This window comes from Asticcacaulis sp. (genome assembly GCF_051956075.1).
GTDB lineage: Bacteria > Pseudomonadota > Alphaproteobacteria > Caulobacterales > Caulobacteraceae > Asticcacaulis.
Map to the genome: position 1 here is coordinate 57,672 of NZ_JBQCGA010000036.1, position 57,219 is coordinate 114,890.

50 protein-coding genes (2 of these 50 running past the window's edge) are annotated in these 57,219 nt (G+C 62.7%); 29 read left to right on the top strand and 21 right to left on the bottom strand.

From position 1 onward, the window contains the following. Positions 1-119 carry the 3' portion of an ABC transporter ATP-binding protein gene (locus ACTHLA_RS09665; protein ID WP_440188008.1) on the top strand. 562 nt of this gene lie to the left of the window's left edge, so 119 of the gene's 681 nt are visible here — the last part of the coding sequence; its start codon lies off the left edge, out of view; the stop codon is at positions 117-119. A gap of 12 nt (positions 120-131) precedes the next feature. Further along, entirely contained in the window at positions 132-2,576 is a 2,445-nt protein-coding gene (locus ACTHLA_RS09670) for an ABC transporter permease (protein ID WP_440188011.1), read from the top strand. Between the two features lie 3 nt (positions 2,577-2,579). Here ACTHLA_RS09670 and ACTHLA_RS09675 read toward each other — a convergent pair whose 3' ends face one another. The 3 genes from ACTHLA_RS09675 to ACTHLA_RS09685 all read right to left on the bottom strand — a co-directional run bounded on the left by ACTHLA_RS09675 (position 2,580) and on the right by ACTHLA_RS09685 (position 5,936). Next, entirely contained in the window at positions 2,580-3,962 is a 1,383-nt protein-coding gene (locus tag ACTHLA_RS09675; RefSeq protein WP_440188014.1) for a GGDEF domain-containing protein, read from the bottom strand. A gap of 91 nt (positions 3,963-4,053) precedes the next feature. Beyond that, positions 4,054-4,704 (bottom strand): response regulator, encoded by a 651-nt coding sequence (locus ACTHLA_RS09680; RefSeq protein WP_440188017.1) that lies wholly within the window; start codon positions 4,702-4,704, stop codon positions 4,054-4,056. Continuing rightward, positions 4,701-5,936 (bottom strand): TadE/TadG family type IV pilus assembly protein, encoded by a 1,236-nt coding sequence (locus tag ACTHLA_RS09685; protein WP_440188020.1) that lies wholly within the window; start codon positions 5,934-5,936, stop codon positions 4,701-4,703. Before ACTHLA_RS09685 ends, ACTHLA_RS09680 begins: the two co-directional genes overlap by 4 nt. A 124-nt stretch (positions 5,937-6,060) precedes the next feature. Between ACTHLA_RS09685 and ACTHLA_RS09690 the strand changes: the two genes are divergently transcribed. The 8 genes from ACTHLA_RS09690 (at position 6,061) to ACTHLA_RS09725 (ending at position 19,105) form a co-directional block, all read left to right on the top strand. Beyond that, positions 6,061-9,477 carry an EAL domain-containing protein gene (locus ACTHLA_RS09690; RefSeq protein WP_440188023.1) on the top strand — a complete coding sequence of 1,139 codons (3,417 nt, stop codon included), beginning with the start codon at positions 6,061-6,063 and terminating at the stop codon, positions 9,475-9,477. A gap of 76 nt (positions 9,478-9,553) precedes the next feature. After that, the gene (locus tag ACTHLA_RS09695; RefSeq protein WP_440188026.1) at positions 9,554-11,434 is read left to right on the top strand and encodes a glycoside hydrolase family 15 protein; all 1,881 of its coding nucleotides are present in this window, start codon (positions 9,554-9,556) and stop codon (positions 11,432-11,434) included. Further along, positions 11,431-11,922 carry a hypothetical protein gene (locus ACTHLA_RS09700; RefSeq protein ID WP_440188029.1) on the top strand — a complete coding sequence of 164 codons (492 nt, stop codon included), beginning with the start codon at positions 11,431-11,433 and terminating at the stop codon, positions 11,920-11,922. Before ACTHLA_RS09695 ends, ACTHLA_RS09700 begins: the two co-directional genes overlap by 4 nt. A gap of 11 nt (positions 11,923-11,933) precedes the next feature. Beyond that, on the top strand, positions 11,934-12,896 hold the full coding sequence (locus ACTHLA_RS09705) for an SDR family oxidoreductase (protein ID WP_440188032.1): 963 nt from the start codon (positions 11,934-11,936) through the stop codon (positions 12,894-12,896). A gap of 101 nt (positions 12,897-12,997) precedes the next feature. After that, positions 12,998-14,752, top strand: a complete 1,755-nt coding sequence (locus tag ACTHLA_RS09710; RefSeq protein ID WP_440188035.1) for a thiamine pyrophosphate-dependent enzyme — start codon at positions 12,998-13,000, stop codon at positions 14,750-14,752. Continuing rightward, positions 14,752-15,858, top strand: coding sequence for an enolase C-terminal domain-like protein (locus ACTHLA_RS09715; RefSeq protein ID WP_440188038.1), 1,107 nt, complete (start codon positions 14,752-14,754; stop codon positions 15,856-15,858). Before ACTHLA_RS09710 ends, ACTHLA_RS09715 begins: the two co-directional genes overlap by 1 nt. Beyond that, positions 15,855-18,743 (top strand): FAD-binding and (Fe-S)-binding domain-containing protein, encoded by a 2,889-nt coding sequence (locus tag ACTHLA_RS09720; protein WP_440188041.1) that lies wholly within the window; start codon positions 15,855-15,857, stop codon positions 18,741-18,743. The genes ACTHLA_RS09715 and ACTHLA_RS09720 overlap by 4 nt, the downstream gene beginning before the upstream one ends. Next, the gene (locus ACTHLA_RS09725) at positions 18,740-19,105 is read left to right on the top strand and encodes a sensory rhodopsin transducer (RefSeq protein WP_440188044.1); all 366 of its coding nucleotides are present in this window, start codon (positions 18,740-18,742) and stop codon (positions 19,103-19,105) included. Before ACTHLA_RS09720 ends, ACTHLA_RS09725 begins: the two co-directional genes overlap by 4 nt. Here the strand turns inward: ACTHLA_RS09725 and ACTHLA_RS09730 are convergent. Then, positions 19,102-19,302: a hypothetical protein gene (locus ACTHLA_RS09730; protein WP_440188047.1), complete on the bottom strand. Its 201-nt coding sequence runs from the start codon at positions 19,300-19,302 to the stop codon at positions 19,102-19,104. The genes ACTHLA_RS09725 and ACTHLA_RS09730 overlap by 4 nt on opposite strands. After that, positions 19,286-19,444 (bottom strand): hypothetical protein, encoded by a 159-nt coding sequence (locus ACTHLA_RS09735; RefSeq protein ID WP_440188050.1) that lies wholly within the window; start codon positions 19,442-19,444, stop codon positions 19,286-19,288. Before ACTHLA_RS09735 ends, ACTHLA_RS09730 begins: the two co-directional genes overlap by 17 nt. A 249-nt stretch (positions 19,445-19,693) precedes the next feature. Here ACTHLA_RS09735 and ACTHLA_RS09740 point away from each other — a divergent pair, with 249 nt between their 5' ends. From ACTHLA_RS09740 to ACTHLA_RS09760, 5 genes are all read left to right on the top strand, one after another. Then, positions 19,694-19,981, top strand: coding sequence for a hypothetical protein (locus ACTHLA_RS09740; protein WP_440188053.1), 288 nt, complete (start codon positions 19,694-19,696; stop codon positions 19,979-19,981). A gap of 106 nt (positions 19,982-20,087) precedes the next feature. Next, positions 20,088-20,408, top strand: coding sequence for a hypothetical protein (locus tag ACTHLA_RS09745; protein ID WP_440188056.1), 321 nt, complete (start codon positions 20,088-20,090; stop codon positions 20,406-20,408). A 47-nt stretch (positions 20,409-20,455) separates the two neighbouring features. Then, positions 20,456-21,439 (top strand): SDR family oxidoreductase, encoded by a 984-nt coding sequence (locus ACTHLA_RS09750; RefSeq protein WP_440188059.1) that lies wholly within the window; start codon positions 20,456-20,458, stop codon positions 21,437-21,439. Positions 21,440-21,474: 35 nt separating this feature from the next. Next, positions 21,475-21,993 carry an SCO family protein gene (locus ACTHLA_RS09755; RefSeq protein WP_440188062.1) on the top strand — a complete coding sequence of 173 codons (519 nt, stop codon included), beginning with the start codon at positions 21,475-21,477 and terminating at the stop codon, positions 21,991-21,993. Continuing rightward, the gene (locus ACTHLA_RS09760) at positions 21,990-22,775 is read left to right on the top strand and encodes a cytochrome c oxidase assembly protein (protein ID WP_440188064.1); all 786 of its coding nucleotides are present in this window, start codon (positions 21,990-21,992) and stop codon (positions 22,773-22,775) included. The genes ACTHLA_RS09755 and ACTHLA_RS09760 overlap by 4 nt, the downstream gene beginning before the upstream one ends. Here ACTHLA_RS09760 and ACTHLA_RS09765 read toward each other — a convergent pair. From ACTHLA_RS09765 to ACTHLA_RS09790, 6 genes are all read right to left on the bottom strand, one after another. After that, a complete protein-coding gene (locus ACTHLA_RS09765) occupies positions 22,681-23,955 on the bottom strand; it encodes a c-type cytochrome (protein ID WP_440188067.1) in 1,275 nt (424 codons plus the stop codon). The two genes, ACTHLA_RS09760 and ACTHLA_RS09765, sit on opposite strands and share 95 nt — an antisense overlap. Further along, the gene (locus ACTHLA_RS09770; protein ID WP_440188070.1) at positions 23,949-24,362 is read right to left on the bottom strand and encodes a hypothetical protein; all 414 of its coding nucleotides are present in this window, start codon (positions 24,360-24,362) and stop codon (positions 23,949-23,951) included. Before ACTHLA_RS09770 ends, ACTHLA_RS09765 begins: the two co-directional genes overlap by 7 nt. Next, on the bottom strand, positions 24,355-24,957 hold the full coding sequence (locus ACTHLA_RS09775) for a cytochrome c oxidase subunit 3 (protein WP_440188073.1): 603 nt from the start codon (positions 24,955-24,957) through the stop codon (positions 24,355-24,357). The genes ACTHLA_RS09770 and ACTHLA_RS09775 overlap by 8 nt, the downstream gene beginning before the upstream one ends. Beyond that, on the bottom strand, positions 24,950-26,896 hold the full coding sequence (ctaD, locus tag ACTHLA_RS09780) for a cytochrome c oxidase subunit I (RefSeq protein ID WP_440188076.1): 1,947 nt from the start codon (positions 26,894-26,896) through the stop codon (positions 24,950-24,952). Before ctaD ends, ACTHLA_RS09775 begins: the two co-directional genes overlap by 8 nt. Next, the gene (gene coxB, locus ACTHLA_RS09785) at positions 26,893-27,822 is read right to left on the bottom strand and encodes a cytochrome c oxidase subunit II (RefSeq protein ID WP_440188079.1); all 930 of its coding nucleotides are present in this window, start codon (positions 27,820-27,822) and stop codon (positions 26,893-26,895) included. The genes ctaD and coxB overlap by 4 nt, the downstream gene beginning before the upstream one ends. A 507-nt stretch (positions 27,823-28,329) precedes the next feature. Further along, complete coding sequence (locus tag ACTHLA_RS09790) at positions 28,330-28,512, bottom strand: hypothetical protein (RefSeq protein WP_440188081.1); 183 nt, start codon at positions 28,510-28,512, stop codon at positions 28,330-28,332. Between the two features lie 24 nt (positions 28,513-28,536). Here ACTHLA_RS09790 and ACTHLA_RS09795 point away from each other — a divergent pair, with 24 nt between their 5' ends. Continuing rightward, positions 28,537-29,001 (top strand): PPC domain-containing DNA-binding protein, encoded by a 465-nt coding sequence (locus ACTHLA_RS09795; RefSeq protein WP_440188084.1) that lies wholly within the window; start codon positions 28,537-28,539, stop codon positions 28,999-29,001. Here ACTHLA_RS09795 and ACTHLA_RS09800 read toward each other — a convergent pair. Together ACTHLA_RS09800 and ACTHLA_RS09805 are read right to left on the bottom strand one after the other, a co-directional pair. Further along, positions 28,970-30,244 (bottom strand): glycoside hydrolase family 130 protein, encoded by a 1,275-nt coding sequence (locus ACTHLA_RS09800; RefSeq protein ID WP_440188087.1) that lies wholly within the window; start codon positions 30,242-30,244, stop codon positions 28,970-28,972. The two genes, ACTHLA_RS09795 and ACTHLA_RS09800, sit on opposite strands and share 32 nt — an antisense overlap. 28 nt (positions 30,245-30,272) lie before the next feature. Next, the gene (locus ACTHLA_RS09805) at positions 30,273-32,606 is read right to left on the bottom strand and encodes a glycosyltransferase family 4 protein (protein ID WP_440188090.1); all 2,334 of its coding nucleotides are present in this window, start codon (positions 32,604-32,606) and stop codon (positions 30,273-30,275) included. 341 nt (positions 32,607-32,947) lie between these two features. On the opposite strand from ACTHLA_RS09805, the gene ACTHLA_RS09810 reads away from it, so the two are divergent. The 7 genes from ACTHLA_RS09810 (at position 32,948) to ACTHLA_RS09840 (ending at position 39,969) form a co-directional block, all read left to right on the top strand. Beyond that, positions 32,948-33,655 carry a hypothetical protein gene (locus ACTHLA_RS09810; RefSeq protein WP_440188093.1) on the top strand — a complete coding sequence of 236 codons (708 nt, stop codon included), beginning with the start codon at positions 32,948-32,950 and terminating at the stop codon, positions 33,653-33,655. Next, complete coding sequence (locus tag ACTHLA_RS09815; protein WP_440188096.1) at positions 33,656-35,323, top strand: hypothetical protein; 1,668 nt, start codon at positions 33,656-33,658, stop codon at positions 35,321-35,323. It abuts the gene before it with no gap. Next, complete coding sequence (locus ACTHLA_RS09820; protein WP_440188099.1) at positions 35,310-36,263, top strand: AAA family ATPase; 954 nt, start codon at positions 35,310-35,312, stop codon at positions 36,261-36,263. The genes ACTHLA_RS09815 and ACTHLA_RS09820 overlap by 14 nt, the downstream gene beginning before the upstream one ends. Positions 36,264-36,266: 3 nt before the next feature. Then, positions 36,267-37,583, top strand: coding sequence for a DUF58 domain-containing protein (locus ACTHLA_RS09825; RefSeq protein ID WP_440188102.1), 1,317 nt, complete (start codon positions 36,267-36,269; stop codon positions 37,581-37,583). Positions 37,584-37,591: 8 nt separating this feature from the next. Next, positions 37,592-38,632, top strand: a complete 1,041-nt coding sequence (locus ACTHLA_RS09830) for a stage II sporulation protein M (protein ID WP_440188105.1) — start codon at positions 37,592-37,594, stop codon at positions 38,630-38,632. Then, positions 38,616-39,575 (top strand): RDD family protein, encoded by a 960-nt coding sequence (locus ACTHLA_RS09835; protein ID WP_440188108.1) that lies wholly within the window; start codon positions 38,616-38,618, stop codon positions 39,573-39,575. The genes ACTHLA_RS09830 and ACTHLA_RS09835 overlap by 17 nt, the downstream gene beginning before the upstream one ends. Before the next feature lie 136 nt (positions 39,576-39,711). Next, complete coding sequence (locus tag ACTHLA_RS09840) at positions 39,712-39,969, top strand: helix-turn-helix domain-containing protein (RefSeq protein ID WP_440188111.1); 258 nt, start codon at positions 39,712-39,714, stop codon at positions 39,967-39,969. Here ACTHLA_RS09840 and ACTHLA_RS09845 read toward each other — a convergent pair. Next, positions 39,959-40,279: a hypothetical protein gene (locus tag ACTHLA_RS09845; RefSeq protein WP_440188114.1), complete on the bottom strand. Its 321-nt coding sequence runs from the start codon at positions 40,277-40,279 to the stop codon at positions 39,959-39,961. The genes ACTHLA_RS09840 and ACTHLA_RS09845 overlap by 11 nt on opposite strands. A 330-nt stretch (positions 40,280-40,609) precedes the next feature. On the opposite strand from ACTHLA_RS09845, the gene ACTHLA_RS09850 reads away from it, so the two are divergent. The 4 genes from ACTHLA_RS09850 (at position 40,610) to treF (ending at position 46,525) form a co-directional block, all read left to right on the top strand. Continuing rightward, on the top strand, positions 40,610-41,149 hold the full coding sequence (locus tag ACTHLA_RS09850) for an RNA polymerase sigma factor (RefSeq protein ID WP_440188117.1): 540 nt from the start codon (positions 40,610-40,612) through the stop codon (positions 41,147-41,149). Further along, positions 41,136-42,170: a FecR family protein gene (locus tag ACTHLA_RS09855; protein ID WP_440188120.1), complete on the top strand. Its 1,035-nt coding sequence runs from the start codon at positions 41,136-41,138 to the stop codon at positions 42,168-42,170. Before ACTHLA_RS09850 ends, ACTHLA_RS09855 begins: the two co-directional genes overlap by 14 nt. Before the next feature lie 90 nt (positions 42,171-42,260). Further along, a complete protein-coding gene (locus tag ACTHLA_RS09860; protein WP_440188123.1) occupies positions 42,261-44,798 on the top strand; it encodes a TonB-dependent receptor domain-containing protein in 2,538 nt (845 codons plus the stop codon). 149 nt (positions 44,799-44,947) lie between these two features. Further along, positions 44,948-46,525 carry an alpha,alpha-trehalase TreF gene (gene treF / locus ACTHLA_RS09865; protein ID WP_440188126.1) on the top strand — a complete coding sequence of 526 codons (1,578 nt, stop codon included), beginning with the start codon at positions 44,948-44,950 and terminating at the stop codon, positions 46,523-46,525. Between the two features lie 9 nt (positions 46,526-46,534). Here the strand turns inward: treF and ACTHLA_RS09870 are convergent, their stop codons facing one another. From ACTHLA_RS09870 to ACTHLA_RS09880, 3 genes are all read right to left on the bottom strand, one after another. Further along, positions 46,535-46,732, bottom strand: a complete 198-nt coding sequence (locus ACTHLA_RS09870; protein WP_440188129.1) for a hypothetical protein — start codon at positions 46,730-46,732, stop codon at positions 46,535-46,537. 1 nt (position 46,733) lies between these two features. Further along, on the bottom strand, positions 46,734-47,414 hold the full coding sequence (locus ACTHLA_RS09875) for an alternative oxidase (protein ID WP_440188313.1): 681 nt from the start codon (positions 47,412-47,414) through the stop codon (positions 46,734-46,736). 146 nt (positions 47,415-47,560) lie between these two features. Continuing rightward, complete coding sequence (locus ACTHLA_RS09880) at positions 47,561-48,340, bottom strand: cyclic nucleotide-binding domain-containing protein (RefSeq protein ID WP_440188132.1); 780 nt, start codon at positions 48,338-48,340, stop codon at positions 47,561-47,563. A 74-nt stretch (positions 48,341-48,414) separates the two neighbouring features. On the opposite strand from ACTHLA_RS09880, the gene ACTHLA_RS09885 reads away from it, so the two are divergent. Continuing rightward, a complete protein-coding gene (locus tag ACTHLA_RS09885; protein WP_440188135.1) occupies positions 48,415-50,817 on the top strand; it encodes a beta-galactosidase in 2,403 nt (800 codons plus the stop codon). 38 nt (positions 50,818-50,855) lie between these two features. Here the strand turns inward: ACTHLA_RS09885 and ACTHLA_RS09890 are convergent, their stop codons facing one another. From ACTHLA_RS09890 to ACTHLA_RS09905, 4 genes are all read right to left on the bottom strand, one after another. Further along, complete coding sequence (locus ACTHLA_RS09890; protein WP_440188138.1) at positions 50,856-51,641, bottom strand: hypothetical protein; 786 nt, start codon at positions 51,639-51,641, stop codon at positions 50,856-50,858. Between the two features lie 158 nt (positions 51,642-51,799). After that, complete coding sequence (locus ACTHLA_RS09895) at positions 51,800-53,356, bottom strand: tryptophan halogenase family protein (protein ID WP_440188141.1); 1,557 nt, start codon at positions 53,354-53,356, stop codon at positions 51,800-51,802. 174 nt (positions 53,357-53,530) lie between these two features. After that, complete coding sequence (locus ACTHLA_RS09900) at positions 53,531-53,929, bottom strand: death-on-curing protein (protein ID WP_440188144.1); 399 nt, start codon at positions 53,927-53,929, stop codon at positions 53,531-53,533. Positions 53,930-53,931: 2 nt separating this feature from the next. Next, positions 53,932-54,159, bottom strand: coding sequence for an AbrB/MazE/SpoVT family DNA-binding domain-containing protein (locus tag ACTHLA_RS09905; RefSeq protein WP_440188147.1), 228 nt, complete (start codon positions 54,157-54,159; stop codon positions 53,932-53,934). A gap of 609 nt (positions 54,160-54,768) precedes the next feature. Between ACTHLA_RS09905 and ACTHLA_RS09910 the strand changes: the two genes are divergently transcribed. Then, a protein-coding gene (locus tag ACTHLA_RS09910; protein ID WP_440188149.1) for a TonB-dependent receptor crosses the window boundary here: on the top strand, positions 54,769-57,219 show its 5' portion. The gene runs 570 nt beyond the window's last position; the window shows 2,451 of its 3,021 coding nt (coding positions 1-2,451); the start codon lies at positions 54,769-54,771; its stop codon lies beyond the right edge, outside the window.

The following is a 57,219-nucleotide window of genomic DNA, read 5'->3' on the forward strand; positions in this document are numbered from 1 at the left end:
ACAAGGCGGGCGCGACCATTATCATGGTCACCCATTCGCCGAGCCATGCCGATCAGGCCACGCGGCGCGTCGATATTCTCGACGGCCAGCTCGTCTCGTCCGTCGCGCAAGTCCTTTAAGGAGGCGATCTAATGTTCCGATCCGCCTTCACCGCCTTCTTCCGGTCGTTCACGCGCCATCCGCTGTATGGCCTTTTGAACCTGCTCGGCCTGTCCTTCGGCATCGCCGTCTTTATCACGCTCAGCCTGTTCTACCGCTTTGAGAACAGCTATGAGACCTGGTCGCCGGAGCGCGACAATGTCTATGTGATGGGCGTGCGCTATCACTTCCCCGGCTTTCCCGACAATGTGAACTTCGGTTCGATGGGCGGGCTGCTGGAAGAAATGAAGACTGCCTGGCCTCAGATCGACGGGACGCGCGACTGGCCCAACTCCGCCATTGTTCATCGCGGCGCCGAGGTCACGAGCGAAAGCCTTGAACTGGTCGATCCGAACTTCCTGACCTTTTTCAAGGTTCCGCTGCTGGCGGGCGATGCGGCGACGGCGCTCGCCGATCCGTCGCGCGTTGTCTTAAGCGAAAAAATCGCGCGCAAATATTTCGGCACGACCAATGTGGTCGGTCGGACAATCTCCCTGTCCGATGACGAAGGCTTGAAAAGCTATACGATCAGCGCCGTCATCAAGGATCTGCCCAAGAACAGCGACATGCAGTTCGACATGTTAAAGGCGATCACGCCGCAACGCGAGGCGATGAATCCCGACACCTGGCATCATTGGGGTTCGGCGCAGCTCAACACCTATCTGAAATTCAAAACGCCCGCAGAAGCCGACGCCTTCGCCGCGCAATTTCCCGCCTTCACCGACCGCCAGGTCGGCAAGACGTTCGGCGACGATGTGAAGCCGCACAACATCCTGGAATTGCGCCTGATCCCGCTCAAGGATGGCCACCTGTTCGAGCCGAAATACAAGGCGGCGGTCGTGTCACTGGGGCTGGTCGGCGTCGTGGCGCTGGTTCTGGCCCTGATCAACTATGTCAATCTGGCGACAGCGCGGGCGGGCCTCAGGGCGCGCGAGGTCGCCGTGCGCAAGACGCTGGGCGCGCCGCCGTCCAGCCTGCGCGCCCAGTTCCTGATCGAGGCCTTGCTGACCCTGCTGCTGGCCTTTCTGATCGCCCTTTCCGCAGTGGAGTTGAGCCTGCCGCTGATCAATGCGGCTGGCGGACTGTCGCTCATGCTCGATTACCGCGCTGACGCGGCGTGGCTGGGCGGCGTTCTGGCCTGCGTGTTGCTGGCGGGCCTTTTGGCGGCGCTGTACCCGTCCTTTGTGCTGGCGGGGTTCAAACCGGCGCAGGTGCTGGCCTCCAGCCGCACGCCGGGCGGCGGACGCATGGCGGGCGTCCTGCGCACAGGTCTGGCTATGATCCAGTTCACGGCGGTGGCGGTCGCCTTCATCCTGATGAGCGGTTTTGTGCTGCAAATCCATCATATCGAGACCGCCGATGTCGGGTTTCAGCGCAGCAATCTGATGATCGTCAATTCGATCCGCGACAATGCGGTCAGCCAGGCGCAGCGCGACGCCTTCGTCACCGCAGCCAAAGCGCTTCCGGGCGTCGCTTACGCCACTATCGCCAATGCGATTCCAGGCGATTCAGGCACGTCGAACAGCTCCAATATCGTCCGTCCCGGTCAGACCGAGAACATCAACCGGTCACCCACGGTCAACTGGTCAATTGTCGGTCCCGACTACTTCCAGCTTCTCGGCGCAAAACTGCTGGCGGGGCGCTGGTTCGACCCGTCGCGCGGCGAGGATCAGAAATGGAACGGCCCCGACGACGCCAAGGACCGCATGACCAGCATTATCCTCAGCCGCAGGGCGGTGCGCGACATGGGCTACGCTTCGCCGCAGGCCGCCGTCGGCCAAACGGCGCGCTTTAACGACCATCAGGTGCGCATTATCGGCGTGGTCGAGGATATGCGCTTTTACAGCCCCAATGACGCCATCCCGCCCAAGCTCTATCTGTTTGACGCCCACGCCTCCTATGCGGTCGTCGGCATGGTGCGTTATCAGGGTAAAACGGCGGCGCAGATGCGCGCAGCCTTGCGCAAGGTCTGGCGGCAGATCGCCCCGGACGTGCCGTTCGATGTGACCAGCGCGGCGGAGAATCTCGACAAATATTATAAGCCGGTGCGCGACCGCAGCCACCTGTTCAGCCTCGGCGCCGGGATCGCCGCTCTGATCGGCTGTATCGGCCTCTATGGCATGGCCGCGTTCAATACGGGACGGCGCGTGCGCGAGATCGGCGTGCGCAAGGTGCTGGGCGCCTCGCGCGGTCGGGTCGTCAAGCTGCTGCTGCGCCAGTTCCTGACGCCGGTGCTGATCGCCAGCCTGATCGCGTGGCCACTGGGCTGGCTGGCCCTGCAACGCTGGCTGTCGCAGTTCGACGACGCAATCGCCATGCCGTTATGGATCTTCCCGGCGGCGTCGGCGGCGGCGCTGATCATTGCTCTGGTCACTGTCGCCGGCGTCGCCTTCGCCGCCGCCAGCGTCGAGCCGGGCAAGGCGCTGCGTCATGAATAAAGATCAGCCGGACTGACGACGGCTTCGCGCCAGGGTTTCGGTCTTTGCATCGGCGGCTTCCAGCCGGTACATTCGACAGGCGTTGCGACCCTCGGCCTTGGCCGCATACAGCGCCTTATCCGCACAGGCCGTCATATGCGTCAGTTCGTGCGCAGCGCCCTGCGCCCAGTGGACGCCGAAACTGGCGGTCACGCGCCCGACCCCGCTGAAATCGTGGTCCTGCACGCACTGGCGCAGCTTTTCCGCAATAACCTGCGCGCCGCGCCGGGTCACGTCGGCGCAGACAAGAAGGAATTCCTCGCCGCCCCACCGCGCGGCGATGTCCACAGAGCGAACATTATCGGCAAGAATCGTCGCGAAGTCGCTCAACACATGGTCGCCCGCCTTGTGGCCGTATTGGTCGTTCAGCGCCTTGAAATGGTCGATGTCGATCATGATGATGGCGAGGGCGAAGGCGCGCGAGCGGCGGCGGATCAGCGCGTCGAATTTTTCCGTCAGCCCACGGCGGTTGAGCAATCCGGTCAGGTGATCGCGCCGCGCCGCTTCCTGCGCCTCCTGTAGCGCCAGGGCTTCAAGGCGCCTGCGATCGCTGAGGGCGCGTCGCAGATTGCCGATGCGGTAACCGAGATAAAGCAGAATGATGACGCTCCAGACGCCCAGCAGCAGGGAGTACCATTCTGCCTCGCTCATGATCGCTGTGCGGATGGTGAGGCTGCGCACGGCAAAACTGTGCGGACCGGGGGCGGCTTCCGAACCGGTTTCAATGATCAGCGAGGTGATGTCATTGAACTGCGGTCGCCCAAATTGTGGCGGCAGCTTACGCTTGCGCAGCCACCAGTCGGCGACGCCGAAATCATCGCGTGTAAAGCTGACGCTCTGTTCACGCCCCGGCGTGGTGTCGGCCTCAACGCGCAGATATTGCGGCGTCTCATCGTCCGCGCGGTCGGCGTAACGCGGATCGAAGTTTTTCAGATGCACCCGGAAAGAGGTGGCGGCGCCCTGATAGAGCAAGGTGACGCGCATGAATTTCATGTTGCGCAGATCAAGCCCATGCAGTCCGCGCTTACGGTCGAGAAACAGCTCATAGCCGCAATAGGGATAGGGATTGACGCTGCCCAGATCGCACCGCCAGCTCATGGGGCCAAGGCCCTGAACCGTCGTCGATCCGCCTGCGTCCGCATCAGAAAAATAAAGCTGGCTCATCGCTGCAGCGGATTGCGGCGTGTAACGATAGGTCCGGTCCAGCAGGGCGTCGCGCCAGATCACCGCGCCTGCTGTCAGCAGCAGCAGGCCAAGCAGCATGGCTTCAAAGCCGATATGCGGGGTTAAGGCGCGCAGACGGCGGACGGCGTCGATAAGAGGAGAGGGGAGCCTAAATTTACGCAAGGCGTTACATTCCAGATCGGGAGTCGGAAGAACGACGTTACCGTCAAAACCTTAAAATGACTGTGAAGTCTTAAGCTTAACGCCGTTAATATTATGACGTAGAGCGTCGCCCGGCTTCAGCCATGTCGTCATGCACGCGTGTCAGGTCCACCGTCGCCTTGGCGATCTGCGTCAGACTGCCTTGAATGCGCGCATCGTTGGTCGCCTGTTCAATCGTTTCGACGGCGTTGAGCATGGCGTCGAGCGGGGCGATGAGCTTCTGTTGCGACAGACGTAATATCCGCGCCTTCAGGTCCGCTTCGCGGCGCGCCTTATCCAGCTCGCGCCGCACCTCGGCCTCGGCGCGCGAAGAGCGCAGCACATAGGCCAGTTGATGCAGGAGAAGCCGCCAGTTCAAAGGCTTGACCACAAACGAGGTGGCGCCCAGGGCAAAAGCGCGATCGACGGCGGCCATGTCCTCGCGCCCGGTCACCACCACGATCGGCAGATGCTTGAGCGCCTCGTCCCAACGGATGCGCTCGATCAGCTCGAAACCGTTCATCACCGGCATGTCGAGATCAACCAGGGCCAGATCGACCCCGCCGAGGCCAAGCCGCTCCCAGGCCTGCGCGCCATCCTCTGCGACCTCGACCGCAACGTCCGGCGAAGACAGATGTACGACCGCGAATTCGCGCAGGATCGGGTCGTCGTCGGCGACCAGCAGCCGCGTGCGGCCCATATCCACAAAAGCCAACTCCGTCATTGCGTCAGCACCGGGGTTTTGGACGGGCCGACGCCCTGTGGCACGGGCACGCCCGAACCGGCATAGTTGCTGTTGATCACCAGAACCGGATTCTGCCGCAGGGTGATCGACCTGGCGACGATCACGCTCCAGGCTGAATCCTGCGCGACGCTGCCGCCCGTGTCGACCACGAGTTGCGCGCCAGGAATATAGATCGTTCCCAGCAACTGGCTGACCCTGCCCGAAGCGATGGTGAAGACGCCGTGATTGTCGCGTGAGGTGGCGATCAGGAAGCCCGCCATCGGCCCCGAGCGCCGCGCCGTCAGCCGCACCGTCGCCTGCTGCGAAAAGTTGAACACGTTCAGCCCGCCGAAAACAAGATCGACATCGTCGCCCTCAAGGCGTGAATTGCCCGTCATGATCACGGGCGCGAAGAAATAATGATCGCCCGGCTCCAGGTGCAGGACGCCTGAACCGAGCACGGTGATCGGCAGACAATGCAGGCCCGGCGGCAGATCCATCGTCCCGGCGCCGAGATGGATCGGCAGCACAGGCCCGGCAAGCTGGCAGGTCTTTTTCGTCAGGCTGAGATCGAGGTTTGCAAAAGGATCGTCTATGCGCAGCGCCCCGTCCTGCCCGGTCGGTTCCACCGGGCCGGAAATGCTGCCCACGGCCTGCACCAGATCGGCCTTGATCAGGCCGCCGCTGGAGACGTTGATGTCGGCATTGGCGTGAACCGCGCAGCCGCCCGCGCGGATCTGGCCGGTTTGTCGGACGTTGATGCCGCCGCGATCGTCGGTTTGCAACACGCATAAAGGTGTGCGCTGCATGGTTCTGGCGGTTGCGGTGACGCGAATGAGGCGCGCCTGCGTTCCCAGAAGACCCGTCAGGGGTTTGTAATGCGCTTCGCCTTCAACGGTGACGCTGCTTCTAGCGTCGCCGATGCTGGCGGTGAACTCCGACACGCTCCTTTCGTGCTGATTGTCCATGGTCTGGCTGGCGACAGACATCGCCGTCGCCGTGATGGCGCTGTCGCCGCCGGTTGTGGCGGCGATGGCCAGTTGCCGGGCGCCGGATAAGGCGCCGGCGTCCGCCGCGGCCTGCAAATGGTCGCGTACGCCGGACATGTCCATATACTCCAACGCGGCGAAGGCGCCCATCAGCAGCGGGATGCTGGCAAGGGCGAACGTCATCAAGACATTGCCGCGTTCCGAGCGGTAATATTTACCCAGGAACTTCATAAGGTCATACATTCTGCACTGTCTTCACGGTATCGGAGAGATTTTAACATTCCTTTATTAGACTCATGATGTTTAAATTCATGACTGTTGTGAAAACGCGCTTCTTTTGACTCAGGGATCCATACAAAAACGTCTTATGCGCCTTGTGTTGGGCAGCGTTTTGCTGTCCACCGCGCCGGTGGCGGCGCTTTTGTGCGCGCATGAGGCGGGGCGCGAGGCCCAGGCGCGCTGGAGCGTGATGAAGACCGCCGCCGATGTGCTGGCTTCATCGGCGCAGGACGCCGTGCGTCAGGACGATCCGCATGGCGCCTTCATCGCTCTGCGCGCCGTGCGGCGGACGCCGGGCGTGGTGTATGCGCGCATCGAGGACGCCCACGGGCGCGTCTTGTCGGAAACGGGCGCGGGAGCGCGGTTGCAAAGCGATGTGACGCTTAAGGCCGATGGCGCGCAACCGGGCCTGATGGCGCTTGTCGCTACGCGCACGCTAGAGGTTCATGCGCCGGTGATGGAGGCTGACCACAGGATTGGCGAGGTCGTCGTTGTGCATCGCGCCCAGGGGCTTGGCCGCGATCTGCTGGCGGCGCTGGGCGGCGTTTTCGCCCTGGCGGCACTGGCCCTGGCGGGAGCGCTGATGATTGCGCAGCGGCTGCAGCGCGCCCTCACTCAGCCTCTGGCCGATCTGAGCGCCTCGGTAGCCGCCATCACGCAGGATCATGACTATTCGCGCCATGTGGTTCGCCAGAGCGATGACGAGGTTGGCCGTCTCGTCACCGGCTTTAACGCCATGCTCGACGCCATTCGCAGCCGCGATCAGCGCATTGAGGCGCAGGTGAGGGGCCTCGAAGCCGAGGTCGCGGCGCGCACGCAGGACTATATGACGGCGCGTGATCAGGCCTTAAGCGCCAACGCCGCCAAGTCGGACTTCCTCGCCACGATGAGCCATGAAATCCGTACGCCCATGAACGGTGTGATGGTCATGGCGGAGCTGCTCGCGGCGGAAAACCTGCCATCGCGGGCCAGACGTTTCGCCGACACGATTGCGCGTTCGGGACGCAATCTGCTGGCGGTGATCAACGATATTCTCGACTTCTCCAAGATCGAGGCGGGCAAGCTGGAGGTCGAAACCTGCGAGGTCGATCTCCCGGAGCTGATCGACGACGTAATCGGGCTTTTTGCGGCGCGAGCGAAAGAGAAGGGCCTGGAACTGGCCGCCCACTACGATCCGCGCGCGCCGCGACTTGCGCCCGCCGATCCGGTGCGGCTGGGCCAGGTCGTGTCCAACCTTGTGTCCAACGCCCTGAAATTTACTGAAAGCGGACATGTGCTTGTGCAGGTCGAGCCGGATACAAAGCCCGGCTTCTGGCGGCTGAAGGTCAGCGATACGGGCATCGGCATCGCCGCCGACAAGCTGAAAGGCGTTTTTACGGCCTTCACGCAGGAGGATCAGACGACGACCCGGCGGTTTGGCGGCACGGGTCTGGGCCTGTCCATCGCTAAACGGCTGGTCGAGGCGATGGGCGGCGCCATCGCGGTCACGAGCCAGCAGGGCAGGGGCTCAAGCTTTCACGTGCGTTTCCCGCTTGTCGCCGATGCGCCTTTAGCTGCGCCGCCCAACTGTCCCAAGGCCATTCAGGTGCGGTTAAGCGGCCCATTGGAGCGAAGCGTGCTCGAACAGCGCCTGCTGGCGGCGGGCGCGGATCTTGCGGCTGAAAAGCCGGATCTGATTTTGACGGACCGCTATCCTGGCGCAGGCGACGCGCCGGTCGTTTTGATCGCCGACGCCGATGAACGCGAGGCCGAAGCCCTTCTGAAGCAGGGCGCGGTCGCCGCCGTCCTGATGCGCCCTGTGCGTTTGGGCGATGTCGACCGACTGCTGCTGCGCGCCGCCAATGATGAGCCGTTGCAGGCTGCGTCTGCGCCGATCAGCGTCAGCATGGACGCCTGGCCCGATGCGCGTGTGCTGGTCGTCGATGACGCCGAGGTCAATCGCGAGGTCGCTTCGGAGGCGCTGTCGCGTTTTGGCGTATGCGCTCAGATCGCCGAAAACGGGCAGGACGCGCTCGACCGCATGCACGCTGAGCCCTTCGATCTGGTGCTTATGGACGGCTCCATGCCGGTTCTGGACGGGTTTGCGGCAAGCCGGCGCTGGCGCGCTTTCGAGACGGACGACGATCGTTCACGGACGCCGATCATCGCTCTGACCGCGCATGTGGTCGGCAAGGCCGCCGAGGCGTGGCGCGAAGCGGACATGGACGGCGTGTTGCACAAGCCGTTCACGCTCGATGATCTGGGCCAGATCTTGCGCGACTGGCTGCCCGCCGACATGCGCAGGAGCGCGACGCAGGCGGCGCCGGCTGATGATGAGCCAGCGGTCGTCGAAGACGACCTGTTCGATATGAAGACCTTTGGCGCGCTGATCGCCGGGCTTGACAAGGGGCGCGGTGACTTTGTCCGCCGTGTGATCGGCCTTTACAGCCAGCACGCGCCGGAGGCCCTGGACGGGTTGCGCGATGCGCACAGACGCGCCGACGCCGAGGGCGTCGCGGCTGCTGCGCATGCGCTGAAGTCGATGAGCTTCAATCTGGGCGCCCGCGCCGTTGGCGAGGTCGCGGCGGGGGTCGAGCGCGCCATTCGGCTGGAAAACCGCCGGGTCAGCGCTGACGAGATCACCCTTTTGGAGACGCGGCTGGAAAAAACCCTGTCTGCGCTTGCCGCCTATCTTGGCCAGCCTGTCTCCATCGCCTCAGCGTCGGCCAACCGTACGGAGACCGAGATGATGGCGTCGCTCGCCGCTGCGCTCGACGCAGATCAACTGGAGATGTGGTATCAGCCCATTTTCGACCGCACGGGCGAGCGCATCGTCTCGGCGGAGGCGCTGATCCGCTGGAACCGGGGCGGCCTGCCGCCGATCGGTCCGGGCGTCTTCATGCCGCTGGCTGAAAAGCGCGATCTGGCGCTGGGAGATGATCTGGTCTGCCGGATCGGCGCCTTTGCGCGCAGGCGGGTCATGCAGGACGCTGTGGCCTGGCCCGACATCGCGGTCGCGATCAATGTTTCCGCCAATGAACTGGGACAGGCTGATTTTACCGAACAGGTGGCGGACGCGCTGGCGCAGACGGGCTTTGACGCCAGCCGCCTTGTGCTGGAGGTCACCGAAACAGCCTTCCTGGGAGAGCCGGAGCGCATCCGCGCCTTATTCGCCGAGCTGCACGGGCTTGGCCTGAAGCTGGCGCTCGACGATTTCGGCGTCGGCTATTCGTCCCTGACCGCGCTGCACCGTTTTTCGTTCGACAAGATCAAGATCGACCAAGAATTCGTCATGGCGCTGGACGGCGAACGGCAATCCGCTTTGGAGGCTCTGGCGATCATTCAGGCCGTGACCGGCATTGGCCGGGTTTTCGGCATGACCGTGGTGGCCGAGGGCGTGGAGACCAGAAGCCAGCACATGCACCTGAAGGCCTGCGGCGTGCATCAGTTGCAGGGCTATCTCTTCGGCAAGCCGATGCCCGCCAAGGCGTTCGCCGCCCTGATGGCTCAGGTAAGCGCCGCCTGATCCTGACCTGAATTTATGTTGGTTTGGGCGGTCTTCTGATCGAAATCTTATGCTGGCCCGGCCTATCTAGGTCGCCATGACACGGCGGACCGACTTACAGGCGCAGGCCGACCTTAGCGACTACGCCATGATTGGCGACTGCCGCGCCGCCGCCATGGTTTCGCGCTTCGGCTCGATAGACTGGCTGTGCCTGCCGGATTTCGCTTCCGATGCGGTATTTTCCCGACTTATCGACGAAAATGGCGGGTTTTTCTCGATTTTTGTACGCGGCCTCACCCACGCCACCCGCCAGTACCGCCCGGACACCGCCGTTCTGGAAACGACGCTGACCAGTAATGACGGCGCCATACGCATCACGGACGCGATGCCAGTCCTGCCCGATGCGCGGCATGCAACGCAACTGGCGCCCTTGCGCGAGGCGCTGCGCCGCATCGAGGTCATCGACGGCGCGCCGGAGATCGAGGTCACCCTTGACCTGCGCGCCGATTATGGCCGCCGCCGCGCGCGCTTTCGCCCTCGCGGCAAGCTCGGCTGGGCCTGGAATGACGGCGACGCCCTGTTCAACCTGATCAGCGATTTTCCGCTTGAGGATGGCGGCGTCCTGCATGGCCGTCAGCGCGCCGACAAAGGCCAGGTCTTCACCCTGTCCCTGACCTATGAGCGCGCCGGACCCGGCGTCCTTCTGCCACTCGGCGCCGAGGCAGAGGCGCGGCTGACGGCGACCGAAGGCTGGTGGAAGCGGTGGGCCGGTCAAATTCAGTACAGCGGCCAGCGCCGCGAGCCGGTGATCCGCAGCGCGATCACCTTACGCATGATGACGGCGACCCAATCGGGCGCCTTGCTGGCCGCCGTGACGACCTCGTTGCCGGAAAAGCCGCAGGGCTGGATGAACTGGGACTATCGCTATTGCTGGCCGCGCGACGCAAGCCTGACCCTCTCGGCCTTTATGGATATTGGATTGCATAAGGAGGCCGACGCCTTTTTCGACTGGCTGATGCTGGCCGCCAACACGACGCGGCCGCGTCTGAAGATCATGTACGACGCCTTTGGACGGCATCGTATCTATGAAAGGAAACTCAAATCTCTGAGCGGCTATCGCGGCGCGCAGCCTGTGCGCGTCGGCAACGCCCTGACCGGGCAGGTGCAGCATGACGTCTATGGCGAGGTCATGATGGCGGTCGAGATCTGGGTGCGCCAGTTCGGTCGTCCCGAAGCCGCCGCGCTCGACCTGATACGGGGCTTTGGCGAGGCGGTGAAGCAGACCTGGCGCGAGCCTGATAACGGCATCTGGGAAATCCGCGATCAGCGCCGCCATTACACCTATTCCAAGGTCATGGCCTGGTACGTCTTCGACAGCCTGATCCGACTGCACGCGCAGATGGGGCTGGATATTCCGGTCGAGGACTATACGCATGAACGTGACGCCTTGCGCGACGCGATTGAGACGCAAGGCGTCGATAAGGCGCGCGGCTGCTATGTCGGGGTCTTCGGCGAAACGACGCTTGACGCCTCGCTGCTCTTGCTGCCGCGCACCGGCTACGTCGCCTACGATGACCCCAAAATGGCCGCCACATGGGAGGCGATGCAGGCGGATATGGCGGAGAATGGCCTGATTCTGCGCTATCCGCCGGGCTTTGGCGGCAGTCAGAAGGGCGAGGGCGCCTTTGTCATCTGCAATTTCTGGGCGGTCGATTACCTGACGGGCGCGAAGCGCTTTGGCGAGGCCGGTCAGCGGCTGGAGCGGCTGTTAAGCTTCGCCAATGATGTCGGTCTCTACAACGAAGGGGTGGACGCCGCGACCGGCGCGCCGCTCGGCAACATGCCCCAGGCTTTTTCCCATGCCGGCCTGATCAATTCGATCATGATGCTGGAGAAAGGCGCTGGTCAGCGGGGTGGGCAGAATGGGGGCCAGAACGGGGATCAGCGCGACGGCGCATCGGGAAGCGAGGCGGCATGATGGCGCAGGTTCTGCATCATATGGACTGGCTTTTGCTGTGGGGTCTGATCGCCACCTGCGTCATGGCGGCGGCGCAGGAGGGGACGCAGCATTTTGGCCTGTCGCGCATCAGCTTTCCGTTCCTGCTCGGCGCCTTTTTCACAGGCAATCGTCGTCACGCCGAGGCGATCGGGTTTGTGATCTATTTGCTGGGCGGCTTCGTCTTCGCCTTTGGCTATGGCTGTCTGTTTGAAAGCCTGCACCGGGCGAACGGCTGGATCGGCGCGCTGGCGGGCCTGGCGCAGGGTCTGGTCATGCTGCTCATTGTCCTCCCCGCCCTGCCGTCCTTTCATCCGCGCATGGCCAGCCCGCACGACGGGCCGGAAGCCGCGCGCCGCATCGAGCCGCCGGGTTTTCTGGCTCTGCATTACGGGGCGCGCGCGCCGCTGATTCACCTTTTGGGCCAGGTTCTGTTCGGTCTGATTTTGGGACTTACCTATCCGCTGTAAGGAGCTGCGTCATGCCAAAGCAAGCTAATGATCTTAAACGTAAAACTGTCGTCGTCACCGGCGCATCCGCAGGCTTAGGCCGCGCCATCGCCGTCGCCTTTGCGCGCGAAGGCTGTCATGTCGGCCTGATCGCGCGTTCGGAAGAGGGGCTTAAATCCGCCGCAGCCGAGGCGCTGGCGGCCGGCGAGGGCGCGGTTGTCTGGGCCGTGGCGGACACCGCTGACCCCGAGGCTTTGGGCAAGGCCGCAGTCGATCTTGAAGCGCAGCTCGGCCCCATCGACATCTGGGTCAATAACGCCATGGAGACGATCTTCTCGCGCGTCGCCGACATTACGCCCGACGAGTTCCGCCGCGTCACCGAGGTCACCTATCTCGGTTTCGTCTATGGCACGATGGAGGCGCTGAAACGGATGATCGCGCGCGGGCAGGGGACGATCATTCAGGTCGGCTCGGCGCTCGCCTATCGCTCGATCCCGCTGCAATCGGCCTATTGCGGCGCCAAGGCGGCGATCCGCGGCTTTACCGACTCTTTGCGCTGCGAGCTGATTCACAACCATCGCGGCGTGAAGCTTTCCATGGTGCATATGCCCGCCATGAACACGCCGCAGTTTTCCTGGGCGCGCACCCATGTGCCGCACCAGCCGCAGCCGGTGGGCAAGATTTTTCAGCCTGAGGTCGGCGCCGACGCCGTGGTTCACGCCGCCCGCTATCCCAAACGCGAATACTTCGTCGGCGCCTCGACCATCGAAGCGGTGCTGGGCACGAAGGTGCTTCCCGGCTTCATGGACCATAAGATGGCGAAGATGAGCTATGAGGGCCAGTACGCCAGCCCGGCCCCGATACCGACGCGCGCGGGCAATCTGATGACGCCCGCCGCCGCCGGTCTGCACACCACCCACGGTCAGTTCGACGACAAGGCCGTCGACCATTCGACCGCGTGGAGCCTCACCAAATGGCTCAGCCGCTGGATTTAAACCGATCCTTACCTTCAGGCCCTGAGCGCCTATCGAAATTTTACGGCGGCGGGTTTAAGCCGGACCGTAGCAAAATCCCCTGAAAAATAAGGAGCCCCGTCATGGCCGAGACCGCTGGCGACGCATTGGTGCAAACCCTGATCAACTGGGGGATCGACACGATTTTTGGGATACCCGGCGACGGGGTCAATGGCATTATCGAAAGTTTACGAAAGCGAAAGGACGAGATTCGCTTCATCCAGACGCGCCATGAGGAGGCCGCAGCTTTTATGGCCTGCGCCTACGCCAAGACGACCGGACGTCTGGGCGCCTGCATCGCCACCTCCGGTCCGGGCGGCATTCACCTGCTCAACGGGCTTTATGACGCCAAGCTGGACGGGGCGCCGGTCATCGCCATAACCGGCATGCAGTTTCATGACCTTCTGCACACCCATACGCAGCAGGATGTCGAGCTGGACAAGCTCTATATGGATGTCTGCGTCTATAATTGCCGCATCATGGGGCCGGCGCACACCGAGAACGTTGTCGAACTGGCCTGCCGCACAGCGCTGACGCGACGCGGCGTCGCGCACGTCACCATGCCGGTCGACATGCAGTCCGAGCCGGTCAAGAAGGATGTGCGCTCAAAGCGCAATGTCATGCACCATGTCTCGGACATGCCCGCCTTCCGCGCCGGTCTGCCGCACGAGGACGATCTGCAAAAGGCCGCCGATATCCTCAATGCAGGCAAGAAGATCGTCATTATGAGCGGCGCCGGGGCGATTGGCGCCGGGCCTCTGGTCGAGGAGGTCGCCGACCGATTGGGCGCCGTGATCGTCAAGCCGCTGCTCGGCAAGGCATCGGTGCCGGACGCGTCCGATTACTGCCTCGGCGGGGTTGGGCTTCTGGGCACAAAGCCGTCGCAACAGGCGCTGGAGGAATGCGACACGCTTCTGATCGTCGGCTCGAGCTTTCCCTATATCGAATTCTACCCCAAGCCCGGTCAGGCCAAATGCGTGCAGATCGATCTCGACGGCGCGCGCATCGGTCTGCGCTATCCGGCGGAGGTTGGTCTCGTCGGCTACGCCAAGGCCTGCCTTGAGCATCTCCTGCCGCGCCTTGAGGCCAGTAAGAACCGCCATTTCCTGCAAACCGGCCAGAAGCGCAAAAAGGAATGGCTTGAGCTTCTCGAAACGCGCGGGACGGTCGAGAGTCTGCCGATGAAGCCGCAGGTCGTCGCCTATGAGCTGGGCAAGCGGCTGGCGGACGATGCGATCTTCATATCCGATTCCGGCACCATCGCGACCTGGTATGCACGCTATCTGCCCTTCCGTTATGGGCAGCACTGCACCCTGTCCGGCAATCTGGCGACCATGGCCAGCGGTCTGCCCTATGCGATAGCAGCCCAGGTCGCCCATCCGGGCCGTCAGGTCGTCGCCATTGTCGGCGACGGCGGCTTCTCCATGCTGATGGCCGAGTTCGCTACGGCGGTCAAATATAACCTGCCCATCAAGATTTTGCTGATCAAGAACAATGCGCTCGGCCAGATCAAATGGGAGCAGATGGTGATGCTCGGCAATCCCGAATATGAATGCGAGCTGCATCCGATTGACTTCTGCAAGGTCGCCGAGGCCTGCGGCGGCAAGGCGATCCGCATCGAAGACCCGGCGCGCTGCGGGGCGCAGCTCGATGCGGCGCTGGCTGAGCCCGGCCCGGTGCTGATTGAAGCCGTGGTCGATCCGAATGAGCCGCCTCTGCCGCCGATGGTGACGTTCGATGAGATGACGAAATTCACGGAAGCGCTCGCCAAGGGCACGCAGATGCGCGGGGACATCATCAAGACCGTGTTCAAGGATAAGGTGCGGGAGCTGATCTGATGCCGGATACGGCTCGGAGAACACACAACGGCGCCATAAGCGCCGTGCGGGCCGCCGCCTATACGGTCCCAACCGACGCGCCGGAAAGCGACGGCACGGCGCAATGGACGTCCACGACGCTGGTCGTGGCCCATGTCGAAGCCGACGGCGAGACGGGTATGGGCTACAGCTATGCGGCGCCGGAAGCGGCGGCGCTGATTGGCGGGAAACTGGCAGAGGTTCTTCAAGGCCAGCGGGCGGACGACATTCCGGCGTTGCATCACGCCTTGAGCGCGGCGGTGCGCAATATTGGGCGGCCTGGCATCGCCGCCTGCGCCATATCAGCGCTCGACCATGCGCTTTGGGATATGAAGGCCAAGCGGCTGGGCGTATCGCTGATCCGGCTCTTAGGCGCGGCGCGCGGCGCGATCCCGGTCTATGGCAGCGGCGGCTTCACCACGTCCGGCCCGGACGAGATTGTGCGCGATATCGAAGGCTGGCGCGCCAAGGGCATTGATCTGTTCAAAATCAAGATCGGACGCGATGAGAATGAGGACCGTCGCCGCGTCACAGCGGCGGTGGACGCCTTGCATGACGAAGAGCAACTCTTCGTGGACGCCAATGGCGCCTATGATGCGCGCACGGCGGTCTATAGGGCCGACTGGCTCGGCGAGATGGGCGTGCGCTGGTTCGAGGAGCCGGTCTCGTCCGACGATGCGACTGGGCTGGCCTTCGTGCGCGAGCATGCCCCAGCGGGACTTGCGGTGGCGGCGGGCGAATACGCCTTTACGCCGGATGCGTTTCGCCTGCTGATCGGCGCGGTCGATGTTTTGCAGGCCGATGCGACGCGCTGTCTGGGCCTGAGCGGCTTTTTGCAGGCGGACGCCCTGTGCGAGGCGCATCACCTGCCCCTGTCGTCGCATTGCGCGCCCGCCCTGCACGTCGCGCCCATGTGCCACGCCATGCGCGGCGTGCATATGGAGTATTTCCACGACCATGTCCGCATCGAATCCCTGCTGTTCGACGGCGTTCCCGAGGTGGTGGACGGCCGTTTACAGGCGCAGGATGCGCGGCCCGGACATGGGCTCAGCTTGCGCGAAGACGTCGCGCGGGAGTTCGCCGCATGAGCCAGTCGCTCGAACACGACCTGCGCGACGCCGTTGACGCCGAGGTGCGTTTTGCGAGCGGCGACCGCGCGCTTTACGCCGCTGACGCATCCAATTTTCGCGAGGTTCCGCGCGGCGTCGTCATTCCAAAAAGCATGGACGAGATGGTGAAGATCATCGCCATCTGCGCGCGCCACGGCGCCAGCGTGGTGCATCGCGGCGGCGGCACATCGCTGGCTGGGCAAACCGTCTCGGCGGGATCGGTCGTCATCGACTCCTCGAAATACTGCAACCGCATTTTGGAAATCGACCCGCAGGCGCGGCTGGCGCGCGTCGAGCCGGGCGTGGTGCTGGACGATTTACGTAAGGCCGCGGGCCAGCATGGGCTGACCTTTGGGCCGGATCCTGCGACGCATAACCACAATACGCTGGGCGGCATGCTGGGCAATAATTCGTGCGGCGTGCATTCGCTCTATGCGCGCCGGACCGTGGATAATGTCCGCGAACTGGAGGTGCTGACCTATGATGGGGTGCGTCTTAACGTCGGGACGACGCCGGATGACGTGCTGGCGCAGAAGCTGATCATGCCGGGACGGGAAGGCGAGATCTATCGTGGCTTAAAAGCCTTGCGCGACGCCTATGCCGACGAGATCCGGCGGCGTTATCCGCGCATTCCGCGCCGCGTTTCCGGCTATAGTCTCGACGAGCTTTTGCCCGAGCGCGGCTTTCATGTCGGGCGCGCCCTGGTCGGGTCCGAATCGACCTGCGTGACCATTTTGTCGGCGACGCTGGAACTGGTCCCTGACCCGAAGCATAAGGTCTTGCTGGTCATCGGTTTTGACGATGTCGCCAACGCCGCCGACGCGGTGCCGGACCTTTTGAAGTTCCGCCATACCAAGGACTCCAACGGTCTGATCGCGCTGGAAGGCATGGATGCGGACCTGCCGCACTATATGAAGGTCAAGAATTTCCGCGTCGAGGATCTGCAATATCTGTCCAAGGGCAATGGCTGGCTGCTGGCGCAGTTCGGCGGCGATACGCAAGCCGAGGCCGAGCGTCACGCCGAAGCCTGCCGCCAGAGGATGAGCCGTCACCCGCACGTCGTCGACATGCGCCTTCTCACCGATCCGGAAGAGCGGGAAAAGCTGTGGAAGGTGCGCGAGGCGGGGCTCGGTTCGACCGCATGGGTGCCGGGCATGGCGGACACCTGGCCGGGCTGGGAGGATTCGGCCGTCGGCCCGGACGAGCTGGGCGCCTATATGCGTGAGTTGAAGGCGCTTTACGCCAAATATGATTACAAGGGGTCGATGTACGGCCATTTTGGCGACGGGCTGATCCACTCACGCATCACCTTCGGTCTGCATACGGACGAACAGGTCGCCAATTATCGCCGGTTTCTGGAAGAGGCCGCCGCTCTGGTCGTGCGACATGGCGGAACCCTGTCGGGCGAACACGGCGATGGGCGCCAGCGCGCCGAGCTATTGCCGATCATGTATGGCGAGACGCTGATTGAGGCGTTTGGCGCGTTCAAGCGCTTGTGGGATCCGTTGGGACGCATGAATCCCGGCAAGATCGTCAATCCCAAGCCTTTGGATACGGACCTGCGCTATGGCCCGCAATTTGAGCGTAAAAAGCCCGAATACCATACCCTGTTCAAGTTTCCGGAAAGCCAAAACAGCTTTTCGCGCGCGGTGATGCGCTGCGTCGGCGTCGGGGAATGCCGCCGCCATGAGGGCGGAACCATGTGTCCGAGCTATCGCGGCACGCGCGAGGAAAAGCACTCAACGCGCGGGCGCTCGCGTCTCTTGCAGGAGATGCTGGAAGGCGATCCGATCCGCAATGACATGCAGTCGGACGCGGTGCATGAGGCGCTAGATCTGTGCCTGTCGTGCAAGGCCTGCAAGAAGGAATGCCCGGTCAGCGTCGATATGGCGAGCTACCGCGCCGAATTTCTGCACCACTATTTTAAATCGCATCCGCGCCCCCTGGCCAGCTATGGTATGGGCCTCGTGCATGTCTGGGCGCCGTGGGCGGCGAAGGCGCCGTGGCTGATGAACCTGATCACTCAGACGCCAGGTCTGTCCGCCATCGCCAAGATCGTAGCGGGCGTACATCCGTACCGCGACCTGCCCAAATTCGCCAGTCGCACGGCGCGCGCGCAATGGCGCAGCGCAAGCCAGCATCGCGATAAGCGCGTCATCCTGTGGATGGACAGCTTCAACAACCATTTCACGCCCGCGCCCCTGCTGGCGGCGGGGCGGGTTCTGGAGCTGAGCGGGCATGAGGTCGTCGCTTCGCCTAAGGGGCTGTGCTGTGGGCGACCCTTTTATGATTACGGGCGGCTTGAGGCGGCCAGGGCCTATCTGCAGCGCTGTCTGGATGTCCTGACGCCCTTGCTGGATGAGCGCACCTGGCTGGTCGGCGTCGAACCGAGCTGCCTGTCGGTGTTCAAGACCGAGCTGTTGAGCTTCTTCCCCGATGATGCGCGCGCCAAACGCCTGTCCGAACGCGCCCTGACCTTAGGACAGTATCTGACGATGCACGGTCATGCGCCGATCTATCTTGAGCGCGATGTCTGCGTGCATGGCCACTGCCACCACAAATCGGTCATCGGCATCGACGCTGAGATGGAGCTTCTAAAATCTACGGGGCGGAAGGCGACTCTGCTCGATGATGGCTGCTGCGGCATGGCGGGGGCTTTCGGATACGAGACGCAGAAATATCCGGTATCAGAGGCGATCGCCAGACAGGGGCTGCTCAAACATCTCGATCAGACGCCCGACGATCATCTGATCGCCGCCGACGGCTTTAGCTGCCGTCACCAGATCACGCATTTCAGCCAGCGTCAGCACCAGACCCTTCCGGAGCTGCTGCTGGCCGCGATGAGCAAAGGAGAGGTTTCATGATCGGCAAGACGCATTGGGCCATAGCCGAAGGCTATATTCCGCCGGACAATCAAGAAAAGCCGCGTCCGGCCATCAGCCATGAGGCGTGCTGCGTGCTGAACGCAGGCGAAGAGGACGCCGATATCGAAATCCGCGTCTTTTTCAAGGATCGCGAACCGGCGGGACCATATCGCTTTACGGTTCCGGCGCAACGGACGCATCACCTGCGCTTTAATGATTTTCGTGACCCGGAACCCATCCCGCCAGGAACCGACTTCGCCAGTGTGCTGACATCGAGCGCACCGGTCGTGGTGCAGCACACGCGTCTGGATACGCGCGACGGCACGCGCGGGCTGATGAGTACGATCGCCTGGGCGGACTAATTGATTGTCGGCTGTGCGGGGCCGCGCGACGCGTTGATGGCGCCTTGTGTGGTATCGCTTTGCGTCGGGTGCGCCGCCATGCCTTCGCCGATCCAGTATAGGATCGCGGCGGCGACGATGATCAGGAAGGATATGGCCGCGTAACGCCAGATCTTGCCGTACTGCGAGGGGGCGGGGACATTATGAATCTTCGCCATCGTCGCTCTCCGGGCTGTCGTCTTCGCTCGCCGTTTCGTCGCCGCTTTGCGGCAGGATCACCGGGCCTGTGATCGGGTCATTCGCCGGGCCCGGCGCGGGCCCCGACGCTGGCCTGGTGTCATCTTTAATTGGATGCGTCATTGCGGCCTCCTTTTGGTGGGACGTCGTTGATGGAACGTCCGGCAGATTGGCGAAATGCGCGTAAGGTTAAAACCGGGATTTGCCGCCCCCGATATCAAATCAGGGTCAGGATGAACGAGGTCAGGCTTAGGACGGCGGACCGAATTTGCAGCTTTCTAACAAAATTGCAGGGTCATCAGGCGGCATTCTTACCTCGGGGCTGTTAAGGTGAAAGCCTCAAAAAAATCAATAAAAACGGAGGTTTTTACCGTGCAAATGCCGCAATCATGCCGCTTGCAGCTCTCGGAGCTGGCCCGGCAATTAAGTCAGGCGCGCAGCGCGCCCGATCGCATGCGCCTGTTCGGAGATTATCGTGAACAGGTGCTGCGCCACATCGACCATGTGCAGAACCACCGCGAAGCGACGAGCATTCGCGTCTATATCGATCGTCTTGAGCGCCTGTCGCCGGACGGGGAGCCCTGGCGAGACATTTTCCGCGCCCTGCATTGTACGCTGGATGAGGACTCCGGCGCGGCTATGCGTCACGAGCTCGCCTGAAGGCGCACAGGCGGCCGAAGCTTGTCCAATCCTTATTCAGGAAGGCGCGGCGCGCTTTGAATATTGAGGCCGCCGACTTCATGCTTGAGGCTTTGGGAGAACCATCATGCCGACAGACCACGTTGATTCCCTTACCCCGCAAGGCCGCGCTGTCAATTCCGGGCCGAAGCCTGAAGATCGCGTCCAGTCCGGCGGGTCGGCGACGCGCGCGGCGCAACGGCCTGATAAAGACGCCGAGTCAAGCCTTGAAGGGCCGCCCGAAGCGGATGTCGGCGCCCCTGCGCAACCTCCCGGCGATGAAAGCGGCCAGACGGTCAAGGCGCGCGTCGCGCCGTCCGCTCCGTCAGGCCAGGGCCATGATGAGCGCGGCGAATACGGGCGAACCGATCCGCGCTCCGATGCGCCGGAGGCTTACGGAAAATCATAACTGAGACCAGACAGACGGCGGGCAGATCAAGATATGGAGACGGAACGATGCTCGACGCAGACACCAGAGGCGATCAGGCGGCTGAGGCCGCGCGTGATATTCAGAAGGAGGCGGAGAAGGCCGAACGCCATGATGCGGCGCGTAAGGTCGAGGGCGCGATGCAGGCGGGCGCGCGGCTCTATCCTGAGCCGCCCATGCCCGGACAGCATCTGGCCAAGCCCGGCCTTGAGGCCGATCTGGAGCTGCAACCCTATTGCGACGCGCCGTTTTACAAGGGTTCGGGCAAGTTGCAGGACTGTGCGGCGCTGATCACCGGCGCCGATTCCGGCATTGGTCGTTCGGTGGCGATCCTGTTCGCGCGCGAAGGCGCCGATGTCGCCATTGTCTATGAATGTGAAGATGAGGACGCGCAGGAAACCCAGCGTCTGGTCGCGGCCGAGGGTCGAAAATGTCTGCTGATTCCAGGCGATGTCACGGACCGCGCCTTCTGTTTCAGCGCCGTCGAAAAGACGCTCGACGCCTTCGGCAAGCTGGATATTCTGGTCAATAACGCCGCCTTTCAGCAGCATGTCGGTCAGTTTGAAGACCTGTCGGAGGCGCAGTTCGATAAGACTTTGCGCACCAATCTTTACGGCTACTTCCACATGGCGCAGGCGGCGACGCCGCATCTGCCCTATGGCGGGGCGATCATCAATACCGGCTCGGTGACCGGGCTTTTGGGCAATGCGGCTCTGCTCGACTATTCGATGACCAAGGGCGGCATTCACGCCTTTACGCGGTCTTTGGCCACGCATCTGGCGCCTAAGGGCATAAGGGTGAACGCCGTCGCTCCGGGGCCGGTCTGGACGCCGCTCAATCCGGCGGACCAGACCGAGGACAAGATTACCCAGTTCGGCGCCAAGACGGTCATGAAACGACCGGCGCAGCCTGAGGAAATGGCGCCCGCCTATGTCTTTCTCGCCTCGAAACAGATGTCGAGCTACATCACGGGCGAGATTTTGCCGCTGGTCGGCGGCTATCACGGCGCATGAGGCGCGGCGGCGGGCCCTGGGCCGCGGCCCTGTTCATGGCGCTGATCGCCGTTCCGGCGCGGGCCGCCATCGACGTGAGCCACCGCCTGCCGCCGCTTGAATTTACGCTTAGGGACGATGAGGCTCATCTTCTTAATCAAGATGAGCTTCTTGGCCATACAGTGTTGCTTTATTTTGGATATTCCGGCTGCGGCGACGCGTGCCCTTTGGTCCTGACGCGTCTGACCCGGCTGACGCGCAAAGTCGATCCATCAGGCCGGGATGTGCGCATCCTGTTTGTCAGCGTAACGCCGCAGAGCGATCCGCCGCAAGTGATGCGCGCTTACCTGAACGCTTATGACAATCCGGTTCTGACAGGTCTGAGCGATCCGCGCGCAGAAGGACTGGCCCGGCGGCTTCGCGCGGCCTGGCCGGTGCTGTCCGGCATGGCGCCCGTTCACTCCACCAGCGTCTATGTCTTCGACCGGAAAGGCCATGCGCGCTTCTTGCTGCCGGAAGGCGACAGCGACGCCGACTGGCGGCGCGCGGTGCGCGCGGTGATGAATAATCAATGATTGATTTTTTCTTCTGGCTGACGCCCTGGGAGCGCCTGTGGTGGGCGCCGCCGCTGTTTCTGGCGGCGGCGGTTGTTTACGCCAGGGGCGCGGGTGAGAGGCCCCCCGGCGCGTGGCGGCAGGGCTTGTTCTGGGCTGGACTCGCCCTGATGTGGTTCGGGCTGCAAAGCGGGCTCGACTACTTTTCAGAACACGCCTTTTTCGTGCATCGCCTGCAGCATCTGATCCTGCATCATGTCGCGCCCATGCTGATCGCGCTGGCGGTTCCGTTGCAGACCATGGGATGGACGCCGCCGCGCTTCGTGCGGGCGCTCAACCACCCGGTGGTCGCGCCTGTGCTGTTCAGCGCCCTCATCATTTTTTGGCTGATCCCGCCGGTGCATGTCGCGGCGATGCTGGATGCGCGGCTTTACGCCATTATGAATGTCAGCATCGCGCTCAATGGCGTGATGTTCTGGGCCAGCGTGCTGAACGCTTCGCGGCGACCGCTGACGCGCATGCTGATGGCTCTGGCGGTGGCGCCGACGCAGATCGCCCTCGGCCTGCTTTTGATGAGCGCCAACAGCGATCTCTACCCGGTCTATGCGCTGTGCGGACGGGCGACGGGGCTGGACGCGCTGACCGATCAGCGGCTCGGCGGTCTGATCCTGTGGCTGCCGGGGGTGATGATGAGTCTTCTGGCGGTGCTTATCGTGCTGCTGCGTCTGCTGTGCGGTGCGGCTTCACCCACAGCGGCTCGTCGTGAATCTTCTGACGGATCGCCCGAACCTTGCCCGCGCTGACCGAAGGGGCCTGATTGCCCCAGCCCTGACGCACATAGGTGGCGACGCGGGCGACTTCCTGATCGGTCAATTGCGTCTCGAAGCCCGGCATGATTTTGGCTTCGCCGCCGGTCTGGGGCGTGTGACCGCCCTTCAGGACCATATGGATCACCGAGGAGGGATCCTGGCTCATCACCGCGGGATTGCCCGCCAGAGCCGGCGCGTCCTTGCCCTGACCGCGGTCGCCATGACAGCCCGCGCAGTCCTGGGCGAACAGGCCCGCGCCCGGCCATTCCTGCTGATCCTGCGTGTGATAGGGTGGAGCGGCGAAAGCTTGCGGCCCGGATGCGAGCGATTTTAAATAACGCGCCACCGCCAGCCGGTCTGCGTCGTTGAGATACTGGGTGGATTTTTCCACGACTTCGGACATGGCGCCAAAGGCGGCGCGGCCCTGGGCGTGGCCAGTCCTGAAGAACTGCATCAGACCGGATTCGGTCCAGCTTCCAAGGCCGGTGCGAACATTGCCGCGCAAACTCGGGGCATGCCAGTATTCCTGCGTGCCGCCGGTCAGGAACAGCCGGTCGCTGGCCCTGGTCCCGCGCTCCTGATAGGCGAGGCCGCGCGGGCTGTGGCAGGCGCCGCAGTGGCCGGGGCCCTCGACCAGATAGGCGCCGCGATTCCAGACCGCGTCGTGTTTTGGATCGGGCTGGAAACGATGATGCGGCTTGAACAGCCAGTTCCAGAACATGATGGCCCAGCGCATATTGAACGGGAAGGGCAGATGGGTCTTCGGCGGATCGCTTTTGACGGGCTTAACCCCATGCAGGAAGTAGTCGTAGAGGTCTTTGATGTCGGCGTCGCTCATGCGCGCGAAGGAGGGATAGGGCATGGCCGGGTAGAGGTGGTGGCCGTCCTTCGCCACGCCGTCGCGCACCGCCCGGTCGAAATCCTTCAGACTGTAAGCGCCGATGCCGGTCGCCTTGTCGGGGGTGATATTGGTGGAGAAGATGGTTCCGAGCGGCGTCTTCATGGCCCTGCCGCCTGTGTACATGGGGCCAAGATCCTTACCGTTGCTGGCGTTCGTATGGCAGGAGGCGCAGTCGGCGGCGCGCGCGATATAGGCGCCGCGCGCGATGTCGGCGTGGGCGACGCTTGAGCAAAGGGCCGCGCATGCGGCTGTGGCGATGATCAGCTTCAGCATGGCGGCATCACCACGCTGGCGGCGAGCACGATCAGGCTGGCGGCGACGAAGATACCGCTGGCGATCATGCCGACCATGCCGAAGAAACGCGCGCGGCCTTCGCCCACGTCGATGGCCTCCGCAGGATCGCCTTCGGCCTCATGCCGGGTGCGCTTCCAGACGGTGTGGGCGATATAGCCGCCGTAGAGTCCGGTCAGGAGGCTGATAACGCCGGCGAGGCTGGTCCAGATCGTCACGCCGACGATCGCGCCGCAGCCGAGATCGGCCATGCCGAAGGCGAACAGCATATAGGCCGACCAGGCGCCGGGCGCGAGGATCAGACCGGCATAGTTGCGCCACCCGGCGACGCGGCGACGATGCGGCGCGGGATGGCGGGGGTCTTCAGCTTGCGTGCGTGTCTCAGCCATGAAGGTGCGGGGCCAGATAAAGGGTGGAGAAGACAACGATCCAGACGGCGTCAACGAAATGCCAGTAGAGGCCGCCGATGGTGACGGGTTTGGAACCGTCAGGGCGGACGCGTCCTGTGAGGATCCAGACGAACAGGGTCGCCAGCACGATCAGGCCGGCGATAACGTGCGCCATATGGAAGCCGGTGATGATGAAGTAGAGCGAGCCGTAAAGATGCGTCCACGGGCCGTAGCCCTTATGGGCCCATTCGTGCATCTGCATGGCGACGAAGACGGCGCCCATCAGAATGGTTAAGGCCAGAAAGGCCAGGGCCGATCGGATGCGGGCGCGCTTCAGGTTATGTTCCACCAGCATCATCACGCCGGATGAGGCGAGCAGGATGCTTGTGCTGATCCCGGGCTTAAGCAGGTCGGGCGGGCCATGGGGAGGCCAGGTCTGGCCGCTGGCGACGCCGAGATAGAGATAGGACACGATCAGGTAGCCGAAGAGCGAGCCTTCTGTGAGGATGAGAGTCCAAAGGCCCCACAGTCCGGTGTGACGCGGGCCGGTATTGCCGACGGGCAAGGGCTTGTCGAGGACGAGGCGCTCAGACACGCGCGGCCTCCTTATGGGAAGGCGCATTCGCTCTGGGCGGCCAGAACCACCAGATCAGCGTCGCTGCGCTGGCGGCAAGGGCCAGCCCCGCCCACAACCAGCCGTGCAGGGCCAGGGCGGCGAAGAAGGCCGTTGCGGTCAGGCTCAGGGCGAACGGGGCGAGATGATCGCCGGGCATGCGCAATATGGCGTTTGGCTCGGAATCGAGCGGCGAGGTTCCAAGCGTCTCGCGGCCCTCAAGCAGGGTGAAGCCTTCGTGCAGCTTGCTGCGTTGCTCGCTCTGGTTCAGGCGGTCCTCCCATAGGGGGTGGCCGCTGGCGATGATCGGGATGACGCGGAAATTGTAGGCGGGCGGCGGCGAGGAGACGCTCCATTCCAGCGAGGCGGCGTCCCACGGATTGTCGCCTGCCGCTTCGCCGCGCCGGGCGCTGATCAGAAGGTCGATCAGGAAGATTACTATGCCAATGGCGAACAGAAAGGCGCCGAGGGTCACGAGCAGATTCAACAGGCTCCACCCCATGCCGGGCGCATAGGTGTAGATGCGGCGCGGCATGCCCAGAACGCCTAAGATGTGCATCGGGAAGAAGGCGAGGTTGAAGCCGGTGAATAAGACGGCGAACGCCCAGCGACCCAGCACTTCGTTTGTCTTGCGACCGGTCCATTTGGGGAACCAGTAATAGACGCCGCCGATCACCGGAAAGACATTGATGCCGAGCAGGACATAGTGCAGGTGGGCGACGACAAAATAGGTCTCGTTAAGCTGCCAGTCGAGCGACACCGCCGCCGTCATCACGCCCGACACCCCGCCGATCACGAACAGCAGCACAAACGAAGCGAAGAACAGGAACGGGACTTTGAATTGCGGTCTGCCTGCCCAGATGGTCGCGATCCAGCAGAAGACGGTGATGGCCGAGGGAATAGCTATGATCAGCGAGGCGGCGCCGAAAAAGGCCAGCACCAGGGGCGGCAGACCGGTGGCGAACATGTGGTGGATCCAGACCTCAAAGCCGATGATCATGGTCGCGACCGTGGACATGGCGACGGCGGAATAGCCGACCAGCGGCCGACGGCAGAAGGTCGGCAGAGCGTCCGAGACGATGCCCATGGCGGGCAGGACGACGACATAGACCCACGGATGGCCGAACACCCAGAACAGGTGCTGCCACAACAGCGCCTGACCGCCTGCGCCGGTATCGAAAAAGTGCGTTCCCAGATTCCGGTCAAGCCACAAAAGAAAGAAGGTCAGGCTGACCGAGGGGATGACGATCAGATTGGCGACGGAGGCGGTCAGCGTGCCCCACACGATGATCGGCACGCGATTGAGCGACATGCCGGGCGCGCGCAGGCGAAACAGGGTGACGACGAAATTGGCGGCGCCGACCGTGGTTGAAATGCCGAGCAGCACCATGCCCAGCGCATAGATGTCGATATTCGGTCCCGGATCGAAGATCGGGCCGGAGACCGGCACATAGTTGAACCAGCCCGCATTCGCGCCATGGCCAAAGGCGAACCCAGCGTACAGGAACAGGCCCGCAGCCAGGAACAGCCAGTATGACAGGGCGTTCAGGCGCGGGAACGCCATGTCGCGCGTCCCCAGCATCAGCGGCCACAGATAGTTGGAGAAGCCCGACAGGACCGGCAGGGCGTAGAGGAAGATCATGGTGACGCCGTGCATCGAAAAAAGCTGGTTATAGGCGTCGGGTGAAACGAGGCCCGCATCGGGCCGCGCCAGTTGCAGGCGCATGATCAGCGCTTCGACGCCGCCCAGAATGAGGAAGGCGAAAGCGGTGATGATGTAGCGCAGGCCGATCTCCTTGTGATCGACCGTGCCGAGCCAGCCCTTCAGGCCGGGGCCGGTTTCCCAGATCTCGCACAGGCGCTTTTCATCCTCGGAACCGGGCGCGATGCGGCCAATATGGGGGATGCGTTGTTCCGTCATGACAGCCCCGCCAGATAGGCGCGTAAGGCGTTGCGCTGATCAGGCGTCAGATCGAAGGACGGCATGCGCGTGCCCGGTTTGAGATCTTGCGCGTGTTCGACCCAGTTGAGGAGGTTATCGGGCGTATTGGGCATCAGGCCCGCAGCCAGTTCGCGCCGCGACATCAGGTGGGTCAGATCGGGCGCGTGCTCGCCTCTGGCCTGAGTGCCGCGCACCGTATGACAGCCGCCGCAATGGCTGAGGAAATACTGCTGGCCCGTTTGCGCCAGCGCCGATGACGGCGCGGCGGCGGGCGCCGCCTGTGACGCCAGCCAGGCGCGGTAGTCGGTGGGATTTTGCGCCACGACCTCGAACGCCATATGGGCGTGCTGCGCGCCGCAGAACTGCGTGCATTGGCCGCGATAGACGCCGGGCTTATCGGCCTGAAGCCATTGATGGGTCGTGACGCCGGGAATCATCTGCGTCTTGCCCGCAAGTTGCGGAACCCAGAAGGCGTGAATGACGTCGGCGCTGCGCAGGTCGATGTTTACGGGAACCCCGGTGGGGATATGCAACTCATTGGCGACGACGGCGTCGCCATAATCGGCCTTCCACCACCAGTCATAACCCGTGACGGCGATGGTGAGCGGCGCTCTGGCGGGCGCGGCGACGGCGCGCAGGGCGATAAAGGCGTAGATCGCCATGCCGAACAGGATCAGCGTGGAGACGCCGCTGCCGATCATCACCCATTTCAGGGCGGCGGCGCTTTCGGCCACGACGCCGTCGTCGCCGCCGCGTCGCCGCATCATGGCCGCGGTCAGGAGGCCGATAATGACGAGGCAGACGCCAATGCAGATCGCCGCATAGGTCCAGCCGAGCGCCTGCATCGACCGCGCGACGGGGCCGTAGACATGGGAAAAGTAATCGAGCGGCGCTCCGTGGCGCATGACGGCAATCTGCGCCGCCGCTGAACAGGCGGCGACCCTCTTTAGCTGAGACGATGACGCGGATAGACGCGCAAGACATGGCGCGATGGTCAAGACATGGCGCGATGGTTGAGGCTTACCGGGACGGAGATAAAAATCCAATGCGATAGGCTCAGGAAGGGCGCATTTACGGCCCAATAGGGGTTTGCCCGATCTTTGCGGCGCTGGCGCAAATGGGGCGGGAATACTTACGCGCGCGTCGGCATGATGCGACTCGCGGCGTCGGCGTTCTGTCGGCGCCGGGTTTCAGAAAAAAAGGACTTCCATCATGTCAAACCTCGCCAGGATCGCGCCGGCGTTGACGGCGGCGGCCTTCGTCACGGCCGTCGCTTTTGCGCCCCTCTTATCCTCTGCGCAGACCACGGATTCGATGACGCCGCCTTCGGATATGGGCGCCAGCTCCAGCAGTTGTTCCTCGGTTCAGGGCTATCCCGACCAGTCCACCAACCGGGGCGTCGCTGAGTCGTGTTACGCCGCCTCCAGTTCCGCAAGCCTGTCGGCCAGCAGCGACAGTCTGATGTCGGATGACTCGTCCATGATGTCGAGCGACAGCGCTTCTTCCTCATGGAGCGCTTCCTCGTCGTCTTCGTCCCTGTAAATACCTGTGTAAACACCCATGCGGAGCGCCTGATGACCTTTGTTCAGGTCCAAAAGGCGCTCCGATAAAGGCGACCTATGCAATCTCACCTTTTGACGACGGATCCGGCGCAGGCCCTGCGCACCTACGCGATCGTTCTGGATGCGGGCGAAGAGGCGCCGACGGCGCTGACCGATTTTGCTGCGCGCAACGCAATATACGCCGCCGCCTTTACAGCGATCGGCGCCTTTGAACGGGCGACGCTGGGCTGGTTCGATTTCGACCGCAAAGCTTATGACCGGACCGAGGTTACGGAGCAGTGTGAGGGCCTCAGCCTGATCGGAGACATTGCCGAGGACGACAAGGGCGAGCCGAGCGTTCACGCTCACGCCGTACTTGGCTTAAAGGACGCTACGACGCGCGGCGGGCATTTCCTGAGCGGGATCGTGCATCCGACGCTGGAAATCACGTTGAGCGAATCCCCGGTTCACCTGCGCCGCCGCACAATTGCGGGCATGGGCCTGGCCCTGATCAAAGCCCCAGATGGGCCAGCATGTCCTTGATGTGAATCGAGGCGAAATGGATGCTGGAATCGGCGACGCCATAGGGCATGAAGATCCAGTCGCCGACCCGCATGGCGCCGCAGGTATAGACGACATTGGGCACATAGCCTTCGCGGTTGTCCTCAGAAGGCGACAGCAGCGGGTGTTTGGAGCGTGCGATCAGCTTGCGCGGGTTCGACTTGTCGAGCAGGGCTGCGCCCAGAGAATAACGCCGCACCGCGCCCACCCCGTGAGTGAGGAGAAGCCAGCCTTCGTCCAGTTCAATCGGTGAGCCGCAATTGCCCATTTGGATCAGCTCCCACGGCGCCTCCGGCCCCATGATGCGGTCGCCCATATTCCAGGCGTAGCGGTCGTCGCTTTCCAGATAGAACAGGCTTTCGTGATCGAGCCGCGCAATGGCGGCGTAGCGTCCGTTCATGCGGCGCGGGAAAAACGCCAGCCCCTTGTGCTGCGACGCCGCGCCGGTGAAAGGGGTGAGGCGGAAGGAGCGGAAGTCGCTGGTCTCCAGACATTCGCAGGCGGTTTCGCGACCGCTGTAGGCGGTGTAGGTGCCCAGATATTCGCGGCTGCCGTCCTCTTCTTCAAACCAGGTCAGGCGCAGGTCTTCCAGACCGTTCGACTGGGCGCGCGTCACCGGAAACAGCACGGTTTCCGAAATCGGGCAGGCCTGATGGCCGCGCACCTGGACCGCCCCATCCAGCAGGACATTGGAGGCGGGCTTGGCCGCGACGGCGAAGTCGGCCTCCGGCCACAGCTCCATGCTGCCGTCAGGGAAAAAGACGCCTTCGCGGAAGGAGACGGTCGAGGTATGGCCTTCGCCGACCGTGCGGGTGGACATGACGAAGTTGACGCCGCCCTTGGCGTTGGTCTGATCGGGATGGGGGACGACCGACGGGTTCATGATGGCGGCGGCCTGATAGCTGTATTCATGGCAGAAATAGGCGCCGATCAGCGCCTGATGATCTTCGTCGAGACCTTCAAGATCGCCCTGCAACTGCTGAATCTGGCGAAAGCGGTCGAGGAAGATGCCGCGCGTCTGCCAATGTCGGCCGGTGAAATCGCGATTGACGATCTCCAGCTCGGCGCGGCACTGCTCGGTTGACAAGGCGGTCAAGGCTGAGCAGACGCGGGTCACGCGCGACATGGCGCCCATGGCGGAATCGCGCGGCATGATCGAGATGGAAAAGGGCAGGATGACCACACGCGACGCATCGGCGCGAAGGGTGGTCGGGCTCAGGGTCATGGGTATCATGGTCTTGTGACGTTCCGGTTTACAGAGCCAGACGCATGGCCAGCCAGCTCAGCGGCCAGGCCAGCAGCGATTCCGCGCCCTGATTTTCGTTGCGTCCCTGCGGGGTCAGGCCGTCGCAACAGCCGCCGTCGGCGTCGATCAGCGACAGGTGCTGGGTGTTGCGACCGGTGAACCAGGCCAGAGCGCGCATGGCTTCGGCGCGCCAGTCTTCGTCGCCGCTGACCCCGGCGGCGCTGAGGCAGGCCTCGACGCTGGCCAGCGCTTCAAGGGGTTGCTGATCGTAGAGCGGGTGGTCCTGCCCCTGCACGTCGAAGCGCGAGGTCGGCGCGGGCATGAAGACGCCGGACGGGACGTGGGCCTGCGCCTGCATCAGCCAGCGCAGGGCGCTTAGGCCGTCGCGGACAGGGTCGGCCGCGTTCAGGTGGTGTCCGCCGAGGATCAGAGCTTCGGGGATGCGCGCATTGTCATAGCTCAGTTCAGGTTCGAACCAGACGTGATCGTCGCGTGAAATCTGCCGGAGGCGGGCGTGCAGATCGGCGCAGAAGGTTCGCAGCCGCGCCTCAAGCGTTGGCGCATCCCCGATCACGCCAGCGCCTCTGACGAGGGCGCGGATCAGGATGGCGCGGGCGCGTAAGGACGGCCAGGCTTCCACATGGCGCAGAACCCGCCCGCCCAGATCGCAGGCCCAGACTTTGAGGTCGTTGCTCAGGTTTGAGCGCGCGACATCGACGAGGCTTTCAAAGGCGCGCGCGCAGTTATCGTCCGAGCCGCCTTCATCGAGCCAGCGGCGGTCATAGCCCATAAAATTGCGAAAACGTCCCTCCGGCAGCCAGGCATGATTGACGAAGGCGGCGTAGACGCGCGCCATGCGCGTTTGCTCAGGCGTCAGCGGTTCGATCAGACTGAGGCGCGCCATCAGAGACAGGGCGCGGGCGTTATCGTCTGTGCAATAGCCATGGCGGCGGTCGGGCAGGCGCAGGCAGGCATGTTGCAACAAACCGCAGTCGTCGCTCATGCGCGCGATCGCCGTCAGGGGTGGGCGCGGGGGCAGGGTCTGATGCGACGTCGGGTGGGAATGGGTCTTGCTGTCGATATGGGTTTGCACGTCCGCCTCCGCGCGTTGGATGTAAGCTTCGGCCACCGCCGCCCAGCGCGAGGGCCGCGCCGCCTCATAGGCGCGCAGGCTCATCTCGGCGCGACGGCCTTCGGAGGCCAGCAGGGCGCCGATCGCTTCGGTGAAGGCGCGCGTGTCGTTGAAGGGGCAAAGCGCGCCGATTCCGCCGCTCAGGGCTTCGACCGCATGCCAGTAAGGGGTGGAGACGACCGGCCGCCCCAGGGCCAGCGCGTACGAGAGGGTTCCCGACGTGATTTGCGTCTCGGTCAGGTAAGGGGTGACATAGATGTCTGTAGCCTGAAGAATATCAACCAGTTCGTCGTCATTGATAAAGCGATTGATGAAGCGGATATGGTTCTCGACGCCGAGGTCGCGGGCCATGGTTTTGAGACGTTCGCGATAGACTTCGCCCTCGTGACGAACCAGATGCGGATGCGTCGCGCCGATGACGAGATAGGTCAGGTTGGGACATTGCCGCGCCAGCTCCGGCAGGGCCGCGATGACCGTCTCTATGCCCTTGTTCGGCGATAAGAGGCCGAAGGTGGTCAGGACCTGACGCCCCTCCAGCTCGTGCCGGGCCTTGAAGCCTGCGGTGTCGCGCAAGGGGCGCGAGGGGGCGCCGTGCGGCACGACAATAATCTGGCCGTCTGGAACGCCATAGACGGTTTTGAGAATATCCGCGCCCTTTTTCGCCATCGTCACCAGCGTGCTTGAGAGCCGGATCAGGCTTTGCATGACGCGGCGCTGTTCCGGCGTCGGCTGCTCCAGAACGGTGTGCAAGGTGGTGACGACCGGCATATTGACGGCTTCGAGCAGGTCGAGCAGATGGGCGCCGGACGGACCGCCATAGATGCCGAATTCGTGCTGGACGAACAAAGCCTCGACGCCGTCCGCGTTCAGCGAGCGCGCCATGCGGCTGTAGGCGGCCTGATCGTCCTGGAAGATCTGGTCGGTCACGGCGTCAGGATAGGCGTATGGCCCGTCGCCTGCGTCATTGTCCGGCGCGTCGTTCATCGCGATAACCCGCCAGTCGGCGTCCGGCAGGGCTTTGGACAGGCAGGCGTACATATCCCGCGTAAAGGTCGCCAACCCGCATTGCCGCGGCGGGAAGTTGCCGATGATCGCGGCGCGCGCAATCGCCTTGCGGGGACGATGGTGGCGGGCCAGCACGTCGCTCAACTGGGCGTCGCTGGCCTCATTGGCGAAACGGGCGATCTCAAGGGCGGGGGCTTGCAACATCACAGACGTCTTTGTTCAAAAAACGCGCGACGCGCGCGGGCGAGGAGCGCCGGATTTCGCGCAGGGCCCGCTTGATCCGGCGGCGAGGCGGAAGCGTAAGCGTGAAATCGTCGGAACGGCGAGGGCGCGTCGAGCCTTTCGCTGAAAACGATAGTGCGTTCTCCTACCGTAAGGATTCAGTATGAATGCCCGGGCGTTTGTATAAAGGCGGTCAGGTTTGCAGCGATTTGTCCGTCGCGGACGGCGAGAAGACTTGACCGGCGCGCCGCGACCCGCTTAGGTGAGCTTGCGCGCGCCGCGCATAGGGGGAGGGCGCTGCGTGGGGGAGACGCTTTTCTCAGGTGCCAGTTTCGTCTCACATCGCCGCGTCTGAAGCCGCTGCAACGGGTCCGGTCGATGCGCATGCGGCGGCGCGTTTGATCGCGGAAGCCAATGCGCGACATGACCTGCAAGCCAGGTTCGGCGCCTCCGATGCGCCAGATGCGAAGACGCTTGCCTTCTGGGAGCATGTGCGCGACGCGGTGCAGCGCTTTTTCGATACGCTCGGGCATTTGCTGGCGCCGATCGGGCCCGCCATGCCATACATACTGTGGGGCTTGCTGATCCTTGTTGTGGCGCTGATCCTGTCGCCCGTCGTGCGGCTGTTCCTGACCTCGCGCTTTGAGCGCTTCTTTGCGCGTCATACCTTACGCGCCGACGCCGAATGGCGACCCAGCGCCTCGGCGGTCGCCGCCCTTCTGGCCGAGATTGACGCGCTTGCGGCGCGCGGCGCCTATGACGAGGCGGTGCATCTCTTACTGGTGCGCAGCGTGGCCGACATCAATGCGTTCCGGCCCGATCTGGTGCGCAAGCACTTTTCCGCGCGCGATATTCTCTCGCACCCGCTGCTGCCGGACAATGCCCGCCCGACCTTCGCCGAGATTGTGCGCTGGGTCGAACAATCCTTCTTTGCAGGCGTTCGCGTTGGCAAGGCGGGCTTTGACGCCTGCCGAGCCGCCTATGTCCGTTTCGCCGCCGCTGAAGGGCTGGCGCCGCAGGGGAGCGCATAGATGGCGCGCTTTTCTCTGCCGAAACTGTCAAAAGCGCAGGCGGCCAACGGGCTGCCCTTCATCGCCCTGTTCCTGTGTCTGGGCCTGTTCGCCATGGCGGGGATCGTGCTGGTCGGGGCCAATTCCGAGCCCGTCACCGGACAATCGGCCTATGTCACCGGCGTGTCGGCGCAGGGCTATCAGGGACTGAAGCGTTTGTTGATCGCGCGAGGTCATCCTGTCGCCGTCAACCGCGATGAAGACGGCCCGGCGCGCGCCCGCGCCGATCTGGAGATCATCACACTCGATGGCGATAACGCCAATCTGGTGTTTGGCGTCGAACCCGGCGTGTCATCTACAGACGACGATAATGACGATAAGGGCGACGGTGCCTCAGCCTCGTCCGATAGCGCGGCGTCCGCCTCCGCCTCTGATGCGTCAGCGGCTTCGGCTCAGTCTGCGTCCGGGCGTAAAGAGCGCACCTATTACCCGGCGCCAGATCCTAAACGCGCCAACCATATTCTCTACCACCCGCTCGGCAAGGTGGTGCTGGTCGTGGCGCCGAAATGGTCGGCGGGACGGATGATGAAACATCCGCTGTGGGACGTCGATCCAGATCTGATTCCCGCCGCGATCATCAAGAACAATCTCGAAGTCCTGGCCCCGGCGAGTGAGACCGTTCGCGACCCTCTGTTCGCCAAAGCCGACGATCTGCCGCCCCTGCCGGAGGGGCGGGCGCGAATTCAAAGCTATCGGCGACTGATCACCTTCGATATTCCCGCCTATGATCTCAAACGCGATACGCGGCCCAAGACGGCGGCGGAAAAAAAGGCCGATCAGGTCCGGCAAACGGGTTTCACGGGCGGCGGGGGCGATCCCTATATCAGCAATGACGTCCCGGTGCGCCGTCCCTGGAGCGCCTCCGGCGGCGGGCTCGGCGCCTATGATCTGGGCGCGATTTCCGGTCTGCAATCCATGACCGCGCCCAATCTGCAACCGGTCATGACGACGCAGGACGGACGCCCGATCCTGTCAAGGCTGATCGTCACCGGCGGACGGCGTCAGCCGGTTGTCCCCGTCTATGTGCTGAGCGAACCCGATCTTTTGAACAACACCATTCTGGCCGATCCGCAGCGCACGGCCAATGCGCTGAACCTGATCGAGAAGCTGGCGCCGAAGCCGGTCGGCCATCCGGCCAGCATCGTGTTCAACCTGACCTTTGCCGGTATGGGCTTTGATCACGACCTCTTACACACCCTGGCGCGTCCGCCCTATATCGCCGCGCCCTTGTGTCTGCTGCTGATGGGGCTGGTCCTGATGTGGGCGGCGTTTTCACGCTTCGGCCCGCCCTTGCCGGCGTCGGAGGCGCCGCCTTTAGGGCGAGGGGCGCGGCTTTTGGCCGATAATGCGGCGCGTCTGTTCGCCCTGACCATGAAACAGCCAAAACTGGCCGGGGCCTACGCCCAGCATGTGCGCGACATGGTGCTGAAATCGCGCGGCTATATGCAGGTGTCCAGCCAGGAGCCGCCGGACGAACTGGCCGACCGCATCGGGCGCGCGCATGGCGCCAGCGACAGCTATCTGGACTTAAAGGCGCGCGCCGACAAGACGCTCACCGTGCATCAACTGATCGACATCACCCGCAGGCTGCACGCCTGGAAGACGGAGATAGACCGTGCTCATATCTGATATTCAATCCCTGGCCGGAACCTTGCGCGCCGAAATCGGCAAGGCCGTGATCGGCCAGACCGATACGGTGGACCTGATGCTGACCGCTTTGTTTTCCGGCGGCCATATCCTGCTGGAAGGCCCGCCGGGGACCGCCAAGACGCTTCTGGCGCGGGCCTTCTGCCGCGCACTGTCGCTACGCTTTGGGCGCATCCAGTTTACGCCGGACATGCTGCCGGGCGATGTGCTGGGCTCCAACCTGTTCAACTTCCAGACCTCAAGCTTCTCCTTAAGCAAGGGGCCGATCTTCTGCGACCTCCTGCTGGCCGATGAAATCAACCGCACCCCGCCCAAGACGCAGGCGGCGCTTCTGGAAGCCATGCAGGAGCGGGCGGTGACTCTGGACGGCGTTCGGCATGATCTGGGCGCGCATTTCACCGTCATCGCGACCCAAAACCCGATCGAGCAGCAGGGCACCTATCCGCTGCCCGAAGCGCAGCTTGATCGTTTCCTGTTCAAGCATGTGCTGGGCTATCCGTCCTTAGAGGAGGAGCGCCGCATCGTCGAGGGCGCGGGCAATGCGCAGGCGACGGACAATGTGCTGGATAATATTCGTCAGGTTGTCGATGGACCCGCCCTTGACGCTGCGCTCGCGACCGTGGCGGGCGTGCGGCTGAACGAGGCCAATCGCGACTATATCGTCGCCCTGATCCGCGCCACGCGCGAGGCGCCGCAACTGTCGGTCGGCGCCTCTCCGCGCGCCGGGGCGCTTCTGGCCCGCGCGGCGCGGGCGCGGGCGGTGCTGGACGGACGCGACTATGTGCTGCCCGACGACATCAAGGCGCTGTACCCGCCTTGCATGCGCCATCGCGTCCTGTTGTCGCCCGCCGCCGAGATCGAGGGCGAGAGCGTCGATCTGGTGCTGCAACGGCTTCTGGAACGCATCGAGATCCCGCGTTAAGCCATGGCTTTTTCCCCCGCGCCGCGTCTTCTGGTTCTGCTCGGCCTGAGCGTCCCCGCCGCTCTGGCGGTGGGCGTCTATGCGCCGGATGTCTGGCCGTGGGTTCCGCTGGCGGCGCTGGTTCTTATCGCCTTCGCCGTGCTGGACGCTGCGTTCGCCCCGGTGGGGCAGGGGATTAATGTCAGCCTGCACGCGCCGCCTTTTCTCGATCTGGGGCGCGAACAGGAGACGCCGCTGGTCGTAAGCTTTAAGGGCTATGCGCCGCAGAGCATGATGTTGCGGCTTGATCTTGACGCGCGCCTCGCGGGATCAGCCTATAATCAGATGCTGACGCGCGACGCCGACGGTCGGTTCGCAAGCGTTCTGCGGCTCAAGGCGATGACGCGCGGCCCTGCGGACATCAAGGCGGCTTACCTGCGCTGGCGCGGGCCGCTGGGCCTGGTGCATGTTCAGAAGAAGGTGAAGCTGGACGTCCATATTGTCGTCACCCCGGACTTAAAAGGCGTCGAGCAGGACGCGGTCAACCTGTTCTCGCTCGACAATATCTACGGCATCCGGGTGCAGAACCAGCTTTACAATGGCTCTGAATATCACGCCTTGCGCGAATACGACGCGTCACAGGATCACCGGCGCATCGACTGGCGTTCGTCTTCGCGGCATATGAAGCTCTATTCGCGCGAATATCAGGCCGAGCGCAACCATCATATCGTGCTGGCCTTCGACACCGGACGGCTGATGGGCGAGCCGTTGCAGGGGTTAAAGCGGCTCGACCGGGCCATCTATGCCGGGCTGTTGCTCGGCTATACCGGACTTAAGATCGGCGATCATGTCCGCGCGTTCAGTTTCGGCGCGCGTCCGCAGCCGGTGGGGCCGGTCCTCTCCGGGACGCATGGCTTCGACGTACTGAAATATCAGCTCGGATCGCTGATGGACACGACCGAGGAAAGCAATCACACCCTGGCCCTGGCCGATCTCAACGCCAAGGTGGCCCGCCGGTCGCTGATCGTGCTGTTTTCGGACTTTATCGACGAGATTTCGGCCGACCTGATGATCGAGGCGCTGAAACGCCTGTCGAAAAAACATCTGGTGCTGTTTGTCGCCTTTGGCGACGAGGTGGTCGAAGGCTTGATGCAACAGACGCCCGCTGACGCCGATGATGTGACGCGCGCAGTATTTGCGCGTCGTCTGGCCAATCAGCGCGAGCGCGTGCTGGCGCAACTGCGGCGTCAGGGCGTCGAGGTGCTGGAGACGCCGAACGAATATCTGGCGACTATGATTGTCGATAAATATCTGGCGCTGAAACGCGCCGACCGATTGTAGGAGCGCGCATGGACCAGCCGAACGGCGCCAAATCCGGCCTGCAACTGAAAAGCCAGAAGTTCCGCGAGACGCGCGAGGGCGACTGGAAGGCTCTGTCGCGTCAGCTCGACAAGGTGGATCGGTCCGGTCTGAAGTCCCTGTCGGCGGAAGATCTTTTGAACCTGCCGCTGCTCTACCGTTCGGCGGTGTCGTCTTTGAGCATGGCGCAGTCGATCTCGCTGGACCGCAACCTGATCACCTATCTGCAGGCCTTGAGCGCGCGCGCCTATATCTTCATCTACGGCCCGCAGACGCGGCTCAAGACGGTGCTGAAGGACTTCTTCATCGACGGCTGGCCGGTGGCGGTGAGGCGCTTGCGCAAAGAACTGGCCTTCGCCTTTCTCACCGTGGTGGTCGGCTTTATTATCGGCTGGGCGATGTGCGCGCACGATCCGAGCTGGTATGACGTGCTGGTCGGCGGTCAGTCCCAGGGGCGCGACCTGTCGGCGTCCGCCAAGGATCTGGCCAAGACGCTGGGCAAGGGCGACGTCCCTAGCAACGCCATGCTGCCGACGTTCGCGGTCTTCCTGATGACGCATAATACCCGCGTGGCGATCAGTTGCTTCGCCTTCGGCGCCGTTTTCGGTCTGCCGACCTTTGCGCTGACGCTCTATACCGGCGTGACCATGGGGGCGATGGTGTGGCTGTTCGCGCAGAAGGGGCTGGGATTCGCCTTCGCCGCCTGGCTAAGCATTCATGGCACGACCGAGATATTCGCCCTGCTGATCGCGGCGGCGGCGGGTTTTCATATCGGCATGAAGCTGATGTTCCCCGGCGCGCAGACGCGCAAAGCCGCGCTGGCCGAGGCCGGGCGGCTGACCGGGACAGCAATGATCGGCGTCGCCATCATGCTGACCATCGCCGGCTGCTGGGAGGGGATTGGCCGCCAGACCATTCTCGATCCCTGGGCGCGCATCGGCTGCGGCCTGACCATGCTGACCTTGTGGTGTTTTTATTTCACATTCGCCGGACGTAAACCGAAAGGGGAGGGCGATGGCGAAAAAGCCTAAAGCCGATAAGGTCCGCCGCGACCTGATGGCTGATGCGGCCTGGGGCGATGGCGCGCGCTCGGTCATGCAGGTGACGACGCCGGAAGGCGTTTCACTGCCGTTTGTGCGCGCCAGCTTCGGCGAGCGCGTCGGCGCGCTTCTGATCGATCTGATCATCATCATCGTGCTGCCGGTGATCGTCATGATCCTGCTGCTGGCCATGCCGCTGCGCGGTCTGTTCGACGGCAATACGACGCTCGGCATACTGGCCATTTTCGCCATGGCGTTTTTCTTCTTTATCCGCTCCGGCTATTTCATGGCGTTCGAGATGGGGCGACGCGCGGCGACGCCGGGCAAGCGGGCGCTGAAGCTGCGCGTCATCGCCCATGACGGCGGCAGGCTGACCCCTGCGGCCATCTTCACCCGTAACGCGATGCGCGAGGTCGAGCTGTTCCTGCCGGTGACCCTGATCGTCTCCTTCATGCAGCATAAATCGTGGTTTGGCTGGTTAGCGGCGATCTGGGCGATCGGGCTGGTGCTGCTGCCGCTATTCAACCGCGATCAGGCGCGGCTGGGCGATTTTCTGGCCGGAACGCGCGTCGTGCATATGCCAAAAGCCATGCTCAGCTACGATCTGGTCGATATGGAGCTGGACCAAAGCAACGGCCTGACCTTCACGCCGGAGCAACTGGCCTATGGCGAGATGGAGCTGCAGGTGCTGGAACAGGTGCTGCGCGAACGCAAGCCCGCCGTCATGCGCGCGGTCGCAGAGCGCATCAAGGCGCGCATCGACTGGCTCGAGCCGTCGCGACCCGAAGACCGGCCTGCCGACGAGCATTTTCTACGCGCCTATTATGGCGCCTTGCGCGCGCATCTGGAGGGGCGGATGCTGCTGGGGCGTCGCCGCAAGGACAAGCACGACACGGACAGGCGCGGCTCTGCGGCGAACACGCCCGGATTATAAAACATCCCGATACCGGAGCGCGCGTCGATGCGAAGTTCGCATTCCGGTAAAAGTGCGCCTATGATGACGACCGATTCTTGCGCCAGAGGTCACTTTGAGCCGCCCGACCAAATCTATTGCCAATGCGTACTACAAGATGGCCATAAGCGATCTGGTTGCTGCGAGAAACGCCCTGGGCTGGAGCCAGTATGAGCTGGCGCGGCGATGGGACCGTCATCAGAGCATTGTCGCCAAAATCGAAACCTGCGAACGTCGCGTCGATCTGATCGAGTTCATCGACCTGTGCGTTTTGCTTGAGATTGATCCGTACGCCATTATCGCGACGATCCATGAGAGAATCCGAACCGGACGCGCGCCGCTCGACGGCGACGGCAAGGGCGTCTTTACACCCTGATATTGTCCCAGGGCAGACCGCCCAGTCGTGCGCTGTAACGCGCCTGTTGCGCCGCGCTGAGAAGCCGGTGGCTGGCGATCCACAGCGATCCAGCCTCGATGTCGCGCCATTGCAGCCGCGCCAGACCCGCCAGATCGCACAAGATGACATATCTGTCCGGCGATGCAGAATCGCGCGCGCACAGCCGCCAGGGATGCGGATCCAGAAGCGCTTTTACAGCGATCTCCAGCGCCGCCTGGCGATCCTGGCCGCCGCCCGCCATCGCGGTTTCCAGCGCCGCCGGATGTATATGCACTTCGTAAACGTCCATGCCTGTCATCGCACTCTGGTCTGTTTTGGCTATTATCGGCGCAGAGGCTTAGGGTACTCTTAAGTGTCACAGTAAATAATTCGATTATCGCATTAGGCGAGCGAAAATGAGGACTACGCCTTTGATATGTAGGACGCCTCTTGCGCAATACGGACATGTCGGCGCCAACCATGGCGTGCGAAGCGGATCAATGCAGGATGGGTTAATAGCGAAATCTTTGCCGCCCCAGCCTCTGAGGCGCTCCCGGCGACGAAAAAAATAAATGCCATTCGGGTTCGTGTCTCAAAACCTCGCGCGTCTTATGATGCGAGGGAGTATAAACCAGTCCTGATGCGCCAGCACGCCGAAGCCGCAACTAAGGAAACCGCGTATGAACGCCTCGGCGCTCAATACCGCCGTCCCCTCATGGCGTTTTTCCAGCGTCGCCTGATCAGTCGGGCCGATGCTGAGGATATGACGCAGGACGTTTTTTTGCGGCTTATCGCTGGCGGCGGCGCGCACCTTGACCGGGCCGACGCCTATATCTTCCAGATCGCCTCCAATCTCCTGAAGGACCGCCTGCGGCGCGAGCGGGTGCGCTTTCACGCTGCGCCGGCCCTGGATGCGCAGCTTGAGGTGCTGGAAGCCATTGATCCGGCGCGCATCCTTATCAGCCGCGATCAACTGGCGCGCGTTCAGACCTATCTTGGCGAACTGCCCAGGGTGACGCGCAACCTGTTTATTCTTTTCCGGCTTGAGGGCGTTCCCCAGGCCGAACTCGCCGTCGCCTACGCCATGTCGGTGCGCGGCGTGCAAAAACACATTCTGAAAGCCATGCAGTATATCTTAAAGCGTATCGACGCCGAGGAGGCCCGTTATGACGGCCTCTGATCTTCAACCCGCCACCCCCGCTGAGTGGTGCCTGCGCGTCAAGTCCGGGTCTTTGTCGTCGTCCGAGCAGGCGCAGCTTGAGGCGTGGCTTGCGGCGTCGCCGGAACGCCCCGACGCGTTTTTGCGCGCTCTGGATCTTTGGGACGGACTGGGCGGCGCAGAAGCCGGGCTTGGCCTGATCGATATGCGCGCCGAGGCGCTGAGCGACCTGCGCCGCCGCAAGTCGAAGTCGGTGATCTTAAGCGGCGCGCAGGAGCTTTGGCGGGTGGTCAGCGCGCCGCGACGTCTGCGCGCGGCCGCGGCTTTCGCTGCGGCGCTGATCGTTGGCTCCGGCGCCTTTTACGGCTGGCAGGCGCGCGCTACGGTTTATGAGACCGGGCGCGGGCAGACCCAGATCGTGCAGCTTGCCGACGGCTCGATCGTGCGTCTTGACGCCGATACGCGCGTGCGCGTCGCCAAAGGCCAGCGCAAACTCTGGATCGACAGGGGGCGCGCGCGTCTGGAGCTGAGCCGCGCGCATCGGCGCTTTGACGTCTATGCCGGGGCGCGGCGCATCAGCGCCGATGCTGGCGCGATGAGCGTTGAAAAGGTGGGCGATTCCGTCAATGTCGTCGTCCTGCGCGGCGCCGCGCTTGTGGCCTACGATCCGCCGGGTCTGTTGCGCCTGGACGCCCCACAGACGCACCCAGCGCAGATCGTGCGCGTCAATCAGGAGCTGACGGCGAGCGATCAGGCCGCCACCGCTCAGGTGCGCGCCGCCGATCCCAATCTCGACGATGTCTGGCAAAACGGCCTTCTGGCCTTTGACGACGAGCCGGTGGCGCTGGCGATTGCGCGCGTCAACCGCTATGCGGCTCAGCCGGTCCGGCTCGACCATATCGGGCGGCGCATCAAGGTCAGTGGTATCTATCGCGCAGGCGATACGCGCGCCTTTGTCGAGGGGGTCTGCGCCGTCAATGGCCTCAGCTATCGCCTCGACAGTCAGGGCTACGCCATCGGCGATGCAAAGCCGGAAGGTTAAAAAATCCGGCCGGCGGGTTCGTGTTTTGGCGTCGCCCGCGTCTTACCTCATGTAGCGTGATACGAAAATAGACACGCACGGGAGGACAACATGAAGAACGCCTTTTCCAGGGCCGGCCTGTTCGCCGCCTCGGCTTTGATTTCCATGATGGCGGCGCATGCCGCGCTGGCGCAGGGCGCAAGCTACGCCTTCAGCATACCGGCCGAAGACGCCGTACCGGCGCTCAAAGCCTTCGCGCTGGCGTCGGGTCAGCAGTTCGCCTACGATTCCGACGCGCTGGCGGGCGCCCATACCCATGCCTTACAGGGCCGCTTCACGGTGGATGCGGGCCTGAAAGCCCTGCTGACCGGATCGGGACTGACGGCGTCGCATCTGCCCGGCGACGTCATCAAGATCGACCGCGCCCCAGCGTCGGACCCGGCGTCGGACCCGGCGGCGTCGCCCGCGCACGATGCGTCGTCGCGTAGCGACGGCGATGATGAGGCGCAGGTCGTTGTTGTCGTCGGCACGCCGGGCGGCAAGGGGATCAACAAGGTCAAGGCCTCCTACGCCGTCACCAACCTGACCGCCAATGACCTGAAAATGGCCGCCCCCAAGGCGTCGTCCGAGGTGCTCACCCTTGTGCCGGGCGTCTGGGTGGAAAGCTCCGGCGGCGTCGGCGGCGCGAACATCTTCGTGCGCGGCTTTCCCGGCACGGGCGATGCGCAGTTCGTCACCTTTCAGCTTAACGGGACGCCGATCTACCCGGCGACTTCGCTGAGCTTCCTCGATAACTCCGTCATGTTCCGCACAGACGACACGATTGAGCGCGTCGAGGCCCTGCGCGGCGGACCGAACCCGGTCTTTTCGTCCGGCCAGCCGGGCCTGACGACCAATTTCGTGCTGCGCGAAGGCGGCGACGAAACCAGGGGCGAAGTCAAGGCGAGCTTCACCGACTATTCGGAGCGTCGGGTCGATGCGTGGATGAGCGGCAAGCTGGCCGACGATCTCTACTATATGGTCGGCGGCTACGCCTCGACCTCGCCCGGCATTCGCAACGCGCAGTTCGATTCCGAGCAGGGATCGCAGCTCACCGTCAACGTGACCAAAAAGTTCGAGGGCGGCAAGCTGAACGTCTATACCCGCGCCACGGATGATCATGGCCAGTGGTATCTGCCCTTTGCGGTCAATGTTCCGGGACTTGATCTGGGCACATTCAGCGAACTGGGCGATGCGTCGCGTTACGCAAGCATCCAGGTCGATCCCAAGGGCGATATGCAGACCTTCGATCTCGGTAATGGCCGGGGTTGGAAAGGAACAGTGTCGGGCGTCAATTTTGAAAAGACCTTCGATAATGGCTGGAGCGTGCGCGATCATTTCGGCTTCACCCAGGGCGACGCCAATACCTATGGTCTGGTGCCCGACGGCGGGGCGATCGAGGCCACGGCCCTGACCGGACCAGTCACGACCACTTCGGGCGCGACGCTCGGTTCGGGCGATTATGTACAGGGCTATGGCGCGTGGGTGGTGCTCAAGCACCTGCGCTCGCTCGTCAACGATCTGTCGGCGTCGCGGACCTTTGGCGCCCATGATGTCAGCGTGGGCTACTATACGGCCAGCGTATCCTCCGACGACTGGTGGTCGCTGGGCAATGTCAAACCCATGCAGGTCAAGGCGAATGGGGAATATCTGGCCGCCAGCGTCACCTGCGCCGATCTGGCCGCGGCAGGTTCGGGCGCCTCATGTTTCGCCTATGGTCTGCGCGACTCCGGCACGATGCGCGTCGATGCGCTCTATGCGGCCGATTCCTGGACCGTCAACGAGAAGCTGAGGATTGATCTGGGGCTGCGCAATGAGCATGTGAAGACCGATTTCGTGCTCGATTCCGGCCCCGGCTATCCGGATGGAGCCATCGACATGAATCTGGTCGACAAGCGCAGCCGCACGGCCTGGACCCTTGGCGCCAATTACAGCCTCAGCAACCGCTCAGGCGTATTCGTCCGCACCTCGACCGGCTTCATGTATCCGCAGTTCGACGACTTCCGCAACGGCACGACCGACACCTCGCAGGTCAAGCAGTATGAACTCGGCTACAAGCTGGCGCAGCGTTATATCGACCTGTTCGCCACCGGCTTCTACAACAAGTTCACCGGCGCCAAGTTCCACGATGTCGGCGGCACGCTTGAGGAGAACACCAACGAGGCCAAGGGGCTTGAGCTGGATGCGCGTCTCAAGACCGATACAGGCTTCTCTGTGAACCTCAACGGCACCTGGCAATCGACCAAGATCCTGACCTCCAGCGACCCGCTGGCGGTCGGCAAGCGCGCTCAGCGCCAGCCTGAGACGCAACTGCGTCTGACGCCGCGCTATCAGTTCGACGTCGGCGACGCGCCAGTGACGCTTTACGGCACGCTCTACGCGGTCGGCGATCGCTACGCGGACAATGAAAACGCCGTGAAGCTGAAGGGCTATTCTACGGTCAGCCTGGGCGCCATTATCGATTTCGGCAAGTTCGACGTGACGGTGTCGGGCGACAATCTCGGCAATGCCCACGGCTTCACCGAAGGCGATCCGCGTTCGACGACCAGCGCGAACGCCCGTCCGATCTTCGGACGCTCCTTGCTGGTCAGCGTCGGATATAATTTCTGACCCTGGCTTACTGTCATGGCGGGTGAGACGCCCTGCGTCGTGGAAGCCGACGCAAGGCGCTCACCCGCCCTTTTTCACGCCTTTTTGTAAGATGGCCGGTTGCCCTGACGGAGGCGTCAGCTAGGCTTGTCGCAGGAGGATCGCCCGACATGACCGTTATCCGCACCCTGTCCGTAAGCGCTTTGATCGTCGCCTTCGCTTCGTGCGCCCACGCCGCCGCGCCGCCGACGCCCGCCGATCTCTACGGCCCCTTGTTCGACGCCGTTCAGCTCAATCATGTATTCCCCGACGGCAAGACCTTCGTGGATATGACGCCTAAACGCGCGCCGGACGCGATCATGGCCGATTATAACGCCCACCCGCCTCAGGATGCGCAGGCCTTGCGGGCGTTCGTCGAGGCGAACTTCGACGCCCCGGCGAAAGGGAACGACGCGCTTGCGCCGCAGGGTCTTAGCCTGAAGGCGCACATCAAGGCGCTCTGGCCGATTCTGGCGCGTCCGCCGTTGACGCCGCCTGCGGGGTCGTCGGCTTTGGCCCTGCCGCAAGCCTATGTCGTGCCGGGCGGGCGTTTTCGGGAAATCTATTACTGGGACAGTTACTTTACCCTGCTGGGTCTTTACGCCGATGGCGAAGACAGGCTGGCGCGCGGCATGATCGACGATTTCGAGAGCCTGATCGAGCGCTATGGCCATATCCCCAATGGCGCGCGCAGCTATTATCTCAGCCGGTCGCAGCCGCCGTTTTTCGCCCTGATGACGCAGCTGAAGCCGTCCGGCGATCCCGATCCGGCGCGCACCCTGAAGGCTTTGCGCGCCGAACACGATTACTGGATGAAGGGCGCATCGTGCGCCGTGGTGATGAAGCCGTGCCGTAACGTGGTGAAGATGAAGGATGGCGAACTGCTCAACCGCTACTGGGACGAACGCGACACGCCGCGCGAGGAATCCTACGCCGAGGACGTCGCGACCGCGGCGAAATCTGCGCGCCCGAAAGCGGAGGTCTATCGCGACCTGCGCGCGGCGGCGGAAAGCGGCTGGGATTTTTCCTCGCGCTGGCTGAACGATCCGATGAACCTGGAGACGATTCATACGACCGACATTGTGCCGGTCGATCTGAACAGCCTTTTATGGAAGGATGAGATGATCATCGCCGCGCGCTGCGAGACGGCTGGCGATGCCCGTTGCGCGCGCGACTATAAGGCGATGGCTCAGGCGCGCAAAATGGCGATCCGGCGCTATCTGTGGCGGCAGGCGCAGCATCGCTACGCCGATTATGACTGGCGCGCAGGCCGTCCGACGACGGTGATTTCGGCGGCGACCCTTTATCCGCTTTTCGTCGGTCTGGCCGACAAACGACAGGCGACGGCGGTGGCGACCTTGACCCGGCTGCAATTGACGGCGCAGGGGGGCTTGCGCACCACGCAGATTCCGTCAGGCCAGCAATGGGACGATCCGAACGGCTGGCCGCCTTTGCAATGGATCGCCATTTCCGGTCTCGACGCTTACGGTTTTCATAAGCAGGCGCACGATCTGGCCAGCCGGTTTATCGGCACGGTGGACGCGGCCTATCTTGAGACGGGCAAGATGCTGGAGAAGTACGATGTCGAGCAGCGCAGGCCCGGCGGCGGCGGCGAATATCCGTTGCAGGACGGCTTTGGCTGGACCAATGGCGTGACGCGGGCAATCCTGGCGAAATATCCTGATCCCACGCCGCAAGCGGGCTCCTGACAACGTCGATTACGCGCCTTTTGACTTGTCCTGAAGACCTTGCGCGAAGACCATGAGGGCGGCGGAGCTTAGGCCGCCGCCCTCATCAATGTGCCACAGGCCTTCGCCGTCCGATCTCAGCCCGTAGCCCGCGGCCTGGATCACCGCGATCGCTTTGCCCACAGAGGCGATGTTGTCGGTCTCGGGCGTGTCGGGTGCGGGTTGCATGTCAGGCCGCGATGTTCTTGACGCACAGGCTTTCGTCGTGCGCAGGATAAGGGGCCAGCTCCCCAGTGTCGATCTGACCGCCGTTCAGCTCGTTGGAGAAGGCGTGATTGACGTCGCGATGATGCGCTTCATCGGCGCGCACGACCAGAACGACATCGCGCAAGGTGGCCGTTTCGGGCAGCTTCCAGTAACGGCGGGCGATGGCGGGCGCGGGCACATTCTTGCTGCGGCCTTCGTCGATTTCCTTCAGGTAATGCGTATAGCTGATGATCGCCTCCTCCTCGAAATAGCCGACGACGCGATGGGCGGTGCGGGCCGAAATCAGGTAAAGCGCGAAAAAGGCGAGATAGAAGACCCATTGCACGGCGATGACGATGAAGCGTTCGAACCAGGAAGGTTTGGCGACCTCAATGAAGGTCATCAGGTGCATGCGTTCGTTCTCGGCTTCCTCCATCAGAGTCCTTATCCAGCCCTTGTCGTCCTTCATGCGGCGCAGGCACTTCAGATGGTTGATGGCCGCACCGACCATGCCGGGCACGGCGGCGACGGTTTCCAGAACAATGGCGCGGTGGCCGTAACGCTTGGCGAAGAAGGTGTCGGCGCAAAAACGCAGCAGCTTGGTGAAACCGAAGGCGAAGCTGTCGGAAAAGCCCCTGGGCTGATGATGAACGGTAAGGTCGATGGTGGGTTAGGTAAACATGGGAACACCTTTGCTTGAAAGTGTCCCCTATGTAACCCGCCGCGCGCAGGGCCGCCTTAATCGCGGATAATCGGGCGCTTGAGGCTGCGCAGGCTCTGACTTGATCTATATCAAGCGGGCGTCCCGCGTCAGGCCTGGCGGTAGTCGCTGCAAGACCGCTCAGGTGGAGGCCAGGCCTCCTTGGCGGCCTTGCCGTCGCTATTCAGCCGCGGCGGCATGTGATTGTCGATCAAAGCGTCGGGCCGCGCCAGCCGTCGCAAGGCGGCGGGATCGCCCAGAGTCACCGTCGCGCCCTGCACCGCAACCGCGTATTTCGCCAACGCCGAAAAGGCGCGCGACAGGCTCTCCGGCGTCATGTCGAGCAAGGAGGCGAGGATGCGCTTTTCGTGCGGCAGCACGATCCTCTCGCCCCCGCCCTGGCGCACCTGTTGCGTTAAAAGGTAGTTGGCCAGCCGCTCTGTGCCTGAGCGCAGCTTGTGGTTCTTGATGGTGCGCACCAGACCGCGATAACAGCCCGATAGCTCCTGCGCCGCTGCGCAAGCGAAGGCCGCGTCTTCGCGCATGGCCGCGCGCAGATTTTCCGCCGGGATCATCACGATCTCGGCGCGCTCCAGCGTTCGGGCGGACATCAGAGCCGGGGCCTCCAGCACGACGGCGGCGAGAATGAAGGTCGAGATCGGCCTCAGGACGGCCAGAGTCGTTTCGTGGTGATGCCAATGCGCGTGCAACTCGACGCTGCCGTCCAGCACGATATAGAGGAAGTCCAGCGTATCCGCCTCGTAGAGCAGCACAGTCTCGGCCGGATATTTCTGCATGAGGGCGGCGCGCGTGATACGCGCGAAATTGTCCTCCGACATGCCAGCGAACAGGGCGAGACGGCGGATGCGGTCGAGATTCTCTACCTTCATGCGGCGCAGACTACACGCTTGGCTTGCGTGCGGGAAGCGACTATTGAATTATCATACATAAAGGGAGACGCCGCGTGTCGCGTAGTTACATATTGTCTTTCACAGCGCTGTGCGGCCTGATGGCGATCCAGGCTCACGGCGAGATTCTGCGCGCGGATGCGCGTCAGCAGCCCGCCGCGCCGATAGCGGGGCGCCTGCATATGGGGACAAAGGATGGGCCAGACGGTCCGATCACCGTCAATAACCACTATCTGATGAAGAATGGCGCGCCCTGGCTGCCGGTGATGGGGGAGCTGCATTTTGCGCGGCTTCCCGCAGAGGAATGGGACGCCGAACTGCAGAAGATGAAGGCGGCGGGCGTCGATATCGTTTCGACCTATGTGATGTGGAATTATCACGAGGAAAAGCCGGGTCAGTATAATTTCAGCGGCGATCGCGACATCCGGCGCTTTCTCGATCTGGCCAGGAAAAACGGTCTTTATGTCGTGCTGCGGCTGGGGCCATGGGCCCATGCCGAGGTGCGCTATGGCGGCATTCCCGACTGGGTGGTCGCGCAGGTTCCGACGCGATGCAACGATCCGCAGTATCTGGCCTATGTGCGCGATTACTGGTCGCATCTGGCGCAGCAGACGCGCGGCGAGATGTATAAGGACGGCGGGCCGGTCATCGGCGTGCAGCTCGAGAACGAATATAATCTCACCGGACCGGGCAGGGGCGCTGAGCATATCGCCGCGCTGAAACAGATGGCGCAAGACCTTGGCTTCGATGTGCCGCTCTACACGGTGACCGGCTGGGATGGAACGGTCTATCCGAAGGGCGAGATCCTGCCGGTGCAGGGCGGCTACCCGGACGAGCCATGGGCGGCAAGCGCGAAAATGATGCCGCCGAACGAGGTGTACAGTTTTCGTTTCGATGGCCGCGTCAAGGGCAATGCCGGGGCGCAGACGCCTGCGAAGGCGCGCGGAACGGCGACGGAGGATATGGATGCGACGCCCTTCCTCGGCGCGGAATTCGCAGGCGGGCTGCCCATCATGTATCGCCGACGCCCGCTTGTTCAGCCGCAGGACATCGCGGCCATGCTGCCGGTCGAACTCGGGTCAGGGGTCAATCTCTACGGCTACTATATGTTCCACGGCGGACGCAATCCGCAGGGCGACACCCAGCTTGAAGAGAGCGATCTGAATGGCGGCTATAATGGCCTGCCCATCATCAATTACGATTTTCAGGCGCCTTACGGCCAGTATGGTCAGCCCAATCCGGCTTTGAATCTGATCCGGCCGTGGCATGACTTTCTGAATGCGTTTGGCGATCGCCTCGCGCCGATGACGGTCCATCGCCCGCAGGTCGAGCCAAAAGGGCGTGACGATCTCACCACGCCGCGCTGGTCCGTGCGCAGTCTGGGCGATTCCGGCTTTGTGTTTTTGAGCAACCATGTGCGGCAATACCCGATGGCCGAGCAGAAGGGCGTTCAGTTCCGCGTCGATCTGCCGTCCGGGCCTCTGACCTTTCCGTCGCAGCCGGTGAGCATCGCCGATGGCGCAGCCTTTGCGTGGCCGTTCAATCTCGATATGGACGAGGTGAAGCTTTTGTGGGCCAGCGCCCAGCCGCTCACGCGTATCCAGAATGGCAAGACAATTCTCTATGTCTTTGAAGCGCAAGACGGAATTGCGCCTGAGTTCGCGTTTGATCGGGATGTAGCCGCCTTATCCGGACGCAAAAGCCGGACCGGCGGGCATGTCGTCGTGCGGGATGTCGCGCCGGGTCGCAGCGTCGCCATCCGCGCCGGGAAGGTTGCGATTCTCGTCCTGTCGTCGAAGGATGCGCAAGGCTTAAGCGTTCTGGATTATCAGGGGCAAAAGCGCCTGATCCTCAGCGACGCCTTAGTCTATAGCGATGGCGAACATTTGCGGTTACGTTCGGAAAATCCGCAGTTTTCACTGGGCGTATGGCCGCCGATCGACGTGCCGAAGGCCAGTCTGCCGCTGGCCCTGGTCAAGACGACGGGCCTGTTCCAGACCTTGCGCGCACAGGCGGCGCCCGTGTCGCCGCAGGTGCGGATCGAAAAGATCCGTGACGCCGGAAGCGTCCCACCGCTTATGATCGGCGGCAAGGCTAAGGCGGCTTTGCAGCCCTATCCTGAAATCTATGGTCAAGCGGCGGCGTGGAAAATCAATATTGATTCAAACGCCCTGTCGGGCGTCGCCGACATGACGCTGGACATCGCCTATAAAGGCGATGTGGCGCGACTGTTCGACGGGCCGGACATGGTCGATGATCAGTTCTGGTACGGCCCGGACTGGCGCGTGGGCCTTAAGCGGCTGGGCGTAGGGCCGTTTACGCTGAGCGTGTTGCCGCTGCGCGCCGATGCGCCGGTCTATATTGACGACGCCTATCGTCCGAAGCCGACGGACGGCGCGCAGGTCGCGGATGTCGCTTCGGTGAAGCTGGTCCCGACCTACGCGCTAGACTTGAATTAGAGCACTCTGCCCAGAGGACGCCGTCCAAAGAAGGCTGCCTAGAAAACGCTGGCCGTCTGTTCCGGCGACAACTTGTCTTTGCTTTCGCGCAAGGTGACATAGATCGACGCGAAGAAGACGTACCACAACATGCTCAAAAGCGCGCTGAACAGGCTGAGCAGCAGGATGCCGGGCAGGCCGAAACTGGGTTGCACGCCGCGCATGGCGTCCTGCACCATGGACGGGATGAAGGGCGCCTCGACAATGCCCTGAACGATCCAGGTCGCAATAATGGCGACGAGGAAGATCAGGAACAGGGTCCAGCGGTGGCCCTTGGTCAGGCTGAAGGAGCGCTGCACGGCGCCCCACAGGCCAAGGCCCTTTTCGCCGACATAGGCCGGGATCGACACGCAGGCGGCGAGGCCGAACATGATTCCCGGCACGATGAACACGACCAGGCCCAGCATGAACAGAATGCCGGTGATGACGAAGATGATAAAGGCGGGAATCATATTGCCGACGGCGTGGCTGAGAATTTGCCCCATCTGCACCGGCTTGCCGACCGCGCGTACAATGGCGACCTCGGTGACGGAACACACATAGACCATGCTGCACAACCAGATGATCAGCCAGCCGCCGATCCCGCCGCCGATCGCCATTGGCGTCATACCGGCGACGTGCCGCGTCCAGTTCATGCTGGTGATATTGAAGGCCGAATACATGCCGTATTGCCAGATGATCTGCGGCAGCGCGATCAGCAGCGCGGTCAGAATCAGAAAGGCGACAAAGTTTTCGGCGACAAGCTTGAAAAAGCGGCTCCAGACCGCTCCGAAACTGAATGGCATGTTAACCCCCTGTTGGACGGGCGAACGCTAACCCGGAACGCAGCGTTTGCCAACCGCCTGCAGAGAGCTGTCTGCAGGACTTGAGCGGCCCGGCGCTCGTCAATGCGCGCCTGGCGGATGGGCGGCTTGCGGTCCGTATAGCCGGATATGGATAAGGTTCAGGCGGGCAGAGGGCTCGGCGTAAAGCCGTGCGCGCGCACCTGCTCGATCAGCTCGCGATTGGAGGGAAGGTCGCGCGCGGCGTAGGCGCCGAAATTCCTGACCCGCTCAAAAACGCGGTCAGCGGCGGCGACATTGGGGAAGCTTGGGCGCTGCGATTCTATGTCGGTGGCGTAGTCCAGGCCGTAAAGAACGTACTGATAGCTGCATAAGGGGAAGGGATCGATCTCGCTATTGATGTCATAGCGCGAGGGTGGGCGATGTTTCCACATGTCCAAAAGGTAGGACAGGTGCTCGCTGCGGCTGGACGGATCGGCGTTATCGCGCCAGAAGGCCTCGTCCCGCTGGCTCAGGCAATAGTGCAGTTTCAGAAAGTTCAAGATGCTCTGGCAACGCGCCTCCATAAGGGCGTTATAGTGCCGTGCGGGCGTATCGAGCGGGCCGGTTCGCGGCAGGAAATCGACCAGATAGGCTATGGCGATTTCAATCAGCAGGATGCCGGTGGCTTCAAGCGGCTCGAAAAAGCTGCCGGAAAGCCCGATGGCGCAACAGTTTTTGACCCAGGGCGTGGCGCGGTAGCCGGCGTTAAAGCGAATGAGGCGCGGCTCCATGGATCTGGCCGCCGGGCCGATATAGGTCTTGATGACATCGACCGCGCGCTCATCGCTGGAGTGCCGCGAAGAATAGACATAGCCTATTCCGCGTCTTTGTCCGAGGCCGATATCCCAGGTCCAGCCAGCTTCATGCGCCGTCGAAAGGGTATAGCTGGGAATAGGAGAATCCGTGGACTCATACGGCGCCTGCAGGGCGACGGCGCGATCGGTGAATAGCTGATCGGCGACGCTTTTGAACGGCGCCTCAAGGGCTTCGCCGATCAGCCGGGCGCGAAAGCCGGTGCAGTCGATAAAGAAATCGCCTTCGATTTCGCCGTGTTCCGCCGTGGTCACGCTTTTGATGGCGCCGTCGGCGCGCAGCGTCACGTCGTCAATCCGGCCCTGCAGATGACGCACCCCCAGCTCGACGGCGCGGCGCGTCAAAAGCGCGGCGAACCGGGAAGCGTCGAAGTGGTAGGCGTAGTTCAGCCGGTGGCCTAAAGGGCCGTCGGCGAGCGTCTTGGGGGCCCGGTGCGCGTCCGCCGCCGCGCATTGAAACGCCACGGCTTCGGCGTAAGGCCGACGCGTCGCCTTGTTCTGCAACAGCCAGTAGGGCATGAGCCCTGCGCCCTCGGTGGGGTAGGGGGCATCGAACGGATGCAGGTAGTGTTGGTGACGGCCGTCTTTTGGCTTGTGCAGCCAGTCGATGAACTTGATGCCCTGCTTATAGCTTGCGTCGGCCTCCCTCAGAAACTCGGCTTCGTCTATGCCGAGCGTTTGCAGCGTAATGCGCAAGGTGGGAAAGGCGCCTTCGCCGACCCCGACGGTTCCGATGTCCGGACTTTCAATGAGGGTGATGCGCGGACAGCCGGGTTCTTTACCGAACACCTTGGCCAGATAGGCCGCGGTCAACCATCCCGCAGCGCCGCCGCCGGCGATCACAATCTCTTTTAGCCGGTCCATGCTGGCGATGCTCGTTAGGGTGATGTCGGGACGCTAACATTCCGGGCGAGGGTCGACAAGGCCGGGCATGACAACGCGACAGGAGCGCGCCGTTCCGACGTGACCAAAACCTTTGACAGTCCATAGCGTCGGCGTGATCAGGCGACGCGAGGTGAGGCTGACCCGGTTGTCAGTTCAGGCGGCGTCCCGCCCAATCACTTCGATATGGCTGCGAATCCATCCGGCGAAGGCTTCGGCGCCTAACTCACCTTGTCCGGCGACGCTGACCCCAAGGAAGCAAGCTGTGTCGTCGGCGATCAGCGCATAGCCGTTGAGGTCAAGCAAGAGCTCAATGATCGCCAGAGCCGCGCCCAGATTGTGACTGTAAAAAAGCCGGTCATGCGCCAGTCCGTATCCGTAGCAGGCCGCAAGAGCGGCTACGTCCGTCGATGCGCTTTTGCTCAACATTTCGGCGCGGGCGTAGAGGAGCCTCAGCATGGTTTTTTCGCGTAAGCCCGAGAGGCCGCCATGCGTCGCCGCCAATTGCGCCTGAACGGCCTCGATGACGCCATCTTTAATCAGGACCAGAGGCATGGCTATTCCGTCTTACCGAGTTCGCGCAAAGCGTTGCGGCGCGACTTCATCAAGGTGCGCGCCGCGTCCATCTGCGCGGCGTAGGTGGGATCGTAAGGGGAGGCGGAGAACCCATCGGTCGTTTCCGTGACGTACAGGCTGTCGCCCTTGTCCAACCCTAACTTGATCAGAAGCTCGCGCGGCAGGATGACGCCCAGCGAATTTCCGATGCGGGTGATCTTCAGTTCCATAATCGTGTTTCCAAAGCCAGCTGCCAGGGGTTTCATCATACAGCTTATTACAGATGTATGTACGCAAGGTTACGCCATCGCTCGACGCAGCCTGGATGCGCATGGATGTGCATTCTTTTCGCGCCGCCAAGCGCTGCGCGCCCAGGCTGTAAAATGAGATCGAGGAGGACAGGCGACCGCCTGGCGAGGCGGCGAATATGAGAGATTTTTGCCAAAAAATTTTCAAAATTTGTTCATTACAACGTGTGCGTATTGAAAAGCGGAAAATATGGCGCAAAAGAAGCTAAAAGATAATCGAATGTCTCGAAAATGAAATCATAGTGATGTTATTGCATAGTTAAAGTCAATAATGTGGCGAGCATTGTTATATCAGACACATTATTTCAAGTTCGGAAATAAATATGTATTAAAACGGCAACAGGTCGTTTGGATACTGAAAAATTTTCAATCTTATGTTTGACGATTCTGTGACTTGTATCTTCAGATACGGTTACGGCGGCGCCCTATCTGCGTCGCTAGCGGTACCCCGGAGAAATATTTATGTCCCAAAAACAAAACCCGGCGCGACGCGCTGGACTTATGAAAACAACAACGCTTTGTGGTGTGGCCATGGCGGGATTGATCCTGCCGACGGCAGGCCTGCTGCTGGCTTCGACGTTTGCGCCAAACGTCGCTGAAGCGCAGGACTACACCTCCGGCGCCTTGCTCGGCAACGTGAGCGACGCCGCGGGCAAACCGCTTGCGGGCGCGACGGTTACGATGACATCGACGGCGCTTGGACAGACGCGCACCTTTACGACCAATGCGTCGGGCGGATTTTCTGCGACGGGTCTGCAGCCTGGCGCCTATGACCTGACCGTGTCGGCCAGCGGTTACGACGATTACAAGGCCTCCATCAGCGTCGTTATTTCGCAGGAAGTGCGCGTTGACGTCGCCATGCAGGAGACAGGGGTCGCCCAGACTGTCGTCGTCAAGGGACACCGCATCCGCCAGGATTTTGCGAAGACGACAACGGGTTTGACGGTTGACCTGGCGACGCTGACCGAACAACAGCCGATCGCGCGCAATGTGACAGCTGTCGCCATGCTGGCCCCCACGGTTGTTATGGGCAATCCTGGCTTTGGCACCGGCGATCGCGCCGTGGCGTCGTTTGGCGGGGGCTCGGTTGCTGAAAACGCCTATTATATCGATGGTTTGAATATCACCAATCCGGATACCTATGTCGGCAGCGCGCGCGTACCCTTCGATTTCTACAAGACGGTCGAAGTCAAGACGGGCGGCTATCAGGCGGAGTTCGGTCGCGCCACAGGCGGCGTTCTGAACGCCACGACCAAGTCCGGGACCAACGAGTTCACGTTCGCCGTTCACGGCAATTATCAGCCGACGAGCCTGCGTTCCGCTCAGCTCGGCACCAATGATTACGTCGGCAAATTCACGAGTGTTAAGAACAATTCCGTTTCTGTTGAAGCCGGCGGCCCGATCATTAAAGATCACCTGTTCTTCTACGGCCTCTATCAGGTGAACGATTACGAAGCCACCAACGGCGACGCGACGACGGGCACCTACACCGCAACGAAGAACACCGATCCGTTCCTCGGCCTGAAGCTCGACGGCTATATTACGCCCTCGCAGCATCTGTCCGTGACCTATTTCGATACGACCAACACTGACAAATCGGCGCTCTACAATTTCGATGGCTCGTCAGTCGGCGCAGCCAAACCGTCTTCCAATGAAGCGCTGGGCGGTAAGAACTGGGTGGCGAACTATAATGGCAAGGTTACAGACTGGTTCTCTGTGTCCGCCGCCATCGGCGATATGAAGGATCAGGACAATGTCGTGCCGTCCGACATTACTGATTATTATGTGCGCTCTTACGACACCAGCAACAAGCCAAGCACGATCTCAAAGGGCCAGGGTTCGCCTAGCTATAACTACGACCAAATGGAGCGTAAATTCTGGCGGGCCGACGGCGATATTCGTTTCGATGCTCTCGGACACCATCATATCCGTTTCGGGCTCGATCATGAGAAGAATTCGGAGCTGAAGACCACCAACCTGGTTGGCGGCGTGCCGGCGCAATATCGCTATAAGTACGTCAAGAACAACAATGGCGATGTCAATCAGATGCTCGAAATCGTCTACGAGCACCTCGGCGGCAATGTCTCGTCGGAAAATCAGGCCGGCTACATCCAGGATTCCTGGGACGTCACCCCGGATCTCAATCTGCAGATCGGCGTTCGCGACGACAACTTCAAGCAGTTCAACCTGTCTGGCCAGCAGTATATGAACCTGAAGAACAACATCGCGCCGCGCCTGGGCTTCTCCTGGGATCCTACGGGCGAGGGCCAGTGGAAGATCTTCGGTTCGTTAGGTTCAAACTATATTCCGCCAGCGATGAACCTTGGTTTCCGCGGAAAGGATCTTTATTACGCTGAGTACTTCTACGCGCCGACCGGCGGTTGGGTCATCGATCCCACCACGGGCCTGCCGGCGAGCGTGGGCGCAGCGGCGACGGACATTCCGAACTTCTCGAGCGCCTGTCCGACGTCCAGCCTTGCCTCGGCGCCTGGCTTTAACAGCGCGAACGCCGCGGCCGGAACGCCGGGTTGTGTTGTTTATGGCAATGGCACCCAGGAAGGCGCGACGTCCAAGACTTCGGTCAATCTTAAGGCCACGCGTTCGGACGAAGCCATACTGGGCGTCAATTACAAGTTTGACGACCTGTGGAGCGGCGGCGTAACCCTCACTCAGCGGTCTTTGAAGAACATCTCCGAAGACTCCGACTTCAACGACGCCATCATCTCCTATCTCAACGCCAATGGTCTGGATTCGTCGCAATGGCAGGGCGGCTCCAGCTACTATGTCTGGAACGCAGGCGATCATGATGTCACCGTACAGCTGAAAAATCTGCTGCCGGGCGAAACCACGCCGCGCACCGTTACGCTAACGGCCGCCCAGCTTGGCCACTACCTTAACCCCAAGCGCGAATATCTATCGGCCGTATTCGACTTTAAACGCGCGTTTGACGGCAAGTGGGGTCTTCAAGGCTCCTACACCTGG

What these genes read in the sequence shown, in the direction of transcription:
- ACTHLA_RS09730 (WP_440188047.1), bottom strand. Translation starts at nt 19,302, where the DNA reads ATGGCGAAGATTCATAATGTCCCCGCCCCCTCGCAGTACGGCAAGATC.
- ACTHLA_RS09750 (WP_440188059.1), top strand. Translation starts at nt 20,456, where the DNA reads ATGCTCGACGCAGACACCAGAGGCGATCAGGCGGCTGAGGCCGCGCGT.
- ACTHLA_RS09705 (WP_440188032.1), top strand. Translation starts at nt 11,934, where the DNA reads ATGCCAAAGCAAGCTAATGATCTTAAACGTAAAACTGTCGTCGTCACC.
- ACTHLA_RS09890 (WP_440188138.1), bottom strand. Translation starts at nt 51,641, where the DNA reads ATGCCATTCAGTTTCGGAGCGGTCTGGAGCCGCTTTTTCAAGCTTGTC.
- ACTHLA_RS09745 (WP_440188056.1), top strand. Translation starts at nt 20,088, where the DNA reads ATGCCGACAGACCACGTTGATTCCCTTACCCCGCAAGGCCGCGCTGTC.
- ACTHLA_RS09715 (WP_440188038.1), top strand. Translation starts at nt 14,752, where the DNA reads ATGCCGGATACGGCTCGGAGAACACACAACGGCGCCATAAGCGCCGTG.
- ACTHLA_RS09680 (WP_440188017.1), bottom strand. Translation starts at nt 4,704, where the DNA reads ATGACGGAGTTGGCTTTTGTGGATATGGGCCGCACGCGGCTGCTGGTC.
- ACTHLA_RS09735 (WP_440188050.1), bottom strand. Translation starts at nt 19,444, where the DNA reads ATGACGCATCCAATTAAAGATGACACCAGGCCAGCGTCGGGGCCCGCG.
- ACTHLA_RS09845 (WP_440188114.1), bottom strand. Translation starts at nt 40,279, where the DNA reads ATGGACGTTTACGAAGTGCATATACATCCGGCGGCGCTGGAAACCGCG.
- ACTHLA_RS09895 (WP_440188141.1), bottom strand. Translation starts at nt 53,356, where the DNA reads ATGGACCGGCTAAAAGAGATTGTGATCGCCGGCGGCGGCGCTGCGGGA.
- coxB (WP_440188079.1), bottom strand. Translation starts at nt 27,822, where the DNA reads ATGCGCCACGGAGCGCCGCTCGATTACTTTTCCCATGTCTACGGCCCC.
- ACTHLA_RS09835 (WP_440188108.1), top strand. Translation starts at nt 38,616, where the DNA reads ATGGCGAAAAAGCCTAAAGCCGATAAGGTCCGCCGCGACCTGATGGCT.
- ACTHLA_RS09850 (WP_440188117.1), top strand. Translation starts at nt 40,610, where the DNA reads ATGCGCCAGCACGCCGAAGCCGCAACTAAGGAAACCGCGTATGAACGC.
- treF (WP_440188126.1), top strand. Translation starts at nt 44,948, where the DNA reads ATGACCGTTATCCGCACCCTGTCCGTAAGCGCTTTGATCGTCGCCTTC.
- ACTHLA_RS09670 (WP_440188011.1), top strand. Translation starts at nt 132, where the DNA reads ATGTTCCGATCCGCCTTCACCGCCTTCTTCCGGTCGTTCACGCGCCAT.
- ACTHLA_RS09700 (WP_440188029.1), top strand. Translation starts at nt 11,431, where the DNA reads ATGATGGCGCAGGTTCTGCATCATATGGACTGGCTTTTGCTGTGGGGT.
- ACTHLA_RS09770 (WP_440188070.1), bottom strand. Translation starts at nt 24,362, where the DNA reads ATGGCTGAGACACGCACGCAAGCTGAAGACCCCCGCCATCCCGCGCCG.
- ACTHLA_RS09720 (WP_440188041.1), top strand. Translation starts at nt 15,855, where the DNA reads ATGAGCCAGTCGCTCGAACACGACCTGCGCGACGCCGTTGACGCCGAG.
- ACTHLA_RS09725 (WP_440188044.1), top strand. Translation starts at nt 18,740, where the DNA reads ATGATCGGCAAGACGCATTGGGCCATAGCCGAAGGCTATATTCCGCCG.
- ACTHLA_RS09815 (WP_440188096.1), top strand. Translation starts at nt 33,656, where the DNA reads ATGGCGCGCTTTTCTCTGCCGAAACTGTCAAAAGCGCAGGCGGCCAAC.
- ACTHLA_RS09900 (WP_440188144.1), bottom strand. Translation starts at nt 53,929, where the DNA reads ATGCCTCTGGTCCTGATTAAAGATGGCGTCATCGAGGCCGTTCAGGCG.
- ACTHLA_RS09795 (WP_440188084.1), top strand. Translation starts at nt 28,537, where the DNA reads ATGCAATCTCACCTTTTGACGACGGATCCGGCGCAGGCCCTGCGCACC.
- ACTHLA_RS09710 (WP_440188035.1), top strand. Translation starts at nt 12,998, where the DNA reads ATGGCCGAGACCGCTGGCGACGCATTGGTGCAAACCCTGATCAACTGG.
- ACTHLA_RS09690 (WP_440188023.1), top strand. Translation starts at nt 6,061, where the DNA reads ATGCGCCTTGTGTTGGGCAGCGTTTTGCTGTCCACCGCGCCGGTGGCG.
- ACTHLA_RS09755 (WP_440188062.1), top strand. Translation starts at nt 21,475, where the DNA reads ATGGCGCTGATCGCCGTTCCGGCGCGGGCCGCCATCGACGTGAGCCAC.
- ACTHLA_RS09855 (WP_440188120.1), top strand. Translation starts at nt 41,136, where the DNA reads ATGACGGCCTCTGATCTTCAACCCGCCACCCCCGCTGAGTGGTGCCTG.
- ACTHLA_RS09870 (WP_440188129.1), bottom strand. Translation starts at nt 46,732, where the DNA reads ATGCAACCCGCACCCGACACGCCCGAGACCGACAACATCGCCTCTGTG.
- ACTHLA_RS09905 (WP_440188147.1), bottom strand. Translation starts at nt 54,159, where the DNA reads ATGGAACTGAAGATCACCCGCATCGGAAATTCGCTGGGCGTCATCCTG.
- ACTHLA_RS09765 (WP_440188067.1), bottom strand. Translation starts at nt 23,955, where the DNA reads ATGCTGAAGCTGATCATCGCCACAGCCGCATGCGCGGCCCTTTGCTCA.
- ACTHLA_RS09860 (WP_440188123.1), top strand. Translation starts at nt 42,261, where the DNA reads ATGAAGAACGCCTTTTCCAGGGCCGGCCTGTTCGCCGCCTCGGCTTTG.
- ACTHLA_RS09685 (WP_440188020.1), bottom strand. Translation starts at nt 5,936, where the DNA reads ATGTATGACCTTATGAAGTTCCTGGGTAAATATTACCGCTCGGAACGC.
- ACTHLA_RS09830 (WP_440188105.1), top strand. Translation starts at nt 37,592, where the DNA reads ATGGACCAGCCGAACGGCGCCAAATCCGGCCTGCAACTGAAAAGCCAG.
- ACTHLA_RS09800 (WP_440188087.1), bottom strand. Translation starts at nt 30,244, where the DNA reads ATGACCCTGAGCCCGACCACCCTTCGCGCCGATGCGTCGCGTGTGGTC.
- ACTHLA_RS09695 (WP_440188026.1), top strand. Translation starts at nt 9,554, where the DNA reads ATGACACGGCGGACCGACTTACAGGCGCAGGCCGACCTTAGCGACTAC.
- ctaD (WP_440188076.1), bottom strand. Translation starts at nt 26,896, where the DNA reads ATGACGGAACAACGCATCCCCCATATTGGCCGCATCGCGCCCGGTTCC.
- ACTHLA_RS09825 (WP_440188102.1), top strand. Translation starts at nt 36,267, where the DNA reads ATGGCTTTTTCCCCCGCGCCGCGTCTTCTGGTTCTGCTCGGCCTGAGC.
- ACTHLA_RS09880 (WP_440188132.1), bottom strand. Translation starts at nt 48,340, where the DNA reads ATGAAGGTAGAGAATCTCGACCGCATCCGCCGTCTCGCCCTGTTCGCT.
- ACTHLA_RS09760 (WP_440188064.1), top strand. Translation starts at nt 21,990, where the DNA reads ATGATTGATTTTTTCTTCTGGCTGACGCCCTGGGAGCGCCTGTGGTGG.
- ACTHLA_RS09840 (WP_440188111.1), top strand. Translation starts at nt 39,712, where the DNA reads ATGGCCATAAGCGATCTGGTTGCTGCGAGAAACGCCCTGGGCTGGAGC.
- ACTHLA_RS09805 (WP_440188090.1), bottom strand. Translation starts at nt 32,606, where the DNA reads ATGTTGCAAGCCCCCGCCCTTGAGATCGCCCGTTTCGCCAATGAGGCC.